The organism is Lactobacillus sp. ESL0228 (assembly GCF_003692825.1).
In the GTDB taxonomy this organism is placed as follows: Bacteria; Bacillota; Bacilli; order Lactobacillales; family Lactobacillaceae; genus Lactobacillus.
In genome coordinates, this window is sequence record NZ_REHJ01000008.1 from 402,054 (window position 1) to 459,724 (window position 57,671).

Annotated in this window: 58 protein-coding genes, 1 tRNA gene, 3 pseudogenes and 1 other annotated feature (2 of these 63 cut by a window edge); of the genes and pseudogenes, 16 read left to right on the plus strand and 46 right to left on the minus strand. The window is 34.6% G+C overall.

Annotated features, from left to right (window positions below):
- Positions 1-869, minus strand: the start of a protein-coding gene (locus tag F5ESL0228_RS05430) for a DUF2207 domain-containing protein (RefSeq protein ID WP_122023105.1). The gene continues 910 nt to the left of window position 1, outside the view; only the first 869 of its 1,779 coding nucleotides appear in the window; the start codon lies at positions 867-869; its stop codon lies beyond the left edge, outside the window.
- A gap of 214 nt (positions 870-1,083) precedes the next feature.
- Here F5ESL0228_RS05430 and F5ESL0228_RS05435 point away from each other — a divergent pair.
- Positions 1,084-1,157 (plus strand) — tRNA-Arg (locus F5ESL0228_RS05435).
- A gap of 211 nt (positions 1,158-1,368) precedes the next feature.
- Here F5ESL0228_RS05435 and F5ESL0228_RS05440 read toward each other — a convergent pair.
- The 4 genes and pseudogenes from F5ESL0228_RS05440 to dhaK all read right to left on the minus strand — a co-directional run bounded on the left by F5ESL0228_RS05440 (position 1,369) and on the right by dhaK (position 4,124).
- Positions 1,369-2,088: pseudogene (locus tag F5ESL0228_RS05440) on the minus strand (MIP/aquaporin family protein).
- 73 nt (positions 2,089-2,161) lie between these two features.
- The gene (gene dhaM / locus F5ESL0228_RS05445) at positions 2,162-2,533 is read right to left on the minus strand and encodes a dihydroxyacetone kinase phosphoryl donor subunit DhaM (RefSeq protein WP_122018457.1); all 372 of its coding nucleotides are present in this window, start codon (positions 2,531-2,533) and stop codon (positions 2,162-2,164) included.
- Positions 2,530-3,114 (minus strand): dihydroxyacetone kinase subunit DhaL, encoded by a 585-nt coding sequence (dhaL, locus tag F5ESL0228_RS05450; protein ID WP_122018458.1) that lies wholly within the window; start codon positions 3,112-3,114, stop codon positions 2,530-2,532. The genes dhaM and dhaL overlap by 4 nt, the downstream gene beginning before the upstream one ends.
- 14 nt (positions 3,115-3,128) lie before the next feature.
- Positions 3,129-4,124, minus strand: a complete 996-nt coding sequence (dhaK, locus tag F5ESL0228_RS05455; RefSeq protein WP_122023106.1) for a dihydroxyacetone kinase subunit DhaK — start codon at positions 4,122-4,124, stop codon at positions 3,129-3,131.
- Between the two features lie 456 nt (positions 4,125-4,580).
- Between dhaK and F5ESL0228_RS05460 the strand changes: the two genes are divergently transcribed.
- The 4 genes from F5ESL0228_RS05460 to F5ESL0228_RS05475 all read left to right on the plus strand — a co-directional run bounded on the left by F5ESL0228_RS05460 (position 4,581) and on the right by F5ESL0228_RS05475 (position 9,443).
- Positions 4,581-5,618, plus strand: coding sequence for a PTS transporter subunit IIC (locus F5ESL0228_RS05460; RefSeq protein WP_122023107.1), 1,038 nt, complete (start codon positions 4,581-4,583; stop codon positions 5,616-5,618).
- A 135-nt stretch (positions 5,619-5,753) separates the two neighbouring features.
- Complete coding sequence (locus F5ESL0228_RS05465) at positions 5,754-6,122, plus strand: Spx/MgsR family RNA polymerase-binding regulatory protein (RefSeq protein WP_122023108.1); 369 nt, start codon at positions 5,754-5,756, stop codon at positions 6,120-6,122.
- A 79-nt stretch (positions 6,123-6,201) separates the two neighbouring features.
- Positions 6,202-8,604, plus strand: a complete 2,403-nt coding sequence (locus tag F5ESL0228_RS05470) for a Xaa-Pro dipeptidyl-peptidase (RefSeq protein WP_122023109.1) — start codon at positions 6,202-6,204, stop codon at positions 8,602-8,604.
- A 227-nt stretch (positions 8,605-8,831) separates the two neighbouring features.
- Positions 8,832-9,443, plus strand: a complete 612-nt coding sequence (locus F5ESL0228_RS05475; RefSeq protein ID WP_122023110.1) for a DUF1700 domain-containing protein — start codon at positions 8,832-8,834, stop codon at positions 9,441-9,443.
- A gap of 88 nt (positions 9,444-9,531) precedes the next feature.
- Here the strand turns inward: F5ESL0228_RS05475 and F5ESL0228_RS05480 are convergent, their stop codons facing one another.
- Together F5ESL0228_RS05480 and F5ESL0228_RS05485 are read right to left on the minus strand one after the other, a co-directional pair.
- Complete coding sequence (locus tag F5ESL0228_RS05480) at positions 9,532-10,347, minus strand: DUF4097 family beta strand repeat-containing protein (RefSeq protein ID WP_122023111.1); 816 nt, start codon at positions 10,345-10,347, stop codon at positions 9,532-9,534.
- A 161-nt stretch (positions 10,348-10,508) separates the two neighbouring features.
- A complete protein-coding gene (locus tag F5ESL0228_RS05485; protein ID WP_122023112.1) occupies positions 10,509-11,549 on the minus strand; it encodes a C39 family peptidase in 1,041 nt (346 codons plus the stop codon).
- A 221-nt stretch (positions 11,550-11,770) separates the two neighbouring features.
- On the opposite strand from F5ESL0228_RS05485, the gene F5ESL0228_RS05490 reads away from it, so the two are divergent.
- The 4 genes from F5ESL0228_RS05490 to F5ESL0228_RS05505 all read left to right on the plus strand — a co-directional run bounded on the left by F5ESL0228_RS05490 (position 11,771) and on the right by F5ESL0228_RS05505 (position 14,582).
- The gene (locus F5ESL0228_RS05490) at positions 11,771-12,406 is read left to right on the plus strand and encodes a hypothetical protein (RefSeq protein WP_122023113.1); all 636 of its coding nucleotides are present in this window, start codon (positions 11,771-11,773) and stop codon (positions 12,404-12,406) included.
- Positions 12,407-12,854: 448 nt separating this feature from the next.
- Positions 12,855-13,043 carry a hypothetical protein gene (locus F5ESL0228_RS05495; protein ID WP_147441427.1) on the plus strand — a complete coding sequence of 63 codons (189 nt, stop codon included), beginning with the start codon at positions 12,855-12,857 and terminating at the stop codon, positions 13,041-13,043.
- Between the two features lie 89 nt (positions 13,044-13,132).
- Entirely contained in the window at positions 13,133-13,441 is a 309-nt protein-coding gene (locus F5ESL0228_RS05500; RefSeq protein WP_147441428.1) for a hypothetical protein, read from the plus strand.
- Entirely contained in the window at positions 13,431-14,582 is a 1,152-nt protein-coding gene (locus F5ESL0228_RS05505) for an MFS transporter (protein WP_122023116.1), read from the plus strand. The genes F5ESL0228_RS05500 and F5ESL0228_RS05505 overlap by 11 nt, the downstream gene beginning before the upstream one ends.
- A gap of 422 nt (positions 14,583-15,004) precedes the next feature.
- On the opposite strand, the gene F5ESL0228_RS05510 is transcribed toward F5ESL0228_RS05505, so the two are convergent.
- The 10 genes from F5ESL0228_RS05510 to F5ESL0228_RS05550 form a co-directional block, all read right to left on the minus strand.
- A complete protein-coding gene (locus tag F5ESL0228_RS05510; RefSeq protein WP_122023117.1) occupies positions 15,005-15,511 on the minus strand; it encodes a GNAT family N-acetyltransferase in 507 nt (168 codons plus the stop codon).
- Positions 15,512-15,994: 483 nt separating this feature from the next.
- A complete protein-coding gene (locus tag F5ESL0228_RS05515) occupies positions 15,995-16,759 on the minus strand; it encodes an ABC transporter permease (RefSeq protein ID WP_122023118.1) in 765 nt (254 codons plus the stop codon).
- Positions 16,760-16,781: 22 nt separating this feature from the next.
- The gene (locus F5ESL0228_RS05520) at positions 16,782-17,537 is read right to left on the minus strand and encodes an ABC transporter permease (RefSeq protein ID WP_122023119.1); all 756 of its coding nucleotides are present in this window, start codon (positions 17,535-17,537) and stop codon (positions 16,782-16,784) included.
- Positions 17,527-18,414 (minus strand): ABC transporter ATP-binding protein, encoded by an 888-nt coding sequence (locus F5ESL0228_RS05525; RefSeq protein ID WP_122023217.1) that lies wholly within the window; start codon positions 18,412-18,414, stop codon positions 17,527-17,529. Before F5ESL0228_RS05525 ends, F5ESL0228_RS05520 begins: the two co-directional genes overlap by 11 nt.
- Before the next feature lie 706 nt (positions 18,415-19,120).
- A complete protein-coding gene (locus F5ESL0228_RS08320; RefSeq protein WP_158592495.1) occupies positions 19,121-19,291 on the minus strand; it encodes a hypothetical protein in 171 nt (56 codons plus the stop codon).
- Between the two features lie 135 nt (positions 19,292-19,426).
- Positions 19,427-19,732: a nucleoside triphosphate pyrophosphohydrolase gene (locus F5ESL0228_RS05530; RefSeq protein ID WP_122018473.1), complete on the minus strand. Its 306-nt coding sequence runs from the start codon at positions 19,730-19,732 to the stop codon at positions 19,427-19,429.
- A 127-nt stretch (positions 19,733-19,859) separates the two neighbouring features.
- A complete protein-coding gene (locus tag F5ESL0228_RS05535; RefSeq protein WP_122018474.1) occupies positions 19,860-20,600 on the minus strand; it encodes an ABC transporter permease in 741 nt (246 codons plus the stop codon).
- Complete coding sequence (locus F5ESL0228_RS05540) at positions 20,593-21,324, minus strand: hypothetical protein (RefSeq protein ID WP_122023120.1); 732 nt, start codon at positions 21,322-21,324, stop codon at positions 20,593-20,595. The genes F5ESL0228_RS05535 and F5ESL0228_RS05540 overlap by 8 nt, the downstream gene beginning before the upstream one ends.
- A complete protein-coding gene (locus tag F5ESL0228_RS05545) occupies positions 21,317-22,021 on the minus strand; it encodes a lantibiotic protection ABC transporter ATP-binding subunit (RefSeq protein ID WP_122023121.1) in 705 nt (234 codons plus the stop codon). Before F5ESL0228_RS05545 ends, F5ESL0228_RS05540 begins: the two co-directional genes overlap by 8 nt.
- Positions 22,022-22,342: 321 nt before the next feature.
- Positions 22,343-22,660, minus strand: coding sequence for a hypothetical protein (locus tag F5ESL0228_RS05550; protein ID WP_158592496.1), 318 nt, complete (start codon positions 22,658-22,660; stop codon positions 22,343-22,345).
- Between the two features lie 224 nt (positions 22,661-22,884).
- Between F5ESL0228_RS05550 and F5ESL0228_RS05555 the strand changes: the two genes are divergently transcribed.
- On the plus strand, positions 22,885-24,492 hold the full coding sequence (locus F5ESL0228_RS05555; protein WP_122023123.1) for an ABC transporter ATP-binding protein: 1,608 nt from the start codon (positions 22,885-22,887) through the stop codon (positions 24,490-24,492).
- A 196-nt stretch (positions 24,493-24,688) separates the two neighbouring features.
- On the opposite strand, the pseudogene F5ESL0228_RS08495 reads toward F5ESL0228_RS05555, so the two are convergent.
- Positions 24,689-24,811, minus strand: a pseudogene (locus F5ESL0228_RS08495) (recombinase family protein); the annotation flags it as partial.
- On the opposite strand from F5ESL0228_RS08495, the gene F5ESL0228_RS08325 reads away from it, so the two are divergent.
- Positions 24,808-24,981, plus strand: a complete 174-nt coding sequence (locus F5ESL0228_RS08325; RefSeq protein ID WP_158592497.1) for a hypothetical protein — start codon at positions 24,808-24,810, stop codon at positions 24,979-24,981. The pseudogene F5ESL0228_RS08495 and the gene F5ESL0228_RS08325 overlap by 4 nt on opposite strands.
- A 2-nt stretch (positions 24,982-24,983) precedes the next feature.
- Here F5ESL0228_RS08325 and F5ESL0228_RS08330 read toward each other — a convergent pair whose 3' ends face one another.
- From F5ESL0228_RS08330 to F5ESL0228_RS05610, 10 genes and pseudogenes are all read right to left on the minus strand, one after another.
- On the minus strand, positions 24,984-25,214 hold the full coding sequence (locus tag F5ESL0228_RS08330; protein ID WP_158592498.1) for a hypothetical protein: 231 nt from the start codon (positions 25,212-25,214) through the stop codon (positions 24,984-24,986).
- A 928-nt stretch (positions 25,215-26,142) separates the two neighbouring features.
- Positions 26,143-26,813: pseudogene (locus tag F5ESL0228_RS05570) on the minus strand (transposase); the annotation flags it as partial.
- Positions 26,814-27,000: 187 nt separating this feature from the next.
- On the minus strand, positions 27,001-27,291 hold the full coding sequence (locus F5ESL0228_RS05575; RefSeq protein WP_122023218.1) for a type II toxin-antitoxin system mRNA interferase toxin, RelE/StbE family: 291 nt from the start codon (positions 27,289-27,291) through the stop codon (positions 27,001-27,003).
- Entirely contained in the window at positions 27,281-27,607 is a 327-nt protein-coding gene (locus F5ESL0228_RS05580; RefSeq protein ID WP_122018486.1) for a toxin-antitoxin system, read from the minus strand. The genes F5ESL0228_RS05575 and F5ESL0228_RS05580 overlap by 11 nt, the downstream gene beginning before the upstream one ends.
- A gap of 276 nt (positions 27,608-27,883) precedes the next feature.
- Positions 27,884-31,066, minus strand: coding sequence for a carbamoyl-phosphate synthase large subunit (carB, locus tag F5ESL0228_RS05585; RefSeq protein ID WP_122023125.1), 3,183 nt, complete (start codon positions 31,064-31,066; stop codon positions 27,884-27,886).
- Positions 31,059-32,144 carry a glutamine-hydrolyzing carbamoyl-phosphate synthase small subunit gene (carA, locus tag F5ESL0228_RS05590; protein ID WP_122023126.1) on the minus strand — a complete coding sequence of 362 codons (1,086 nt, stop codon included), beginning with the start codon at positions 32,142-32,144 and terminating at the stop codon, positions 31,059-31,061. Before carA ends, carB begins: the two co-directional genes overlap by 8 nt.
- A complete protein-coding gene (locus tag F5ESL0228_RS05595; RefSeq protein WP_122023127.1) occupies positions 32,145-33,419 on the minus strand; it encodes a dihydroorotase in 1,275 nt (424 codons plus the stop codon).
- Positions 33,419-34,375 carry an aspartate carbamoyltransferase catalytic subunit gene (locus F5ESL0228_RS05600; RefSeq protein WP_122023128.1) on the minus strand — a complete coding sequence of 319 codons (957 nt, stop codon included), beginning with the start codon at positions 34,373-34,375 and terminating at the stop codon, positions 33,419-33,421. Before F5ESL0228_RS05600 ends, F5ESL0228_RS05595 begins: the two co-directional genes overlap by 1 nt.
- 168 nt (positions 34,376-34,543) lie before the next feature.
- The gene (pyrR, locus tag F5ESL0228_RS05605) at positions 34,544-35,083 is read right to left on the minus strand and encodes a bifunctional pyr operon transcriptional regulator/uracil phosphoribosyltransferase PyrR (protein WP_122018491.1); all 540 of its coding nucleotides are present in this window, start codon (positions 35,081-35,083) and stop codon (positions 34,544-34,546) included.
- A 173-nt stretch (positions 35,084-35,256) separates the two neighbouring features.
- Positions 35,257-36,180: a dihydroorotate dehydrogenase gene (locus F5ESL0228_RS05610; RefSeq protein WP_122023129.1), complete on the minus strand. Its 924-nt coding sequence runs from the start codon at positions 36,178-36,180 to the stop codon at positions 35,257-35,259.
- 242 nt (positions 36,181-36,422) lie between these two features.
- Between F5ESL0228_RS05610 and pyrF the strand changes: the two genes are divergently transcribed.
- Positions 36,423-37,130, plus strand: a complete 708-nt coding sequence (pyrF, locus tag F5ESL0228_RS05615; protein WP_122023130.1) for an orotidine-5'-phosphate decarboxylase — start codon at positions 36,423-36,425, stop codon at positions 37,128-37,130.
- Entirely contained in the window at positions 37,131-37,766 is a 636-nt protein-coding gene (gene pyrE / locus F5ESL0228_RS05620; RefSeq protein ID WP_122023131.1) for an orotate phosphoribosyltransferase, read from the plus strand.
- Positions 37,767-37,875: 109 nt separating this feature from the next.
- Here the strand turns inward: pyrE and glnA are convergent, their stop codons facing one another.
- The 9 genes from glnA to F5ESL0228_RS05665 form a co-directional block, all read right to left on the minus strand.
- On the minus strand, positions 37,876-39,213 hold the full coding sequence (gene glnA, locus F5ESL0228_RS05625) for a type I glutamate--ammonia ligase (protein WP_122023132.1): 1,338 nt from the start codon (positions 39,211-39,213) through the stop codon (positions 37,876-37,878).
- Positions 39,214-39,390: 177 nt separating this feature from the next.
- Positions 39,391-40,632 (minus strand): methionine gamma-lyase family protein, encoded by a 1,242-nt coding sequence (locus F5ESL0228_RS05630; RefSeq protein WP_122023133.1) that lies wholly within the window; start codon positions 40,630-40,632, stop codon positions 39,391-39,393.
- Positions 40,625-41,545 carry a tRNA (adenosine(37)-N6)-dimethylallyltransferase MiaA gene (miaA, locus tag F5ESL0228_RS05635; protein WP_122023134.1) on the minus strand — a complete coding sequence of 307 codons (921 nt, stop codon included), beginning with the start codon at positions 41,543-41,545 and terminating at the stop codon, positions 40,625-40,627. Before miaA ends, F5ESL0228_RS05630 begins: the two co-directional genes overlap by 8 nt.
- A 72-nt stretch (positions 41,546-41,617) precedes the next feature.
- Positions 41,618-42,022, minus strand: a complete 405-nt coding sequence (locus tag F5ESL0228_RS05640) for a rhodanese-like domain-containing protein (protein ID WP_122018498.1) — start codon at positions 42,020-42,022, stop codon at positions 41,618-41,620.
- Between the two features lie 54 nt (positions 42,023-42,076).
- Positions 42,077-42,295: a YqgQ family protein gene (locus tag F5ESL0228_RS05645; protein ID WP_122018499.1), complete on the minus strand. Its 219-nt coding sequence runs from the start codon at positions 42,293-42,295 to the stop codon at positions 42,077-42,079.
- Positions 42,295-42,975 (minus strand): rhomboid family intramembrane serine protease, encoded by a 681-nt coding sequence (locus F5ESL0228_RS05650; protein ID WP_122018500.1) that lies wholly within the window; start codon positions 42,973-42,975, stop codon positions 42,295-42,297. Before F5ESL0228_RS05650 ends, F5ESL0228_RS05645 begins: the two co-directional genes overlap by 1 nt.
- A gap of 10 nt (positions 42,976-42,985) precedes the next feature.
- Positions 42,986-43,558: a 5-formyltetrahydrofolate cyclo-ligase gene (locus F5ESL0228_RS05655; RefSeq protein WP_122023135.1), complete on the minus strand. Its 573-nt coding sequence runs from the start codon at positions 43,556-43,558 to the stop codon at positions 42,986-42,988.
- A 54-nt stretch (positions 43,559-43,612) separates the two neighbouring features.
- Positions 43,613-43,762, minus strand: a complete 150-nt coding sequence (gene rpmG / locus F5ESL0228_RS05660; protein WP_081945351.1) for a 50S ribosomal protein L33 — start codon at positions 43,760-43,762, stop codon at positions 43,613-43,615.
- Positions 43,763-43,844: 82 nt separating this feature from the next.
- On the minus strand, positions 43,845-45,938 hold the full coding sequence (locus F5ESL0228_RS05665) for a penicillin-binding protein 2 (RefSeq protein WP_122023136.1): 2,094 nt from the start codon (positions 45,936-45,938) through the stop codon (positions 43,845-43,847).
- Between the two features lie 219 nt (positions 45,939-46,157).
- On the opposite strand from F5ESL0228_RS05665, the gene F5ESL0228_RS05670 reads away from it, so the two are divergent.
- Positions 46,158-47,072 carry an N-acetylglucosamine kinase gene (locus F5ESL0228_RS05670; RefSeq protein ID WP_122023137.1) on the plus strand — a complete coding sequence of 305 codons (915 nt, stop codon included), beginning with the start codon at positions 46,158-46,160 and terminating at the stop codon, positions 47,070-47,072.
- A gap of 124 nt (positions 47,073-47,196) precedes the next feature.
- Here the strand turns inward: F5ESL0228_RS05670 and greA are convergent, their stop codons facing one another.
- The 5 genes from greA to F5ESL0228_RS05695 form a co-directional block, all read right to left on the minus strand.
- Positions 47,197-47,673: a transcription elongation factor GreA gene (greA, locus tag F5ESL0228_RS05675; RefSeq protein ID WP_122018504.1), complete on the minus strand. Its 477-nt coding sequence runs from the start codon at positions 47,671-47,673 to the stop codon at positions 47,197-47,199.
- Positions 47,674-47,753: 80 nt separating this feature from the next.
- Complete coding sequence (gene pheT, locus F5ESL0228_RS05680; protein ID WP_122023138.1) at positions 47,754-50,171, minus strand: phenylalanine--tRNA ligase subunit beta; 2,418 nt, start codon at positions 50,169-50,171, stop codon at positions 47,754-47,756.
- A complete protein-coding gene (gene pheS / locus F5ESL0228_RS05685; protein WP_122023139.1) occupies positions 50,172-51,221 on the minus strand; it encodes a phenylalanine--tRNA ligase subunit alpha in 1,050 nt (349 codons plus the stop codon). It abuts the gene before it with no gap.
- A 37-nt stretch (positions 51,222-51,258) separates the two neighbouring features.
- Positions 51,259-51,463 (minus strand) — a binding site (T-box leader).
- Positions 51,464-51,512: 49 nt separating this feature from the next.
- A complete protein-coding gene (locus F5ESL0228_RS05690; RefSeq protein WP_122023140.1) occupies positions 51,513-51,863 on the minus strand; it encodes a helix-turn-helix domain-containing protein in 351 nt (116 codons plus the stop codon).
- Between the two features lie 78 nt (positions 51,864-51,941).
- Positions 51,942-52,709: an RNA methyltransferase gene (locus F5ESL0228_RS05695; RefSeq protein ID WP_122023141.1), complete on the minus strand. Its 768-nt coding sequence runs from the start codon at positions 52,707-52,709 to the stop codon at positions 51,942-51,944.
- 140 nt (positions 52,710-52,849) lie between these two features.
- Between F5ESL0228_RS05695 and F5ESL0228_RS05700 the strand changes: the two genes are divergently transcribed.
- Together F5ESL0228_RS05700 and yidC are read left to right on the plus strand one after the other, a co-directional pair.
- Positions 52,850-53,125, plus strand: a complete 276-nt coding sequence (locus tag F5ESL0228_RS05700; protein ID WP_122023219.1) for an acylphosphatase — start codon at positions 52,850-52,852, stop codon at positions 53,123-53,125.
- Between the two features lie 33 nt (positions 53,126-53,158).
- Positions 53,159-54,133, plus strand: coding sequence for a membrane protein insertase YidC (gene yidC / locus F5ESL0228_RS05705; protein ID WP_122023142.1), 975 nt, complete (start codon positions 53,159-53,161; stop codon positions 54,131-54,133).
- A 177-nt stretch (positions 54,134-54,310) separates the two neighbouring features.
- Here yidC and F5ESL0228_RS05710 read toward each other — a convergent pair whose 3' ends face one another.
- The 4 genes from F5ESL0228_RS05710 to F5ESL0228_RS05725 all read right to left on the minus strand — a co-directional run.
- Positions 54,311-55,870, minus strand: coding sequence for a HAMP domain-containing histidine kinase (locus tag F5ESL0228_RS05710; protein ID WP_122023143.1), 1,560 nt, complete (start codon positions 55,868-55,870; stop codon positions 54,311-54,313).
- Positions 55,857-56,570, minus strand: a complete 714-nt coding sequence (locus F5ESL0228_RS05715; RefSeq protein WP_122018511.1) for a response regulator transcription factor — start codon at positions 56,568-56,570, stop codon at positions 55,857-55,859. Before F5ESL0228_RS05715 ends, F5ESL0228_RS05710 begins: the two co-directional genes overlap by 14 nt.
- A 142-nt stretch (positions 56,571-56,712) precedes the next feature.
- Entirely contained in the window at positions 56,713-57,270 is a 558-nt protein-coding gene (locus F5ESL0228_RS05720) for a DUF177 domain-containing protein (protein ID WP_122023144.1), read from the minus strand.
- Between the two features lie 2 nt (positions 57,271-57,272).
- Positions 57,273-57,671, minus strand: the final stretch of a protein-coding gene (locus F5ESL0228_RS05725) for a nucleotidyltransferase (RefSeq protein ID WP_122023145.1). Its footprint extends 756 nt past the window's final position; the window shows 399 of its 1,155 coding nt (coding positions 757-1,155); the start codon falls outside the window, past its right edge; it ends in the stop codon at positions 57,273-57,275.

Here is a 57,671-nt window from a genome sequence, read left to right on the forward strand (position 1 = left end):
TAATTATGTGGCAAGGAGCGCATTTTTTTCGGCTTAACTCCTTGACGCTTAACGCAAAATCCTCTTAAAAGTGCTACCAATCCAGTAAAAATACTGATTAAAGTTAATCCCCAACTGGCGTAACGTTTATTACGTCGCTGGCGATTAGCTGCCTGTGCTAATTCTTTTTCTTGCTTAAGCACAGCTGAGCGATGTTTTTGGTGGATCACTTTTTTGTTATCAGGAGTAATGCTTAGTGGAAAAATCGTATGAACTTCAACACCAGTTTTGCCATCAATGTTATCGACTGTCATCACAATTCGTCCGGTCTGTGGTGATACCTTAATATAGCCATTAAGAGGGCCATGTGCCCATGCTTTTAGCCCCTTTACAGGTTTTGAAAAGATAATACTAGCTTTAACATGGTTTAAATTTGTATCCCAATTATTACCAATTATCATAAAATTCAGTTCTGCCACATCTTCATAATTAGTAACGGCACGCGTAATCTTATAATGATAAGTTACAGTTATTTTTTCATTGTCACTAATTCGATGATAAACTTTAAAACGATATCCTTGAGCGGTTTTTTGTAAATCGAATAAATGATCAGTAAGATTAAGACCACGGTCATCGCGGACTTTTACTTGTGGCTCGACAATTTTTTGATCAGGTTTCAAGTTTTGTTGATAAAAAACACCGTGGGCCGCATCATCAAACTGATAGACTATCTTGCGGGTCATTGTGATTGACCCATCACGATTGACTGTAGCCACAGCAGTATTATTTTCAATATCATAATTAATATCCGCTTTAACTTTTTGTCCGAGCGAACACCCTAAAACCAATACGCTTAAGAATGTCAACAGTAGTAATAATTTGCGTTTCATCGTTACTCCTTTCAAGGAACATTATTTTAATTATTATACATGCTTATTAATAAAATGAAATAAAATTATTGCTTTAATTTAGACTAGTTAAAGCAATAACTTCCTGTCAATTTAAAAATCGAGTGAAAAGTTAATTATCATAAAATTTATGTTGCAATTGCCCAAACTTTTCTCTATAATAGTTAATGTTCTTGTGACAGATAACAAAAACGATGGTCTGGTAGCTCAGCTGGATAGAGCAACGGTCTTCTAAACCGTGGGTCGTGAGTTCGAATCTCACCCGGATCATTTTCAAATAGTTTTAAAAAGCCTTGAAGAGCAGGAACTAATGTTCTCAAGGCTTTTTCTAATCAAAGATATTGCTGGTACTAACAATCAAAAAAACTTCGACCGAGTCGGAGTTTTTTTGATTTATTGTTTAGTTTTATAGCACAAAAATGGCCGATAAACCCGATTTTCAAAGTCAAGTTTATCAGCCATTATCGATATTTTAAACTTCTTAGCCAACTAGCTTAAATAATAAAGAAGCTACTAATCCACCCACAATTGGACCAACAATTGGTACCCAACTATAAGTCCAGTCGGAACCACCTTTATTAGCAATTGGCATTAATTGGTGAGCTAATCTAGGGCCTAAGTCACGAGCAGGATTAATTGCGTATCCAGTAGGACCACCAAGAGATAAGCCAACTGCTGCAATTAACAAACCAACAATCACAGGATTAAATCCAGAATTAATATTTGTCTTAGTGAAAGCCAATAACCCAAACACAAAGACGAAAGTCCCCATCATTTCTGTAAAAAAATTCCAAAAATAGTTACGAATAGCAGGAATTGTACAAAATGAACCTAAAATGGCATCTTGGTCGGTAGTTGCTGCCCAATGTGGGAAATATGTTAGCCAAACTAATATTCCTCCTACAAAGCCGCCAGCTACTTGTGCAATAATATACGGAAGAACGGATGACCATGCAAGCTTACCGGAAACTGCCATTGCAATTGTTACAGCCGGATTAAAATGACCTGGGCTTAACCAACTAACCATATAAATTCCAAATGTAACGGCTAAACCCCAACCTAAAGCAACTGCTACTCAACCGGCACCATTAGCCTTAGATTTCTTTAAATTTACGGCAGCGCAAACACCGTCACCTAACAAAACGATAAAGGCAGTTCCAATAAACTCGCCTACAAGTTGCATCATTAAACTATCTTGCATAATATTCCCTTTTCTATTCAAATTCACTTAATTATAGATAAGCCGGTATTAAATAACAAACATTATGCTTGGGTTAGTCTTTGATTAAGAGTGGCTTTAATTGCTTTTCAATCTCATCTAACTGAACACCTGCCTGAATCAAGCTAGCTGCTGTGTAGGCTCCCTCAATCAAAGCAGCATCATAGAGGTGAACTTTCTTATTAGTCATCTCAATAGCCATTTCCAAATTCATCTTGGCACTACCTAAATCATAAAAAGCCAAAATTTCTTCCGCCTGGTTAGTCGAAAATGCTGTCAAGATTTTTTCCATACTTGTACCAACATTATCATCATTTGTTCCACCAGCAACAGTAATTGAAACATCAGCAGCTACTTGTTTGAGTAATTTTTTTAAGCCCGTTGCTACTTCTGGAACATGCGACACAATAGTAATTCCTAACTTCATAAAATACCTTCAGTTTCTAGTAAGGCTGAGAACAAATAACCACTTGACTGCGAACCAGGATCAATATGTCCGATAGCACGCTCCCCCAAATAGGATGCGCGTCCCTTTTTAGCAACCATATCTTTTGTTGCAACAACAGCGTTATTAATTTTTTCCTGCGTTAATGAATGATTTTTAATTTCTGGAATAACAGCATCCCAAACATCAACCATTGTTTTATCACCAGGTTTTGCGCCACCTCGCTTTTCAATTCCCGCCAAAGCTGCGGTAAGCAATTCTGCCAAATCATTAGAACTGGTGCTTTTTTTAGCCATTTCCAAAAATGCTGTTCCATATAGTGGACCTGAAGCACCACCAACTGTTGAAATAAGAGCCATCGCAATCGTTTTTAATGCTTGTGTCAAGTCTTTTGGTTCATCTTTTAGTTTATCTATGACTGCTTTCATCCCACGATCCATATTAAAGCCGTGGTCGCCATCACCGATTGGAGTATCCAAATCACTTAATAATTGTTTGTTTATTGCAATCTTTTTGGCGAAATCATTCATCCAATTTGTTAAATTTGTCACTGTTAATGTCATTCTGTTTCTCCTCACTACCATCCAATAGTCGCAACTGGTTCGTTAAGGTAATCTAGCCATTTTTTATTTTGCAATTCAAACATGGTTAATGAGACACCTGCCATATCGATTGAAGTCATATAATTGCCCACTTTCATAAATGCAGGTTCAATCTTCATTTCCGTAAGCTTATTTAATAAATCGTTACTGAAAATATATTGTTCCATTAATGGCGTTGCTCCCATACCGTTTATTAAAACTGCATATTTTTTATTGCCATCAAAATTCATTTCTTGATCAAGTTTAGTTACCATCTCTTCGACTAAATTCTGCGAAGATTTTATTTTTTCTCGACGATAACCGGGTTCAGAGTGAATTCCGACACCATATTCAATTTCATCATCCTTTAAGACGAATCCCGGCTTTCCAGTTTCCGGATTAGTAGCTGCTGACAAGGCCACGGCAATCGTTTTAATGTTCGGCAAAATTTGCTCAGCCAATTCAGCAATCTCATCTAATGAAGCCCCTGATTGAGCTGCCGCACCCAAAATTTTATGAACAAAAATTGTCCCTGCAACTCCTCTACGACCTTGAGTATAAGTGCTATTTTCAACGGCAATATCATCATCAACTACAATTGACTTGACTTCAATGTCATCCATTGCCGCCATATCCTTTGCCATATCAAAATTCATCACATCACCAGAGTAATTTTTAATGACTAAAAAAACACCTTTTCCGTGATTCGCTACTTTAATTGCTTGATAAATTTGATCAGGAGTTGGAGAAGTAAAAACTTGACCACAAACAGCAGCGGTAAGCATACCCTTACCTACAAAACCTGCATGAGCCGGTTCGTGACCAGAACCACCCCCACTGACAATTCCAACTTTGTCTGCCATTGAGTCCTGATCTGCTCTAACTACTGCTTCAGTACCTGAAATTTGTTTGACAAATTGTGGATATGAACGCACGAGTCCAGACACCATTTCTGAAACCACATTTGCTGGGTCATTGATAATTTTTTTCATTAGTTATGCTTCCTTTTTATTGATTTTAGTCTTTCATAACATTCAACTGATTATAACATTTAAGGTAAACGGTTGCACAAAATGCAGTTTAATCATTATTTATCTTTAAGCCGCCTATATTGCAATATAAACCTCAAACTAATTACTGTAACACTATAAATATTTAACTTATTTATAATGTTTTGCTTGCTTTTAGGTGAAAGCTCTAGTATGATATTGATTAAATATTTATGAGAGGTATGATTATGATGCAGAAAATTCAAATCCATCTACCACAAATTAATATTTATTTTTGGTATTTCGGCCTTTGGGCCTGAATACCTTGTTTGTCATTGTCTTGGCACACAGGTCAAATTTACCAAGGTAACTGTGTGTTTAGACTTAAGTACTTTCTCCTTAAGAATGCTCATGCGGTTGCCATTGACCGTGTGAGTTTTTATTTTTGGGAGAAATTGAATGAAAACATTAAAAAAAATCACCTTGGATACCCTGAATGGTTTATCAACTGGGATTGTGGTCGCATTAATTCCGGGAGCCTTAATTGGTCAGCTTATTAAAGCTCTCTTACCGTTCTGGCCTAATTTAAGTTTTATTTTAGCACTCACAGCGTTTGCCTCAGCCTTATTGCCAGCTATTAGTGCCGTTTGTGTCGGAATGACTGGTAAGTTAACTCCGATTCAGACTTCATCTATTGCATTGGCTGCGGTCGCTGGAGCTGGGAATTTTACAATGAAGGACGGTAAAATTCTAGTAATGGGCAACGGTGATGTGATTAATACCGCCATCACAATTATGATTGCTTATGCATTAGTTCTGTTTTTGGGTCAAAAACTTAAGGCCTATACCATTTTGTTAGTTCCCTTATTGGTTTTATTAATTGCAGGAGGAATTGGCTGTTTGACACTTGGACCAGTTGGTCAAATTACCCGATTAATTGGTTTAGGAGTTGAACATTTAATTAATTTACAACCAATTTTAATGGGGATTTTAATAGGAATAGTATTTGCATTGTTAATTGTTTCGCCAATTTCTTCAGTTGGGATTGCAACGGCAATTAATATTTCTGGAATTGCCGCAGGTTCTGCTAATCTTGGAATTACGGCTGCAGCTTTTGCATTAGCAATTTTTGGTTGGAAAGCTAACTCATTTGGAACCTCAATTGCCCACTTTTTAGGTTCCCCCAAGATGCAGATGGCAAATTTACTTACCAATCCCAAATTGCTAATACCAATTAGTATTAACGCTGGAATATTGGGTGGTATTGGTGCTGTTTTTAATATTAGTGGGACGCCAATGAGTGCAGGTTTCGGTTTTTCAGGATTGATTGGACCAATTGCCGCTATGTCAAAAAGACCTAATAATTTTAGTTCGATTACTCTAATTACCATTCTCTTTTTTGTATTGCCAATCGCACTCGGATTAATTACCAACTATCTTTGTAATAATAAATTGCACTTCTTTAGTAGCCAAGATTTCAAACTTGATTTTAAATAGTATTGAAATATTAAAAAGCAACTTTACTTACTATGTAAGAGAGCGGTTGCTTTTTAGTTATAATAGCATTCTTAATTATAGTTAGCACTGTCTCTGATATAATCAAATGAAGCTAATACAAAAAGAGGTATAAAAATGATTAAGTTTTATGGTTACAAGCGTTGTTCAACATCGCGTAGTGCACAAAAATGGTTAACTGACCATCATGTCAAAATCGACTTTCAAGACTTGGTTGAACAGCCACCAACCAAAAATGAGCTGATTAAATGGCTAACTAAGTACCAAGATCGCGGTTTAAAGTATTTCTTCAATACACACGGTCAAGATTATCAGCGACTGCAACTCAAAGATAAAGTTAGTGCGATGTTGATTTCGGAAGCCGCCGAGATGATGTCCCAAAATGGTAAATTAATTAAACGTCCGCTTGTAGTTAGCAAGCAGAATTTAACATGTGGATTTAATGAAGATCTTTATCAAAAGACTTGGCTAAATGAGCAGGCATGATTGCCTGCTTTTATTTTGAAATGCTTCTTTCATAACTTAATTAGAACATGTAAAATAGATAAATAAAAAGGAGAATTATATGAAATATAATCAATACGCTTATGTTGAAACTGACTATGAAACTCAAATTAAAGAACTTCTTAAAATCAAATTCTTGCCAGCAAATTTTGAACAACTAACTTTCAGTGAACTACTGACTAAGATGGTTGAAAATGTTTTAGCTGAGGTTAATCCACATGATGAAGATGCTCGAAAAGCTAAATTAACTGAATTTGCCGTATCGACCAACCACACCTTGACAGATTTTCTAACTAATAAACCGGAAAAAATTTCAGTTGAGCAATTTTACAATGTTGCTTTACAACTATTGGGTTATCACGTTCAGTATGATTATGATTTAGATAATCCCTTAAAATTTATGCAAAAAAATGCCCTGCCAATCGTAAACCAGATAGAAAATTGTTCTGAATTAATTGAAGCATTTTATCGGCTTTTGAACACTCGTGCCAAAAATGGTCAGCTCCTGATTGATGTCATGGCTGGAAAGGGATATTTTTATGACCGCCGAAATGAATTACCCAAAAACGAATTTGTTTTATTCAATGGCAAAAGTCAACCAGTATTTGATACCAGCAAAGTCATCCGGGAAGTAGTCTACGTTGAATGTGACCTTGACACAGATGGTGATGGGCAAACTGACTTATTGCAAACAACTATTTTTAGACCTATTGAAAGTGCTAAATTACCTATCCCTGCGCTTTATACTGCCGATCCTTATTTTGGCGGTGTAATTGCTAATGAAAAGCGTAATCACAATGTTGATGAAAATTTGACTGATGCGACTATCTGGCATAATCCACAATATGAACCAGCCATGCGGCTTAAAGCGTCAAAGCCATCTAATAATAGTGCAGAAGTAGCAACTTCCTCCGAACGAGCATTAAATAAAGCACCATACACTTTAAATGAATATATGCTAGCTCGCGGCTTTGCCAGTGTCGTAGCCGGAGCGATTGGCACTCGTGGCAGCGACGGCTTACGCATTACAGGAGCTCCTGAAGAAACTGAAAGTGCCAAAGCAATTATCGAATGGTTGCATGGCGATCGGATTGCTTATACTGACCGCACTAGAAAGCACGAAACCAAGGCCGATTGGTGTAATGGCAATATTGGAATGACAGGAAGATCATATCTAGGGACTTTACAAATTGCACTTGCTACAACAGGTGTAACTGGGTTAAAAACTGTCGTATCTGAAGCTGCCATTTCTTCTTGGTATGACTATTATCGCGAACATGGTTTAGTTATTGCTCCTGAGGCTTGTCAAGGAGAAGATTTAGATATGCTAGCCGAGACCTGTCAGTCTAATCTCTGGGATGCCGGTGCCTATCTCAAAATTAAACCAAAATATGACGCAATGCAGAAAAAACTTTTAGAAAAAGCCGATCGTGCAACTGGACAATATTCGAGCTTCTGGGATGCCCGCAATTACCGTCATCATACTGATCAAATTAAATGTTCATGGATTAGTGTGCACGGCTTAAATGACTGGAACGTTAAGCCCAAAAACGTTTATAAAATCTGGCAAAAAGTCAAAAATTTACCAATTGAACATCACCTCTTTTTACATCAAGGACCACACTACAATATGAATAACTTGGTTTCAATTGATTTTACCGACTTGATGAATTTATGGTTTGTTCATGAATTGCTAGGTATTGAAAATCATGCGTATGCAAAATGGCCACAGGTAATGATTCAAGACAACTTAGAAGCTGACAAGTGGCACGAAGAACAAGACTGGAGCAATGACTGCGGCCATGAATCAATTTATTATCCAACCGACGATGGTCAACTACAAAAAGATGGCAATGGCCAAAAGCAACTTGCTTTTACCGATGTCGGAGGGCAAGAATTTAAAAAGGCTAAAATCTCTGAAAGAGATTGGCAAAACCAATTTATTAGTGGCGACAAAAAGTGGTCTAAACCAAGTCTTCGTTTTACAACCGAAGAATTTATTCACCCGGTAACCATAGTTGGGCGACCAACAATAAAAGTGCGAGTTTCATCTAGTCTTAATAAAGGACAATTATCAGTTGCCCTCGTAGAATTGGGCGACCGCAAACGATTATCTCCTACTCCCCGCTTTATTATGCCTAAAGGTCAAGAATTAGGCTATCGTTTTGGAACCGATACCTTGCAAGAATTTATGCCCGATAAAGTAACGCCAGCTAAATTAATCACTAAGGGGCACATGAACTTGCAAAATTATGCTGATTTGAAAAAGCCAAGTGCAATTGAACCTAATCAGTTTTATGACTTAGAATTTCAATTGCAACCAACTTACTACAAATTACCAGTTCAAAGTCGCTTATGTCTAATAATTTATTCAACTGATCAAGGCATGACCAAACGACCACTTGAAGACACAACATACACAGTCGATTTAAGGCAAACCGAAATTCGGTTTAATCAACAATAATAAGATAATACTAGACATAATTAGTTTTTTAATAACCATTAGTTCAGAAGAGCTAATGGTTATTTTTGATATCCTACATGCTTTTGTCAAATTCTCAAGTAAATTATTTTAAATTTTTTCTTTAAACTCTAATGGTATTTGATATATAATATTAGAAAATATAAATTGTTTCTAAATACTGAAGTCATTATTTAGTATTGTTACTTGATAGGTATTAGGAGAGAAAAATGAATGATACAATCAATGATTATATTTCTGAATTAGAACATTATTTGTCAGATATCCCAGCGAAAGAACGTCAAGACGTTGTCGAATTTTACCGAGAGTTTTTACTAGATGGTGATTTCGTGAGAAGATCCACGATAGAAAGCGAATTAGGAACTCCGAAACAATTAGCTCGCAAAATATTAGCTGATTATTCCATTTCAGATATCCCCAAAGATAGTCAACACGAAACAAATTCAAATTTAAAAAGAATATGGTATATTCTTATGGGATTATTTGCTGCTCCAATTGGCATACCACTATTATTTATACTTTTCATAATCTGTGCCGTTTGCTTCGCTTTTTTGATAGCCTTTATAGCAGTAGTCATTGCTTTTATTGTTGTCTTTGGTACTATATTGATTAAATCGATCGCTCTATTATTTACAAGCAATTGGGCAATCGGCTGCTTTCATCTTGGACGTATTGTAATTTGTGTTGGGATTGTATTTATTCTATCTCCTTTAATGGCAAAATTTGTTAATATGTTAATTACAAAACTGACTATATTTATGCGTTATTTAGGTAAAAAGCTTTTTACCAAACGGTATTACACTACTAAATCTAGTGATTAAAATAATTTTATTCGCTTTCTTAACTTAAAAGGCTATACTTAAATTTGACATTTAAGTATAGCCTTTTAATGATTATAATTTTTATAAATTAAGCGATATTTATGTCTCCATCTCGGCAAACAACTTTAAGTTTGGGCAAGCTGGGATCGCTATGTGTGTAATGAAGTGATTTAGTTTTTCCCTTATAAGAAATCTTACTATCTGAATTAACATAAAAGTCAGAAGAAATTTCTTGTAAGCTAGTCATATTAAAATCACCATCTTGCATTTTGAAATAACTATCTCCTATAATTTCAGAATCTGATATTTTGGTATCTCCATCTTGTAAAGATGCATTTATTTTAAATCTACTATTTAAAATTTTTAAATCTCCCGAGTCCAAAAAGAGTTGAGCATTTCTAGTATTTATTTCTTTTAGAACTAAATCCCCTGTATCTTGTTTTAAATCTATTTGGGGAATATTTAAGTCATTCAATAAAATATCGCCATCAGAACTTGACCCCGAAACCTCCTTTACAGAATTTATTTGAGGAACGGTAATCACAATATCACAATCATCATAGGATGGATCATTTTGATCCGTTATAAATAATTCCTTGTTTTTTACCTTTGCTTCAATATTTTTAATATTTGAACCACTTATCTTTACTTGATATTTTTTACCTAAAGTAACTCTGACGTCTGACTGAAAAGCAGAAAATTTAACTTTGGTAAAACTAGCTGTATTAATCGTTTTATAGTGATATCTATCTTCTTTTTTATGATGAGATACATTATTAATACCAGTAAAAAAACCAGAATGAACGCCACTAATACTTTTATTGCCATGATTTATCCTACCAATAACTAGTAAAATTATTCCTATAAATATTATCACTCCACAAATTTTATAGAATTTTTTCATAATATCTCCTTTTTACGAACTTAAAATCACTTTTATCGATATTATATTATATATAGTATTGTATCTTAGAAAAAACACTTTAGCAATAAGCAATTTTTACTTATTGTAATAGCAAAAATGTCTACAGAGTAATTTTCTCTGTAGACATTTTGTTAATATAATTATTTTATAGTTAATGCGTTATTGCCACCTTTATAAGCGAATTCACTCTTTACACTGCTTGCCTTTACCCAAGAAATCGGCCCTAAGTCATACTTATTCCGACCACCGCCGCCTTTATAAAAACGTTTAGCTTGATAAAGCGGATCATGAACTAAAAATTGATCGCTCTTTTTACTGTAGCCGAAAATAACTTTAGCATGATTTCTTGCGCCTGTACCATTATATGAAGAATACCCATAATAGAGAACCGGATGATTTGCCAATACTAGTTGTTTCAAGTTATTCATTGAAATTCCCGATACGTCTTTAATCTTTTTGTCCCCCAATTGATGAGCATAGTTCATTAAACAATATGAAAGGATAACCCTAGTAAAACCTTTACCAGTATAAGGATCTCCATCTTGGCCACCAGTTGCCCTATTTCGTGGCAAATTGTTTTGCATGTAAGTTAATTTAGCCGTATCAGTTGCGCCAGAAACCTTGTTCCAGGTACCATCATACTTCATTAACATTGATAGTGCACTAGAAGCACACCCCCATGGAGCAAATACTGGGAAATATTGGCTTGTATAGTATTGCTGGGACTTGGGACTGTTCTTAAGAACGTTATAGCGGGTATGTTTCAAAACATATTTAATTACATTTTTTGAATTAACCCATTGCTTCTTACCAACATAATAATAAGTTGAATTTCCATTCTTAATCATAGTATAAGCTTTTAATGTAGTTCCATTTTTAATTACTTTACCATTACGTTTAAATTGGTTCGTATTATTTCTTGTATAAGGATGAATAGACTTATTTGGTAAATATGAAACAACCAGATAACTATTCTTCGTCAGTGGAGTTTGGTTAAGACTATTCCCGTTTGACTTATTAGCAGTAGTTGTTTTTTCTAAATTGGTTCCCTTACTATTTGGTGAGAGAGCTGAAGTATTATGAAAATTAACATTATCAGCATGAACGTTAGCTACTTGAGTGGTAGTAAACACTCCTATTGCCAATAACCCTAATATTGATTTTTTCCAAAATTTGTTCATTTACTCTTCTCCTTTTTCAATAATTTATATACCAGTATAACAATTATTTAACAAAAAATCATAATACTATTTAAAAAATCAACTTGACTGTGTCAGGTTTTCATTATAGAGCTGTAGCATTTTATAAAAAACAACTTAAAAATATATAATACTTTTTACCGGAGTATAATATATTATATAATATAAAAATTATTTCATTTAAAGAATGGATGGTATTAAAAATGAAAATGAATTTACAAAATGCTACTAAAGTTGCTTTAACATCACTACTTTTATGTACTACAGCTTTAGTAACTTCTCCAGCAATTAGTGTTTCTGCCACTACATCTTCGCATAAATCAAACTGGCATACCGAAAAAAAATGGTCCAAAAAGCTAGCTAATGCTGGATATGTATTTAAATTACCGAATGCGCAAAAGGGAGCATTATATAAAAATAATGGAACATCTTATAGCAAAAATACACTGGAAAAAATAATCAACCAGAATACACTTTTCAAAGTTAAAAATGTTAATGTAATTCATAATGGTATATCTGTCAATCTTGTATCAAAAGATGGTAAATATAAAGGCTATACTACATATGTGAATGCTATTTACAATAAAAATTTGCTTAATGAAGATCTGCAACCACTAATCAAGGCGGAATTAAGTGTAATGCACGCAAAAGATAACGGAAAACCAACAAAAAAGTTATTAAGTCGAGCAGAGACTTTGGCTGCTGGATTAACTGGTCAAAACAGAAAAATTGCGTTAACGTCAATTAAGCAATTAAAGCAATTCATTAAGCGGGGAACAATGGCTGAAACACCAGTGCTATTAATTGGAAAGTATCCAGGTGATTTATTAAATGAATAATAATTATAGTAAAGTAATCATAAATTAAAAGTGATGAAACTAAAATAATAAAACCTCGAAATTAAAGCAATTTCGAGGTTTTATTATTGAAATCTTTCAACTTTGAAAAATTTATAGTATTAATTAACAGGTTTAAGTAATTATTTTATTGATATTAAATAGCCATTAGTTGTCCATATTGGACTTACCCAATTTACAATTCTCTATTTATTTAATTCTTGATAAATAAATGAATTCTCTGCTTAAACTGTTCAATTAAGTGAGTTTTACCATCTTGATATGTGTCAACCCGTTATATACTGATTCAAACCTATTTCACCTATTGATTTCCAAGCTAATATTTCATTTATTTTTTATTTTTGTTACAATACAATAAGTAAATATAAATTGTAATCGTTTTCTTAAGAGGGATGTGATATACATAAATTACTATCAAGTATTCAATGATATGATTACACTATATGGAAGGCAATATTGGTGGCCTTCGGATAGTGATTGGGAAACCTTAGTTGGAGCAATTTTAGTACAAAATACTAATTGGAAAAATGCAGAAAAATCACTTGCTAATTTGAGAGAAAAAACCGGTTTTAAACCTGATATATTGCTTAATGTTAATTTAGAAGTGTTAAAAAATTAATCAAACCAAGTGGATTTTACAATGCTAAAGCAAAAACTATAAAAAATTCTTTGCTTTTTTTTGAATCGTTTGGATTTGATATTAACAAAATGAAAAAAACGTTATCTCCAAAAACCTTAAAAACAAGTCTAATGAATATAAAAGGTATTGGAAATGAAACCTCTGACGTTATATTGCTATATATTTTTGATCAGCCAATATTTATTATCGACAAGTATGCTAGGAGAATGATTTCTAGATTAGAAGGTAGAGATGTAAGCAAATTTAAATACCAAGTATTAAAGGAATACATGGAAAGCAATTTACAAAGATTAACATATAAAGATTTTCAGGAATATCATGCTCTAATCGATGACTACAGCGAAGAATACTTAAGGAGACTGAAAAATGAAAAGTAAGAATTTATTACTAATTAGTAAAGTACTCAATGAAACTGGCGATTGGTTTTACTATTTCGTTATTGTTCTTATTGTTTTTTCGGTTTCACATGACCCGATTTATTTAGGCTTATTATCTGCATCATATACTTTACCTAATCTTATTTTTAGCAACCTAATTTCAAATATTTCTTCAAAGTTTAACTCAAAAAAATTAATTATATTTACCGAAATGTTGCGATTTATCTTACTTGTATTAATGTTCTTAGCCACTAATGTTGTCCTTCTGCTTTTGTTAGTTTTTAGTGAGCAAATGCTTGCCATTGCGAGTGATTTAAACTATCAAAATTTAGTAGTTAATGTAGTCAAAGGTAAAACGGCTCTAAAACTTTTTAACAAAAATACGAACACCTGGTCGTCAGTTGCCAGATTACTGGTTATACCCACTTATATGATATTGACCAAAATCATTAGCAATCGGGAGGTTTTACTACTTGATGCAGTTCTTACTTTAGTTTCTGGAATATTGATTCTTCCTATTAATTTCATACGTAATTTACAAAAGGAGCATAAGACTCCACATATAGAAAAAAAGAAAACTTTTACCTTTAATAAAAGCATATGCTTAATATTGCTTGTTGGGGTTTTAAATTTAGTAATCGGTTTCTCTGATTCATATGCAATTTCATACATTAATTTAAATAACAATAAGCTAGGGATAGGCTACTCTGTATTTGTTTTTTTAATGACTTTAGCTGAATTTGTAGCTAGTATACTTTCTAAAAAATTTGATGACGTAATAGAAAAAGACTTTACTGGCAAAGCTCTATCACTGTGTTCATTAATTATTTTTGTATTTTTAGTTGCCGCCTCTTTATTTCATAACGTTGCATTCTTTATATTTTCGATGGCAGCAAGTAGAATGATTTACATGTGGATTAAACTATTTTCCTTATATTCATACCAAGATCGAAACAAAGATCATATAATGGATTATGTGGCATTACAAAATGTTGTAATGGGCTGTTTTTTAGTCTTTAATTCTTCAATTGGCTCAATTTTAATCAAATTATCCAATATTTATATATATATGATATTTATAAGTTTACTGATTTTTACAACTACATTGATCTTTAAATCTCTATATAAAAGGACCAATTAATATGAAATACTCAGTTATCAAAGAATTTCCAACAAATATACAGACTCCAACAATCAATTATATATTTTATATTCAGAATTTTTAAAAAGCTTATTTTTATAAAATGTGTATTTATCGTAAGTAAGCAAAAAAGCCCGTAAAACTAAGTAAAAAAATAAGTTTGTGAAATTGGATCAATAAAAAAACAGCCTAAGTTTTTCTTAAGCTGCATTGCGCACTGAGCATCCCAAAAGACCGCTTTTCCCTGTACTACTTGAGCAATTTATCGAGTATGGCAATTACGATTCATGATTTCAAAACTAATAGCCGGACCTTAACCTTATAAAATCAAGCAATATAGCAAGCCAGTATCTCTTTGGTTATTCAAAGTATCTTTTATCATAACAATCCATACGGTTGCTATTATTGATATTGAATAGCCACTAGATGTCCACATTGGACTTACCAAATTTACAATCCTCCATTTTTTTAGTTAAGTTAATAAATTCATATACCCCATCGTTTGATTTTTGCATTTTAGAATCTTCTTTTTTAAATCCTGCTTTCTGATAAACTTTAATTGCACGTTTATTGAAGCTAGCCACTGACAGAAGAATCATTTTATAATTGAAATTTTTTTGTACAAATGCTTCGATTTCTTTTACAAAACTTAACCCTAACCCTTGTCCAGTTAAATCTGGTCTCAATCCTAAACCAATTTCCACCTTTTCCTCTGACAATCTTTCTAAGCAAAAATACCCCACAAGTTCATCTTTATCATCTAAAACCTGATAATACTTATTTCCTCGTAACTTTGAAGTAGTTATTTCTTCAAAATCTTCGGGATCATTTTCCATATCATAAAAATCATACTGTCCACTATAATGCCATTTTCTAGCAATCTGGTCTGCATTTGCTTGAGTTAGTTGTGTTATTTTTTTATATTTCATCTTTATTATCTTATACTTCTTGATGTAAATTTTATTTAAAATTAATAATTTAATAATATTTAAACATTATTATATGGGGTTGTCAAATATAATAAAAACAATTAGTATAACAAAAGCCTAAACAGCCGTAAACACAACTAATATTTCGTTAAAAGTGACATTTTGATAAAGCTTAGTTCTAGCAACTGTTCTAACCAAGCAATTTTCTAAGTTACGGAGGGTTAAATTTAGACCCAAATTTGCTAGCTTGACACCTTGATCAGCTATATCACAAGCTATCAAGTTTTTCGTTGTAATAAGATCTTAATTAGGGCAAATTGCTCTCTATCATGGTTACGTCTATCGCTATAATGTTCAAATGACTTAGTAACGTTATCCATTAAAACTAGGTCGTCAGGTAATTCTTTCTGTTCAAATAACAAACACTAACACTTTATATTTAGCTTGAAAAACAAAGAAATCATTACTTGCATATAGTATCTTCTAATAGCGTTTTTTACGGAAGATCAGATAACCTAGAATAAAGAAAATGATAATGTAACACATTGACCCGATAAGGTTTTGATTATTATTCAGGTGAGTTGTTTCAACATACATTGAGTAATTGCCGAACTGGCGAGTTAAATTAAGCATATTTAACGGGTTCCATCTCATCACATTGACAAACTTATTTGAATTTAACAGGTTACTAGAAATAGTTTGCCCCATGAACACTAGCAAGAAGCTGATAGTAACTACAATGGCATTATTATTAATTAAACAAGACAGTAAGAAAACGACCGTTATGACTAACATTGTCGTCACTAAATCAATTACGAATCCTGTAAGCATGTTTTCCCAAATTGACTGACCATACAAATAGGTTATTGTCCACACTGCTGAAGTTCGAAACAGCGTATAATGCAAAAAAGCGGTATAAACTAATGCCAGTAAGTGCAAAAAGACATCATACAGAAACAGTACAATGTACTTTGCTAAATAAACATAGACCTTATTAGTGGCTTTATATAACAGAGTTAAGATAGCATTATTCTGAAACTCCATCGAGAAGGTCGTAGCACCTATCACAACCAGTATAAACATAATCCAATCAGGTGCATCAAAACACAGTACCAATAACAGTTTGTTTTCTTCACCACTCAGAGCATAGCCTGCCAAGATCATTAATACTAATAAAATTATAGGAGCAATCCAAGCTATTTTTTTGTGACGTAACTTATAAAATTCTTGTTTGATACTATAAAACATCATTTATTCTCCATCTTATAATTTAAACCCGTCGGTTCTTGAACAGGTAATAGCCTATAATCGCAAACAGAATACCATAAATCAACGTAGCCACAATCAATTGCATGTTAGTCAAATTTGATTTAAGAATAATTGAACTTCTGGTCAACTGCTGGGAAATAAAAATCATATTAAGCGGGTTCCACTTAATAATCTTAACTAGTGATGGCAGAGACGACATCAGGCCAGCTGAAAGACTGGCGCCAAAAAAAGCTAGAGCTAAGCCAACACAGATTACTACTGCATTGATTTTAACAAGCATGGTCAACATGAAGGATAACCCAATGATGAAAACAGAGTAGATTACTTCACCCAACATATTAAGCATAAGAGCGTCTCTCAATGTATGTGCATGAAAAGTTGCGCTCCAACTAAATTTACCAGGCACCAAAAGCCAATTCAATATAAAAGTGAATAGAATACCACCAATTGTCAGTATAAAGCCATAAGCAAAAATAACAATGAACTTGGCCAGATAAATCTTGAGTTTGCTTGAATTTTTGTAGATTAGCATAATAATCGTATTATTGCTGTATTCCATGGCAAAAAATGCAGACCCAACGGCAATCAGAATAATTGGTATCCATTCAACTGATCCAAAACCAAATGCCAACGTATTCTTGGTAATGTTCGTTGTTAACGCACTGTAGACCATCAAGACAAGCATGGTCACCACTCCATACATTGCAACCTTTTGGTGGTAAAACTTATAGAACTCTCCTTTAAGACTAACGCCCATCTTCCTTACCTCTTTCTCGGTCCAGAATGTTAACGACAAGTTCCTCAAAGTTGGCTTCTAATGGCAGTATTTCTTGTATGTGGATGTTATTTTTCAAAAGCATATCCTGAATAGCAAAAATGTTTTTTTGATCTACAACTAAGAAATTATCCTTGAGAGTAAACGGAATCTTTTCTTTCTGCAGCACCGGCATTGCTCGATTATTATCTTCCGTGAGCACTTTGTATTTTTGTTTACTAGTCTTATTAAATTCCTCAATTGGTTGGTTAACAATAATTTTACCTGAAGTTATCAGTACCACCTGAGTCATGATCTTTTGTAGTTCACTTAAAACATGACTCGAAATAAGAAAAGCTGTTCCTTGATTGGCGTAGCGTTTAATTAACTTGCGCACGCCAATGGTAGCTTCAATATCTAGGCCATTCATTGGTTCATCTAAAATTACTAACTGAGGGTGATTAAGTAAAGCGATTGCAATCCCTAATTTCTGTTTCATGCCTAAGGAATAACCCTTAGCTTTATTATTAATATAAGAATCCATCTGCAAAGTGGAAACCAATTGAGTTAGATCTCTTTTATCACGGGCATATAATTCTAGATTCTGTCTTCCTGTTAAAAATGGATAGATAGCTGGATGCTCAATCAAAGCGCCAACCCTTTCTAAAGCCCTATGACTAGTCTCAGTGACTGGACGCTTACCAACGATGATACTACCAGTAAACTTCGTCAAACCTAAAACGCTTTTCATGATCGTGGTTTTCCCTGCTCCATTTGGCCCAATTAGTCCGACTATTTCACCTGCTTTGATCTTTAAAGAAACATTTTTTATAATTTTAACTTTTCCTATATAAGTATCCACATTATTGATTTCAAGTATTCTTTCATTGACTTGGTTCATTTTTCAACTGATCCTTTAAAATAACTTAAATTCATTTTACATTATAAATCGTTATACTGTAATACAGATATAATATACTGGAACAAAGTAATATGCAACTTGCTTTTAAGAAATATAGAAAACAAAAGAACAAATAAATACCAATTAATATGAAATATTTAATTTATAGGATTTTCCTATTTAGGAATATAATTTTTAGTTACTGGACTAGTTTTCTTACCATACTCATGTTAAGAAATAGTAAGTGAGCCAATTCTGCTCTCAACTTTGTCAGCTTGTTACTAAAATTTTGGGTTTAGCTGAACTTGCCTTGGCTACATATATTTTTACCTTTATAATAAAATTTCCGATAAAAAATAAGTCCTGAAAATTAAGTAATTTTCAGGACTTATCTAATAATTAATATATTTTATGTGTTGGAGCCTTATCTACTACAAATGAGAAGCGAGATAAAAGGATTAATCATTTTGAAATCACCATTTACAGTTTGGAATGTACTATTGCCTAACATTTGAGAGTTTTTAATTTTAACATCACCGTTATTCAAAAATGCTTTTGTCTTAAATTTACTGTTAATAACAAAATGTCTAACTTTTTATTTTCAAATATATATTTGTTCCATATTAATTGGAATTAAATTATCCTAAATATCCAATTCCTGCAACTGCAAAAAGTTGTTTAACTTTCAAAACTTACCTAAAAATAGTGGCAATAACTGTTTCCAATATTCAAAACCAAAAATAATATTAAGCATTTGCCTAGTTTTATATGGTAAACTTGCCGATATTTTTGGTAAAAATATAAAAAACAATGAAACTATAATTCCCCAAAGAGCTCTGCTCACTTTGCCAATCATATTTGCATCCTCCTCTATTAAGTAAACATTTTTACTTATTAAATTGATAACCTAATTTATATAGATACAATTTGATTATCTTTTATACAGCTTTACAATTCATCGAATCGTGGTGAAAACCTCAAAGGAAACCGTTCAGCCAAATTTTTTAGCTTCCATCTCAATAAATTCTGTAAAGCCGCCCTTTTCTGCTCGTTTTTGGGCAACTACCTTTAAAAAATGTTCTTGGTCAATCCCCTTAAAGTCTAAATAAGCTCTTAAAACTTCATAAACATCACCAAGCTCTTCAACCAAGTTGGTTTCACTGGTTGCATTAACTACTTCGCTAGTTTCTTCCACTAATTTTTTCTTTAAAGCTGGCTCAATTTCGTCATGTGTTAGGTAACGATAACTAGCCTCTTTAGCAAATTCAGGTATTTTATCTCTAACTAATTTTTTCATTTTAAATTCTTTTCTAAAATCATAAAGACAATAGTTTTTATGATACTATAATGAATTCCTACTTTTTTTGTAAAATATCAAAAACTATGAAGTTTACTGCAATACATTCAAAAACTTCTCTACTTCATTATTCTGCCTTTTCTTGCCAATGGTTAAAGTAGCGTATTATCATCCAACTTAAGATGATGGTTAACAAAACGGGTACAACATAAGTCAATGCAGCTACTTTTTGGTAAGCAAGCGGAATGTTAGGCAGCCAAAAGACGGTCAAACGGCTTTGCCATGCCCAAGGAATGATTGGCCAAATAAAATCAAATAAGGAAGTTGTAGCCAACATTGCAATTACTGAGCCAAAGAAGCCTAAAACTAAACTACCACCAACGTTCCACTTCATTGCAGTCACTTCAGCAAGCTCATACTGCAAAAAGCCTAAAAGCGCCATGGCAATGCTAGTAAGCAATAATTTAATAAAAGAAATGCCAACCACTTTGAAACCAAAAGTCAAGATTAGATAATAAATTAAATTCGTGCCGATAATTTCAATTACGTACAGCAGCCAGTAATAAAACAATTGCCCCGCTATTATTTTGCCTCTGCTGATCGGTTCGGTTAGCCAATTTTTAAAGTCCCCCGCCTTCTTCTCTCGATCATAGACTAGGCACACGACAATGCTAATCACAAGCGGCGAAGCAAGTGCTAAAAAAGTATTAAATATATTAATCATATTTTCTGAACTGGATAGATTTTTACGACTGCCATAATACCAGCCAAAAATAATAGGGAGGAAAATTAAAGCAATTAGATGTAGGTAGAGCAGCATGCTGCGCCGTAGTTTGACATTTTCCGCACCACAAATTTGTTTAAGCATTTTTTATCACCTGCTTTTGAAATGAATAAGATGCCAAATAACTGAAAATAATAAATAAGCCAATTGAAGCAAAAATAGTCCAAGAAGAATTAGGTACAACTTCACTAATTTTTATGGGAGTGCCATTAATATGTAATTTGATCAGTGCCACTGGAAAAAGATCTGACCAACTATATGGCAAAACTTGGCCCCAAGAAAAGGTAGTTACACAATATATGCCAATCATAGAACCGATAAAGACTAGCCCAACAGTAACGTAGAGGTTAGATATTCTGCTTAACCACGTATAAAGGGGGATTTCCCAGATAGTTGTTAAAAAAAGTCCCCCGACTGCTGTTAGGCAGGGCATAATTCCAACCCTAACCGGACTAATCAGACCGGTTAACAGCAGAAAAACGCCTAAAACCAGACTAACAACAAGTGACAGCAGCACACCATGCAAGATTCTTCCTAATTCATAAGCAAACAAATTAGTGGGAGAACTTAAAATTATTTTATACTCCGTACTATTTTTTTCATGACGATCAATCAGACCAATAATCAAGGCTAAATATAAATTAAGCCAGAGAAAGCTCCACTGATTAATCGTACTTTCAAGCACATAACCAGTAGAATCAAAAAAAAGAATGGTGAAAACCATAACCAAAAGGGGAAAAAGCACTGTTATAGGTCTAATAATTGTTCTTTTGGTTTTAAAAATTTCAATTTTTAAAGCTTTAAGCATACATAACACCAGCCTTTTCCAAAGTAGAATTAAACAGTTTTTCTAAATCAATTTCATGATCATATGGCTGTTCCAAAAGGAGCTTACCTCCACCAATAATACCAATATTATCAGCTAGATGTTCTACTTCTGAGAGCATGTGACTAGAAATAATGATTGTGATGTCTTTCTGCTTGAATTCAGCAATCAAATTACGTAACTGTTGGATACCTAGTGGGTCTAGTCCATTAGTAGGCTCATCTAAAATCAAAAGTTTAGGATGTCCAACTAAAGCTAAACCGATTCCTAACCGTTCTTTCATTCCTAAAGAAAAATTCTTCGTTAATTTATTTCCAGTATTGTTAAGACCAACGGTTTGTAAAATACCGGGAATTTCTTTTGCACTTGTACCGCGTAAACGACAAATTACCTGTAAATTCTCTTTAGCAGTCAGATTGCTATATAAAGGAGCATTTTCAATTAATGAACCAATCTTAGCTAAGTCAGATCTTGTCCATTCATGACCAGCAAATTCGACTTGACCACTTGACGCCGGGATCATTCCCGTTAAAATTTTCATTAAAGTGGTTTTACCTGCTCCATTAGGTCCTAAAAGACAATAAACTTTATTTTCTGGAATATGTAAATTTATTCCGTCTAAAACCAGTTGGTCCTTAAACTTTTTAACCAGATTTTTTGTTTCAAGTAAATTAGTCATATTCAATATTCTCCTGCATGTGTTTAAATTTTATTAAATATTATATACGAATATATTAAGTTTATTATTTTAAATCAAATACTTAACAATAATATCATATTATTAAAATTAACGAACGTCTTCTTCCCTGTGGCTTTTATTAAGTAAGAAAGTAATCTTGAATTTCCACTAAATAGTTATAATTACTCTTTATGAGCTTCTTAGTAATATTTAACATTTGAAAAAAACTAGAATTTCAACAAATAAAGTAAGTCGCTAATCATTTGATAAGCCTGCCTGTAATTTAGTGTTTTATAATTTTTTATATAATTTATTAATTTTTCATAGAATTATATACTGTGCTAGTTTATTAACCAAAAGTAAAATATCGTAATTTTGCATATTATTTGATAATTTTATGTCAAATTTTTCTTCTAAATCATACTCTATAATTAGATTAGAATTTAAACTTAGGTCTTTAGAAGCAATAATATTATCTTCAAGATATTTTTTAATAGTATTAATTACTTCTGATTTAATATTTTTTACATCATCATTTTTATACTCCAAAACAAACAGAAACAGGAGCCTCTTTTCGTTAACAATCATTATTTCAGTTTTGACGTGACCCGTAATCAATTCCTTACTTGCACTATTCAACTGATCTAGAATTTCAAATTACATTGTAAAGATACATCGGGATTATTCATAATCTTTACCTCTTTTTCTATAAACAAAAGATTCTATAATTAGATTAAATTTAATAATATTTTTATAACATATTATATTTGTAAATATTTATTATTTTTTAATTAAATATTTACAAAATTATTAAATCATTATAAAATAAATATATTAAAAACAAGTTAAGGTAGGTAAATATAGTGAACTTTAAAACCATCGTTAAGTGGTTACCTAAATGGTTACTGCTTGCAATTTTCATTACAACACTTATTTCATCATTTGATGGTGTAGTATTAGCACAGGTGCTTTCTAATATTGCTAACTTTAATCGTAATTCGACGGTAAAGCAGCTTTTAACTTACGCGGGAGTAAGCTTATTGGCTCTGACAATTGTTTACTTAACTAAGGCTTTGAAGAAAATATTAATTAATACAGCAATTAAGCAAATGAACCTAAAGATAAAACATAATTTTATTTATCAGCAGGTCGTTAATGCTAATTTTATGGATGATACAGCGAAAAATATTTCTAAAATTTTTAATGACTTTAAGTTGCTCGAAACCAATTACTTTAATTTATTGTTTGATTTGATTTCATCATTGTTAATGGCGCTGGTCTCAGTAATTTATATATTAAGTTTGAGTATTCCAATCGGGTTTTTGGTTATTATATTTTCACTACTACCGATGTTAACACCAAAATTGTTTAGTAAGATTTTGACTAAATCTTCTGCAAATTGGCAAAACAACAGTAGCACTTTTTTGGGCAAGGTAACTGATTTATTTAAGGGAAAGAATACAATCAGAACATACTTAGCCGAAAAAACAATGTATGAAGATACTGACAATTATTTAAATAAAACTGAAATCGCTTATTTAAAAATGAATAATTGGCAAGCAGCAGCATTTTTTGTTGGAGCATTTTTATCAGTTATTAGTTATATTTTCCCGATTAGCGTCGGGGTATTCTTGATCATTAAAGGAAACATTACCTCGGCATCTTTGATTGCCATTTTTATGGCTAGTGATCGTGTTGTAGCACCGCTTAGCAGCATATCTGAATATCTCAATAAAATGAAAACGACGCAAAATATTCGTGAAAATTTGAAAGAACAAGTAATTAGTTTTGGCAATGCCCCAAAGGGTTTAGAAAAAGCACAACCTAAAATTGTTTTTGATGATGTCAACTTTACTTATGCTAACGGTAAAACAATTATTGCTAATTTAAATTTACTTATTCCTTATGGTAAAAAAATATTAATTACTGGAGCGTCAGGTGCTGGTAAATCAACCTTGCTTAATTTGATTCAAGGTTTTGTCAGCCCCACTAGCGGTAAAATTTATTTAAAAGATGGATCAGATAAAATAGCCAATATTCTTAATTCTGGAATGATTGCCTACATTAAGCAGAGTCCGAATTTATTTAATGATACTTTACGATTTAATCTGACATTGGGACAAGATTTTTCAAATGATGCTTGTTTAGCTGTATTAGATAAAGTTGGATTACTTATAGAACTTGGCCAAGACGCCTTAAATAAAACTTACGGTGAAGATGGTAAAGATTTATCAGGTGGACAAAGACAAAGAGTTGAGATTGCGCGAGCTTTACTGTTTAACAAAAAAATTATTCTAATCGATGAAGCGACATCGAATTTAGATCCGCAAACGACAGCTAAAATAAATGAAATCATCTATGGCTTAAGTTGCACAGTTATTGAAGTTGCTCATTATTATGATGCGCAGGAAGTCCAGCAAGCACAATTCACACGATATTTACTTAAGAATAAGACTCTAAAAGCAATTTAACTAAAAAATATTGCTAATAAAATTGACTAATATTTATATATATAATATAGCAAAGATATAATTTGATCATTATAATATATATTAGTATATGTATTATCGACATATGTACTCATTGTGAGAATTTTTATTGCACAAAAATAAAGCTACCAAAATTAATCTGAATAACTTTATTTAATTGGTACAGCCCTTGTATTCTTCACTTAATTCCAAACTTTTTTCTATATCTAGTAAACGTAACACGATTAATTCCAGTTACCTTGCTGACAGCAGTATCAGTCGTACCACTTTGATAGAGTTTAAAGGCGTGTTGCAATTGTGGACTTATATAAGCTGGTTGAAACAAAGCAAGCTGTTAAGGCCGCACAGAAACCTGATGAATACGTTATCACTAGACCTTCCTGGGAAACTGTTGGTCATGTTATGGCACAAGGACGGAGAGATGCTCTAAGTAGCGGGTTTGGATTTGGCAGTAATATATATAGTCATTAAAATCAAGAGGTACTACTAGTGAAAAGAGATAAACCAGAAACTATATTGTTATTGGCAATATTAGCACCGATGCCCGTCTCAGTAACAGTTTCAGTGTAGTGGCTGTTGGTCTTTCCCCATTTTCCCGACTTTTTGGCAATCAGTGGACCAATAATTCCTTGCAAAATTGCGGGTACAAAAGACGCAACCACAAAGATGAGGGCAATGATCCATGAAGCAAGGAAAGCAGACACGATTGGCGCCATAAACTGAATAACATCAAAAATAATAGTCAATTCTGCGACGAGACTTAACCAGATAATTAGAAGACAATTCCTTAATTTTAATGTTAACGTCGGCAATAATTTTGGAATATAAATATTGATAAATAATTCCAATCAAGCCAAAAATTAGTTAACCACAGATAGCAGTTGTGGTTAACTTTAACAAACTGCCTTGAGGTTTCTCGGCGTATGAAATGAATAGTTTCAACATGTAGGCAACGAAAACAGCCTGCATTGAATTCAGAATAGACATAATAATGTATAGACCGACTTTAAACGGATTAGCGTATTTTAAATGTCATGATTACCCTCTTTAAAATATATCTATTCTCATTTTTAATTAATAACTTATAATAATATCATTAAGTCAGAAAACTTAATAATAATCATCTAAGTAAGTTTATGATAAAGGAGGTCTCTAGAAATGAGTGCAAACGTTAAAGTTGATCACATCTCCACATTTACCGACTCTAAAATTGGTTGGATTTTCTTCTAAACTGTTAAATCATCATTAATATATAATATTAGCCGAGATCTATATTTAAGACCTCGGCTTTTAATTAAATTTTTATAAAGGAAAACATTTATAATGAAATACAATCGTCCAAGAATCAAATCCATATATCCAATCTATAAATTAAATGATGAAACTTTTCGAATTGACACCCAAGTCGGCATTACCAAAGAGTTTAAATAGCCTAATGAACTTTAGTCAATTTACTTGATGGTAGACCTATAGAAGATGTATTAAAACAAGAAAAAGTCGCTTTTCCTAACTTGAATTTAACTGATGATTATATCCTTGATGGTATAGATCTTTGAAAAGGATTAAAGTTTTTATATTTAAAATGATTTTTGTAAACATTAAATCAATATTTTAAAATAAAAGCTGATATTACTTTGATCTGGGGATCAAATCCTTACGCAACTTATGCAGTACCTTTTTAAGACTGCGTCTTTGGCGTTTCTTAGTTGAACCCCCAAGCGGGGTTTGGGGCTCAGCTGCGATTTCTTTATCTAATTGCTTAGTGGTAGCTTCTGTTTGTCTGGCAATCATTGCTAGACCATAACTAGTTTGGGCTTCTTCTTCCGTGATCGCTTGGATTACTTCTGTTTGAATCAGTTCATCATAAAGTTTAATTGCACTAGTTTTTAATTTGGCATGAAATTTTTCCACTGCTCTTTTCCAAACGAAAGTATACTTGTTGGCATCAGCTTCAATTTTAGTCCCATCAATAAAGATGGCATCTTTTTTAATTAAGCCTTCTGCCTGCAGGAGGTTAGTAAAATAGACAAAAGACTGTTTAATTAACTGATTGGCATGTTTACTAGACCTAAAGTTATTGATTGTGTGATATGAAATATGCTTGCCGCCAGCAAAAAGCAAAATTTTAAGCATCATAGCTGGATGATAGGCCGGCCGACCAGTAACTGACTTGTCTTCTAATAGTACCTTGTCAGGAATAGAATCAACAAAAGTGCTAATAACCTGAGCAGATGATTTTTAGGAATAGAAAAATCTAAATTGAGTGTTAAAGCAGTTTGACCTGCGATATAATTTTGATACATGAAAAGCCCACCTTTTTATTTTTGGTACTGAATTAATAATATCAAGGCAAGGCAAAAATGTATATGAAAAATCCGCTAGAACTTAAAGGTTCTAACGGATTTTTTGCTTGTTAGTGTCTAGTTTTTTCCCAGACTCTTTTTGGCTTAACTTAATGACATTGCTTAATTTCAGGATTCACATCAATCCTTAGATTAAGTTCTTCAATTTTTGATAAAAATTTTCATGTGAGCCGATTAAAAGTATGATAACTATTACTTCGTCTTGATCTATTTTATAAGCAATGCGATAACTAACTTTAGCATAGTTAAACCCTACGGCATAAATACCAACTAGATCACCTTTTTTGGCAGTTCCACTATAAGGGGTAATCGCAATATCATTATATATCTTATCAATAAATTTTTGCTTTAATTGCCTATTCTTAATTTTTTTAAGAACTTTGATTGAATTACTACTCAATTTAACTTTATAGGCCAACTTCTTTTTCAAGCTCCTCTTTGGTCATAATTGGTTCTGGCTCTGCATCTTGTGCTAACTTATTAATTGCTTCTGGAATCGCTTTTTTGGCTTCTAGAAACTTATCAATTAATTCTTGGCCAGAGTAATTTTGACTTACCAAGTCTTTGAGAATATCTGTATCAAAATCAAAAAAATCATCATTATCAACAAATTCATAAAATATACCATTATTTGTTATACGCGGGATAGTAGCTACTCCTTCCTTGATACCAAAGCTTTTTGGTACTGAAAGCATCACTGAATTTCCCTGTTTTCTAGTCTTTATAGTTCTCATTTTGCTCACCTCTAATGATATTTTATCATTTCACTTAAATAATTACTAGTAATTACTATTTAAGTATTTGATATACTTGACTTTGAGTAGAAAAAATACTAGCTCCGATCAAGTATCGCAAACTAGTCCTAAATTAAAGTTTAAAAATCTGGCTTAATTTTAGGGTTTACAGCTAAGCTACAGATCATTTATGTAAAAGTTATTTTAATTAGCGCTCATTTAAAAAATGCTTTAAATATAATTCTTAACTTAGGAATAATATTTAAAGCATTTATTTTAAATTAAACTAGCAGTCAAGAAAGAACGATTCTCTAATGCAATAAGTAGTGCGCGCGCTGTATCAAGACTAGTAATTAACGGAATGTTCTGATTAATTGCGGCTTGCCGAATTACAAAACCATCAGAATTTTGACCAAGATCATGACCCATTGTATTAATAACCAAGTCAATTTTGCCATTTCTAAACTCTGTTAAAATATTATTTTCTTGTTTAGAATAAAGCTTGCTTACCTCAGTTACATGTAGACCATGTTTTCTTAAAAAAGTTGCTGTTCCACTGGTTGCAAAAATCCGATAACCAATCTCTGCAAAATTTTGCGCAATTGGCAAAATCGTTTCTTTGTCACGATTTTCAATCGTTAATAAAACATTCCCGCTAGCTGGAATTTGCATATTAGCACCAGCAAATGCTTTATAAAGTGCCTTGGGAAAACTAAGATCGCTACCCATCACTTCTCCCGTAGATTTCATTTCGGGACCAAGATAACTATCAACATTTGCCAACTTACTAAAAGAAAAGACCGGTGCTTTGACGCTAATCCTTTCGGGTTCAGCAGCTAAGCCGTCAGCATATCCCTGTTCTTGTAAACTTTCCCCCATAATTACCCGGGTTGCAACTTGTGCCATTTCAATGCCAGTAACCTTACTTAAAAATGGCACCGTTCGACTAGCGCGTGGATTAACTTCGATAATATAAATTTCACCATCACGCTCAATCAGTTGCAAATTCATAATTCCATGACAATTAAGTTTTAAAGCCAATTTTTTAGTTACTTGAGCAATTTTTTGTTTAATTTTTGGTGAAAAAGTTTGGGCTGGGTAAACTGCCATCGAATCTCCTGAGTGAACACCAGCATGTTCAATATGCTCCATAATACCCGGAATCAGCACATGATGTCCATCACAAATTGCATCAACATCACACTCACGTCCGTCAAGATAGTCATCAACTAAAATTGGGTGACTAGCAGCAATATCAACGTGATTTTGCAAATAATCTTCTAATTCATTAGGAGTATAAACAATTTCCATTGCTCTTCCTCCCAAAACATAGCTTGGTCGAACCAATACTGGATAACCTAACTGTTCTGCTGCTTGCATCACACCTTCATGAGTGGTTGCGGTTATTCCTTGGGGTTGCTTTAACTGCAATTCTTTAACAGCTTTATCAAATAGTTCGCGGTCTTCTGCACGGTTCAAATTGGCGACGCTAGTTCCCAATATCTTAACACCATTTTTTTCAAGTCCTGCAGCTAAATTAATTGCTGTCTGCCCACCAAACTGAATAATTACCCCTTCAGGCTGCTCTAAGTCGCAGACATTCAAAACATCTTCCAAGGTCAAAGGCTCAAAATAAAGTTTGTCTGAAATTGAAAAATCGGTTGATACCGTCTCAGGATTAGAATTAATAACAATCGCTTCATAACCCATTTTCTGTAATGCTTTAACACAATGTACGGTGGCATAATCAAATTCAATCCCTTGACCAATACGAATTGGTCCTGAGCCGATAACTAAAACTGCTTTTTTATTCACTTTTTGACTTTCATTTTCCGAATCATAGGTCGAATAAAAATATGGCGTTTGCGAAGCAAATTCTGCAGCACATGTATCGACCATTTTATAAACAGGAATAAGATGGTTATTGTAGCGCATTTGACGAATACTAGTTTCATCCTTGTGCCAAAGTTTAGCAATAGTTTGATCAGTAAAGCCATATTTTTTAGCAATTTTAAGTGTATCAAAGTCATTGGGATGAGCTTGAATCGTGTGTTCCAACTCAACAATATGCTTGACAATATCAAGAAAATAAAAGTTAATTTTAGTTAATTCATGAATATCACTTATTGAATAACCACGTCTAAAGGCTTCAGCTAAATAAAAGAGACGATCATCTTGTGCTTTCACCAGCTTTTTTTCTAATTCCTCATCAGTTGCATGATGAGCAGCTTGAGAATAAAAATCTTTTTGATCAATTTCTAAAGAACGGACCGCTTTTTGAAAGGCTTCCTCTGCTGTTCTACCAATTGCCATTACCTCGCCTGTTGCCTTCATTTGGGTGCCTAAAGTCCGATTAGCCTTGGTAAATTTATCAAACGGCCAACGTGGAATTTTGCAAACCACGTAATCAAGTGCTGGCTCAAATTCGGCAAAAGTTGTTCCCGTTACTGGATTTTTGATTTCATCTAAAGTCATCCCCACAGCAATTTTAGCTGCCATTTTGGCAATTGGATAGCCCGTTGCTTTAGACGCTAAAGCCGATGAACGCGAAACACGCGGGTTAACCTCAATCACATCGTATGCAAAACTATTAGGGTCCAAAGCAAGCTGAACATTACAACCTCCCTCTATTTTCAAGGCTCTAATTAGCCGTAAAGCACAATCTCGAAGTAATTGGTACTCCTTATCTGATAAGGTTTGTGATGGTGAAAAAACAATCGAATCTCCGGTATGAATTCCTACGGGATCAAAATTTTCCATACAACAAACAATCATCGCATTGTCATCATGATCGCGCATCACCTCAAACTCAACTTCTTTATAACCAGCTATTGAGCGTTCGATCAAACATTCACCAACTGGTGATAATTCTAAACCGTTCTTTGCAACCCGGGCTAATTCAGTCGCATTATTGCAAATTCCGCCACCCGTGCCGCCCATTGTAAAAGCTGGACGAACGATAATCGGATAACCACATTTTTTGCCAAAAGCTAGCGCTTCGGTTACTGTTTTGACACTTTTAGATGGTGGTACAGGTTCACCTAGTTTTTGACAAAGTTCCTTGAACTTCTCCCGATCTTCAGCTTGTTCAATTGAGTCTAGTTTTGTTCCTAAAAGTTCGATCTTTAATTCGTCTAAAATACCACTTTCAGCTAAGGACAGTGCCATATTCAAGCCCACCTGACCACCAAGTGTTGGCAAAATCGCATCAGGATACTCCTTACGAATAATTCGTGAAACTGAGTCAAGCGTTAAAGGTTCAAGATATACTTTATCCGCAATTGTTGTATCTGTCATAATAGTAGCCGGATTTGAATTAACCAATACTACTTGATAACCCTCTTCACGAAGTGCCAAACAAGCTTGTGTACCTGAATAATCAAACTCAGCAGCTTGACCGATAATGATTGGTCCTGAGCCAATTACCATAATTTTTTTGATATCTGTTCTTTTAGGCATGACGTTCTTGTTCCTTTCTTTGGTCAATTATCTGCATGAAGTAGTCAAAAATTCCGTCTTCATCATGTGGTCCCGGTGTGGCATCTGGGTGAAACTGCACCGAAAAAGCGGGATACTTTTTATGTTGCAGGCCTTCAATTGTGCCATCATTAACTTCAAGATGAGTTACTAATAATTGTTGCGGATCAATTGAGTCGCTTTTAACTGCATAACCATGATTTTGGGAAGTAAAACCGATATTCCCAGTAGCAATTTCGCGTACGGCATGATTAAAGCCGCGATGGCCAAATTTCATCTTATAGGTTTGAGCACCATTTGCTAAAGCAAAAATTTGGTGTCCCAGACAAATCCCCATTAACGGTACATGACGCTCAAGCTTTTTAACTGTTTTAACTGTCTCAAGCATTTCTTGCGGGTCACCTGGACCATTTGATAGGAGTACCCCATCTGGATGTAATGATAAAATTTTCTCTGCTGATACTGTGTAGGGAACAACAATACAATTGCAATCACGCTTACTTAGCTCACGTAAGATACTATTCTTCAGACCAAAATCAAGCACTACAATATTTCGCTTTGATCCCGGAACTGGGAATGATTTTGATGTAGATACTTTTTTAACTACATTTTTAGTCGGATTTAGTGTTTTCAACTCCTGGATAACTTGCATAAAATCACGTTTACCATTACATATTCGGCCACGCATAGTCCCATATTTGCGTAATTTCTTAACTAATTCGCGAGTATCAATTCCAGCAATCCCCGGAATATTCAAGTCGGACAAAAAATCAGGAAGTGTGGTTTGCATACGCCAATTATCTGGTCGGCGAGCAATTTGATGACAAATTACCCCTTTGATTCCCGGTTCAAGTGATTCATAATCAGCTAATGTAATACCATAATTACCAATTAATGGGTTAGTAAAAACCAAAAGTTGATTGGCATATGATTGATCAGTAATCGCTTCCTGATAACCAGTCATTCCTGTTGTAAAAACAACTTCACCTTGATTCTCTTGCTGACCGCCAAAAGCAGTTCCTTTATAAACACTGCCGTCTTCTAGTATTAAATATCTCATTTATCTGCCTTTCTTTTGGTAAATAATCTGGCCATCAACCATCGTTATCCTGGTTTCACCATAAACTTTTTGACCACTAAAGGGTGTGTTTTTTCCTTTAGAAAAATAATCTTGCTCAGTCATAACCGTTGGGGTTTTTAAGTCAAAAATAGCCAAATCAGCTGGTTGATCAATAGCAATTTTTCCAGCTGTATTAATACCAAAAGTTTGCGCGGGCTTTGTCGACATCCAGCTAAGTAATTGTTCTAGTGAAAAAATTTTAGTTTTAACAAAATGTGTGTATAACTGACTAAATGCAGTTTCACTACCAGTGATACCAAAAGCTGCCTGAGCAAACCCACCCTTTTTATCAACAACAGTATGTGGTGCATGGTCTGTTGCAATGAAGTCAATTGTGCCATCCAATAATCCTTCAATTAAGGCTTGTTGATCTTCGCAAGCTCTTAGTGGTGGATTCATTTTAAAATTACTATCATTTTGTGTAATGTCATTTTCGTTCAGCAACAAATGATGTGGTGTCACTTCACACGTAACATTTATTCCGTGTGCTTTTGCTATCCTAATAAGTTCAACGCTAGTTTTAGTAGATACATGACAAACATGATAATGTACCCCTGTTTTTTGTGCTAATAATAAGTCACGAGCTATCTGCGTAGTTTCTGCTAATTCATTTATTGCTTTTACTTTAAACTCCTGTACTTTAGGTCCCTGATTAATTACCCCGCAATTAAATAAGGAATCATCTTGCGCGTGTTCAGCAATAATCATATTATTTTCTTGCGCTTTTTTCATCGCTATATACATTGTTTGTGCATTTTGAACGCCGTGTCCGTCATTACTTAAAGCAAAGCACCCGGCTTGTTTCAAATTGGCATAATCAGGAATTTCTGAAGTCGTTTGATTAACCGTAATTGGTCCGTATTGTAAAATATGAACTTGACCATTTTGCTTATTATTTTTTATCATCCGAGCCATCAAATTAGCAGTATTAGGGACAGGCATTACATTAGGCATTGCACATACAGTGGTAAAGCCGCCATGGGCCGCTGCTAAAGAACCCGTTCGAACATTTTCTTTAGCTGTTTGCCCAGGATCACGATAATGAACATGCACATCAACTAATCCGGGACTAACCAAGTAATTATCAGCGTCAATTTCACTATTAGCTACCAAGTTACTTCCTATCTCTTTAATTATTCCCTTTTCAATTAACAAATCGCCTTTTTTTATACTGCCGTTAGTATAAATAAGACCATTTTTAATTACTGTTTCCATTATGAAAGGCCTCCCAATTTACGTCCGCGTAAAACGGCTTCAATCATCGCCATTCTCATGAAAACACCATTTTGCATTTGCCGGTAAAACATACTTTTAGGAGCCTCAACTAATTCACTGGCTAATTCAACACCTCGATTAATTGGACCAGGATGCATAATAATTGCATTTGCTTTTAGATTATTATAGCGATGTTGTGTAATACCAAATTGTTCATGATATTTTACGGCATTAAATGTCTGTTCATTTGGATCCCCAGTATGACGTTCATGTTGTACACGCAAGAGCATCATTACGTCCACTTGATCGACTAATTGATCAAGCTCTTTATACTCACCATATTGATCAAATTCGTGATCATACCAATAACTTGGCCCCGAAAAATAGACTTTGGCACCTAAACGAGTCAGCAGTTCCATATCACTTTTAGCAACTCGAGAATTTGTAATATCGCCCACAATTGCTACTTTCAAGTTTTTAAAATCACCAAAATGTTCATGAATCGTCATCACATCGAGCATACATTGTGACGGATGTTGCCCACTTCCATCCCCACCATTAATTATTCCCATTTTAAGATTTTGGTCAGTTTGAAGCTGAATTATTTTTTTATAATATTCGTTTTCCGGATGACGAATAACTTCAAGGTTTATTCCTAAAGCCTCCATTGTTAATGAAGTGTCGTAAAGTGTTTCTCCTTTTTTAGTTGAACTATGTGCTGAATCAAACGGTATTACCGTCAAACCCATTTTTCGTTCAGCCATTTCAAAACTAGTGCGTGTTCTACTAGAATTTTCAAGAAAAATATTGGTTACATAAACTGGTTGAGTTAGCCTAGGCTGCGCCCCACCATTTTTAAAATATTCAGCTCTTTCAATTAATGCCTCAACTTCACTTATCCCAAGGCTCTCAACATTGACAAAATGTGTCAAAGTGACTAAATTTGTTTGTTTCATTATAATTTCTCTTTCTTTGATAAAAAAATAAACCTAAAGCAACTTTAGCTTCAGGTTTATCATCAGGGAATTTTTTATTTGGCAAAATAGTTATAGCCGCTCACAAAAAAACTCAAACCCTTCTGACCCTCTCTGAAGTCAATTAAATGGCTGAATTAAAATATTTATTTATGACATTGGTTTTAACTCGACACTATCTTGATGATCTATTTCTTCAACGTTAACGGCAACTTGCTCATGAGACGACGTAGGAATATTCTTACCGACAAAATCGGCCCGAATTGGAAGTTCACGATGCCCCCTATCAACTAAAACAGCCACTGCAATCGAACTAGGCCTTCCTAAGTCCATTAATGCATCCATTGCTGCCCGGATTGTTCGACCAGTAAAAATAACATCATCAACTAAAATTACATTTTTATCATTTACATCCACATCAACGGTTGTGGAATTAACTACTGGATCCTGTTTCAGTGATGCATCATGACGATCATCACGGTAAAGGGTAATATCCAATTGACCCAAAGGAACATCAACGCCCTCAAGCTTTTCAATCCGATCATGTATTCGCTTTGCTAAATATATGCCTCTAGTTTTAATTCCAACCAAGACCAAATTCTCGGTTCCCTTGTTACGTTCAATAATCTCATAAGTAAGTCGCGTTAAAGCACGCTTCATCATAAGTGCATCCCAAATAATTTTTGCCATTTTTTCTCCTTTTTATTTATCTATGAAAAAGCACCTAAATCTACAGGAGACTAGGTGCTTGCTCTAAAAGTTATCACTTAATAAGCTTGCCTTGTTAGCCTCACGGGACTAATTTTAAGGACGATTTTCTCTTTTAAATATAGGGGTTGCCAATAAAATTGTCAACTATTAACTTAATTAAATTTAACTTGACCAACTAAGTCATTGATATTGGTAATACCTAAGTCAGTTAGCACTGTTGGTAATTGTTGAATCACTTCGGGGCACACAAATGGATTATGAAAATGTGCACTACCAATTTCTACTGCATTAGCCCCTGCTAACATAAATTCAACAACATCTTGAGCAGTTTCAATTCCGCCAATTCCAATAATTGGTAAATCAGTTACCTGACGTACTTGATTAACTAAGTATAATGCAATTGGCTTGATACTTGCTCCAGAATAGCCGCCCACGTTATTGCCTAAGACTGGTCGCCGTGTTTGCAAATCAATCCTCATTCCCATAATTGTATTAATTAATGTAAGACCATCAGCTCCGCCACTTTCCGCAGCACACGCGATTTCCTGAATACTGGTTACATTCGGCGTTAATTTAATATAAATTGGAATATCAACAATTGATTTAATAGAACGCGTCATCTTTTCAACAACTGCTGAATTAACTCCAAAAGTCATCCCGCCATGCTTGACATTGGGGCAAGAAAAATTGATTTCTAATGCATCAACAAAACCAGAAGCACTTAATTTTTGGGCTACTTCTAAATAACCCTCCTCACTCTCACCACCAACGCTTGCAATTACAGGTAGATCTGGATATTGTCGTTTGAGGTTAGGTAATTTTTCTTTTACAACCTCGTCAACACCAGGATTAGTCAAGCCAACCGAATTTAAAACCCCATTCTCTAACACAGAAATTTGTGGTTGAGGGTTGCCCTTTCGGGCATGCGGAGTTGTTGTTTTGATTACCACGCCACCAAGTTGATTTAAGTCAAACTTTTTTGCTATTGATGTATCACCAAATCCAAAGGTTCCGCTAGCTGGCATGATAGGATTTTTTAGAGTTAATCCCGGTAAGTTAACACTTATTTTTGTCATTTTTGCCTCCAAAATGTATGCTCACAGACATTACAATTATTTTGAAGTCAATTCTACACTTTTTTTAAATTTTGAAAAGGTTAAAAATTGGTTGTAATTTGTTGAAGAAGGTGGTAAGCTCAATTAAATTACTTTAAACGGTACAGTGAGACCGCAAGTTCAATATTGACTAAACTAAAATAAATGAAAAAGTCTATTTTGATGCGCTTAGTACCCAAATAGGCTTTTTTTGGAGGGTTTTAATGGAAAAAGCAGTTTTTGTTGCCTTAGACTTTGATACGGAAGATGAGTTAACTAAAATTTTGACGCAACTAGGTGCCCCAAATGAAACTTATTTAAAAATTGGGATGGAACTCTTTTATCATGCAGGTGACAGCTTAGTTAAACAATTAGTTAAACAAGGTTACCACATTTTTTTGGATCTTAAATTACATGACATTCCCAATACAGTCTACGCTGCAGCCAAACAACTTGCACAGCTGGGTGTTTTCTGCATAACGGTTCATGCTTTAGGCGGAAGTGAAATGATTTCAGCTGCCAAAAAAGGCTTAATTGCTGGCACCCCGGAGCATTTGAAAATACCCAAGCTATTAGCAGTAACTGAACTAACTTCAATATCAAATGAAATTTTAGCAAATGAACAAAATTGCAATTTGGCAATGGCTGATCAAGTACTTAGTTTGGCACAAACTGCCAAAAATGCTGGTGCCGATGGAGTCATCTGTTCACCCTTGGAAGTAGAAAAATTAAGGAAAGTTATTGGCGACAGCTTTTTATATGTTACTCCCGGAATCCGCTTGGCAAATAACCAGGCTGGCGATCAAAAACGAATTGCGACTCCTAAAAAAGCACTAAAGTTTGGTTCAAGCGCAATTGTTGTTGGGAGGCCAATTACACAAGCGGCAAATCCTAAAAAAATATATCAAACTATTAAGAAGGAGTTTAGTTAAATGAATCAAGAAAAAATCATTACTCAATTAGTTGAACAAAAAATCATTACTATTTCACCCAATAAGCCATATACTTATGCTAGTGGAATGTTATCTCCGATTTATACAGATTTGCGTCTCACGGTGTCTTACCCAGAGTTACGTGACGCAATTGCTGATGGTCTTGCCAACTTAATTAAGGAAAAATATCCTAACGTTTCTATTATTGGTGGAGTTGCAACAGCTGGTATCCCTCATGCTTCTTGGGTAGCAGCTAAACTGAAATTGCCAATGATCTATGTTCGGCCTAAGCCAAAAGATCACGGTAAAGGCAGACAAATTGAAGGTTTATTTAGTTCAGATGATGAAATTGTTTTAATTGATGACTTAATAACAACTGGGGGGTCTGTTCTAAATGCAGTTCAAGCTACGCAAAGTGAGGGTGGAAAAGTGGTCGGTGTCGCATCAATCTTTACCTATTATCTTAAAGACACCAAGGAGAATTTTGCTAAGGCCAAAGTTGACTTTAGTCCATTGTTAACTTACCCCAACTTATTGCAAAAAGAAAAAGAATTAAACTATATTACTCCTGAGCAATATGAAGCTCTTAAGACATGGCATGAAGATCCTTGGAAATGGGGAGAAAAATTTCAATAGCTTACTAGGCAGGTTTATCCTGCTTTTTTTGTTAGAAGAATAACAAAAGACTCTTTATCAAACCTATCATTAGGTATTGCTAAAGAGTCTTTTTCAATTTAAATTTTATTTAATAACCCATATATCTATTTCTTTCCCAAGCGGAAACAGTCTGTGTATATTGTGACCATTCTAATTCCTTTGAACTAATGAAACTTTGAGTTAAATGTTCACCTAAAGAATCCTGAATCAACTGATCTTTCTTAAAAGCTTTCAATGCATTATGCAATGTTGAAGGAAGTGGTTTAATTCCAAGCTTATTACGCTCTTCTTCACTCATTTCAAATAAGTTGCAATCAATTGGATCCATTGGCATCTTTTCTTCTTTGATACCGGCAAGACCGGCAGTTAAGCAAGCTGCTAATAATAAATATGGATTGGCAGTTGGATCAGCTGAACGCATTTCTAAACGTGTGTTTACTTCTTCAGCAGAGGGCACCCGAACCATTGGAGAGCGGTTCTTAGATGCCCATGAAATATATACAGGTGCCTCAAAGCCAGGAATTAATCGCTTGTATGAATTGACGGTTGGATTACCCACGGCAGTGATTGCTCGAGCATGCTCTAAAATACCATTTAAGAAATACAACGCTGTATCTGACAAGTGGTATTGATTTGATTGATCATAAAAAGCATTTTTAAAACCTCTGAATAAGGACATATTGGTATGCATTCCATTACCAGCCTGTCCCTGCAATGGCTTTGCCATGAAAGTTGCATACAAGCCATGTTTCTTTGCAATTTCTCTGACAATCATCTTAAACATCTGCACCCGATCAGCCGTTGTTAAGGCATCATCAAACTTAAAATCAATTTCTTGCTGACCATCACCAACTTCATGGTGAGCAGCCTCAACTTCAAAGCCGATACTTTCGAGTGTTTCAACAATATCCCGTCGGCAACTTGCACTTTCATCGTTTGAAGTTAAATCAAAGTAAGAGGCATGGTCTGGAACCTCAGTTGTCCAGTTGCCATCTTCATCAAGTTTAAGTAAGTGAAATTCTGCTTCAAATCCTATATCAAAGGCAGAGAATCCCATTTCTTTCATTTGTTTAATAACCCGTTTCAAATTATTGCGCGGATCACCATCGAATGCCTGCCCATCAGTCATATGAACCGAACAAATCAAGGAACCAATTTTCCCCCCTTGACTATCTGTCCAAGGTAAAACTGACCAAGTTGAAAAGTCGGGATAAAGAACCATATCACTTTCTTCTAATCGAACAAAACCATCAATTGAAGAGCCATCGAAACGAATATCATTACTTAATACCTTTTCGAGTTGACTATTTGGAACCTCAACTGCCTTAAGTGTACCATTAATGTCTGTAAAAGCTAACCGTAAAAAGCGTATATCGTTATCAACGACACTTTTTCTAATATCATCTGCTGAAAATTTTTCTGTCATACTGCTCCACCTATAAAAATACATTTCACCATCTATTGGTATAGTCTAACTGATCATTTGTAATCCAGCTAGATCTGAATAAAGATTAGCAAATCGCTAAATAATTGTCAATTGGTCTATTCAGTTTTTATAATACTTTACTAAAGCTTTAGTTTTAATAAAGTTTAATTTTACTGTTTAAAAATATAAATCATTTACTGCATTGGTAATCGCCAGCTTGACGTGTGCATAGGTAAGACCGCCCTGCATGTAAATTGCATATGGTGGACGAATTGGACCATCACCTGAAAATTCAATACTTGCACCCTCTATAAAAGAACCATCGGCCATAATTACTTGATCTTCATACCCAGCATCATTACTTGGCACCGGATCAACAAAAGAGTTAATCGGCGAGTTTGCTTGAAGAGCTTTCGCAAACCTAACCATTTTTTCTTGATTATGGAAAATTACAGCTTGAATTAAATCTGTCCGTTCATCATTCCATTTTGGTGTTACTTCTGCACCCATCCACTCTAACAACGCGGAGGAATATATTGCACCTTTAATCGCATTTCCTGTTACACTAGGCGCAACGAATAAACCTTCAAAATAATCTAGATTATTATTTAAACTTGCACCTTCTTCACGGCCAATTCCTCCAGCTGTTAGCCTAACTGCAGTATTTTCAATTAGCTCATGCTTTCCAACCACATATCCACCAACTTTAGCGAAGCCACCACCTGCATTTTTAATAAGTGATCCCGCCATAATATCAGCTCCATACTCAGTTGGTTCATGTTTCTCAGAAAATTCACCATAACAATTATCAACAAAAATAATACTGTTAGGACTAGTCTCCCGAATTAATTCGATCATCGATTTAATTTTATCAACTGTGAAACTTTGGCGAGTATCATAACCACGAGAACGTTGAATTACGACCATTTTAGGTTGATGATTTGTTAATAATTTTCTAGCTATGTCAAAGTCAACCTCACCATTTTTAAGATCAACATGAGAAAATTTAATACCATAAGATTTTAAGCTGCCACGACCATCACCAGCAATACCAATTACTTGTTGCATGGTATCGTATGGCATCCCTGTTAAATAAATTAGTTCGTCTCCAGGAAGAAGATTTCCGGCCATTGCAGTTGCTAACGTGTGCGTACCAGAAACAAACTGGGATCGAACCAAAGCATCTTCCGTATGAAAAATTTCAGCATACATTCGATCAAGCTTATCACGGCCGCTATCATCGGAGCCATAACCTGTACTGCCAATCAAATCAGCTTCGGCAACAGAATTTTTTTTGAAAGCATGTAAAACTTTATTTTGATTATAAAGAATATTATTGTCAATTTTCGCTAATTGTGGCGCAATTTGTACATCAATTTCATCTACAATTGTTTGTAACTCTGGTGACCAATTATTCATCTAACCATTCCTCGACTTTCTGTTCTATCTCTATTATACAATGCGAATCACTCAAAGGGTCAAACCACGTAACCGGTAATTGATGACGCAAATACGTCAATTGACGTTTAGCGTAATGTCGCGAGGCGGTTTTTAAATTTGTCACACACTCTTGCAAGGTCTTTTTATGGTCAAAATATGGGAAAAACTCCTTATAACCAATTGCTTGCAAAACCTGATATTCCCGATCACGGTTCTGATAAATAAACTTTGCTTCCTGCAACAATCCTTGCTTCATCATTTGATCAACTCTTAAATCAATTCGGCGATATATTTCTTCACGTTCAGCATTTAATCCAATAATTAAATAATCATAGCGAGGGGGAATTTTCTCCTGCTGCTCGGAAAATTTTTTTCCAGTTCGTTCAATAACGCTCAATGCACGCAAAACTCGCCTCGAATTATTAACGGGAATTTTGCTGGCAGCTACTGGATCTTGCTGCTTCAACTGATGCCATAGTTTTTCTGGCCCTTTTTGTTCAAAAAAATTCTGCCATTTAGTTGTTATCGCTTGCCCTTGATCATCTTGTTCGCCTAATTGCAGCTGGTTTAATAGTGCATTAACATAAAAGCCAGTACCACCTACAAGTAAAGGTAATTTGCCCCTTTTTGCAATTAACTCTACTGCATTTTTCGCTTGACGCACAAAGTCTGCAACTGAATATGGCGCAAATACAGACTGTGTATCTACTAAATAATGTTTTGCCACTTGACGTTCGCTGTCCGTGGCCTTAGCTGTTCCTACCTCAACTTCACGATAAATTTGCATCGAATCTCCGGAGATGATTTCTGCATTCAATTTTTGCGCCAACGCAATCGCTAAACTTGTTTTGCCAATTGCGGTTGGACCAACGACTGCTACTACTTTTTGCATCTTTTTTTCCTTGCTATTTTTTATTATATAGAAAAAAACACGTTTGAAAAGTCTGCAAACATGTTTTTCTGATTAATATTTAGATGTCTTGGTTCGACCATCCCACTCGTCAAAACCACTTTTGAGCCACTTAATTGATGAAAAGTGCTTTTTTTGCAAAAATCTTGCTGCTCGCAAAGTTACTGATAAAGAATCGGAATACAAATAAACCGGTAGATCGGTTCTTAATTCAGTGTACTGATATTTCATCATTGTATATGGCAAATTGCGCGCACCATCTATATGCTTTCTTTTAAAAGGCTCTTTTTCACGTAAATCAACTATTTGGGCCTTACGCATTCCCTGTTTAAATTCTTCATTGCTCAGATCGCCATTACCTAAACGTTTGGTTTGAATTTTATTCCACAACCAAACTAAAACAAATGCAAGAATTATGACGACTAAGACAGTGTCTACAATAATTAAAAAAGTTGACATAAATTCTTTCTCTTTCTAAATAAACTTCTAAAAATAATATACTACTAAATTGTTTTACGAACCATGCTTATCTTTAGCTAATTTTTCTTCATATTCATGCTCTCGCCGCAAAATCAACTTTGCAATTAAATAGTCATGTTTACTAATTAAGTGAGAACGATTGATATTATCAAGCTCAAGTGCCATTAATTCTATATCCCAAATGCGTTTTCCAAGATGGACCATGATACCATATTTTTCTAATAGTTGTTGGACATCGTATAAAGTCTTCATTATAGATTTATTACCATACCAATTCTGATTGTTGCTACAACATAAACTACCAAACAGCAACCTGCAATAACCCGCCACTTAAACGAATATTGGTGTCTTGCTCGACTTCCAATAATAATTGCAATTAGAAAACCAGCAATTAACCCACCTATATGTCCTTGGATATCAATATTTGGTGCAAATAAGTCAATTCCAATATTAATCAAAGCAAGCCAAAATGATTGACGACCAAGATAAACAAGAATAGGATTATCCCTATTTTGAAGTGAAACAGCAGTCATTGCACCAAATAAGCCAAATAATGCTGTTGAAGCACCTGCACTAATTGATCTGTCGCTACCTAAGGCAAGACTTAACAAGTTGCCGCCAACTCCAGATAACAAATAAAGAATTAAAAACCGCCAATGACCAATAATTTCTTCTAGATATAGTCCTAAATAATAGATCATTACCGCATTAGATACCAAATGCATAATACCGATATGCAAAAATTGGGCAGTAAATAACCGCCACCACTGTGCTCCGGCCACAGCTGCATAATTATTCAGCGCACCCATTTTTAGTAAAACATATGTGCTTTGCGAACCACCCAGTGCAGTTTCAACTAAGAAAGTTACAAAGAGGATCACTAAAATTGCCACTGTCATATAACAGCTTTTAAGAGTACGTACTTGATTCATTTTAACCTCATTAATCTTGCAAATTTGATTGCGACGTAATTATTGTTTGAATCGGAATGTCTGTTGGCTCAATCTGCCATGTTGCCGTTTTAAAGATCATTTTTGAATTAACTAAGGCAACTGTTTTAGCTTGGGGATGCTTAGCGAGAAAACGGTCATAATATCCACCACCAAAGCCTAAGCGTTGATGCGTATCAAGTGTAAAGGCTAAACCAGGAACTATGATTAAATCAAGTTCATTATTAATTGTAGCATTGGGATCCAATACTTCTTCGACACCATACTTGGACTTAGTTATTTTTGTCATGTAAGTATAAGAAATAAAATCTTGTGAATGCTCAGGATTATTATTTGCTTTTGCTAGATACACATCCTTGCCCTGATCCCACAACTGAGCAATTAGTCGAGACGTATCGACTTCGTAAGGTAAAGAAGAAGTAATCCCTATACTCTGACTTGTTGCTAACAATTCTGAATCCATAATTTTTTGAAGTAAAACATGATCTTCTGCTGCTTTTTCTTCAGTCTCTGCAAAATGATCTAGTCGTGTTACTTGTTTTTGTCGTAATTCGTTCTTATTCATGATTCTTCCATCATACAAAAATAGCAGGAGCATAGGCCCTGCTATATCAGTTTATTACTTAGTTTCACGATGAAGAGTAGTATGTCTTTCAACTGGACAATACTTCTTCAAACTTAAACGTTCCGGATGCTTACGCTTGTTTTTCTTAGATAAGTAACTTCTATCGCCACATTCGGTGCATTCCAAAATGATGTTATCTGCCATTTCTTTCACCACCTACTATTTTATTTTGACTGTATTAGTCTATCATCTTCTTATAGATTTTACCAGACTTATTAACAAATTTCTATTTTTTATGTAATTTAAAGTAATCTTGAACCATTGCCTTGGTCATTTGCAAAGTATACGAACCCTCCAATTCGGGATCAAGACCTGGGAAAATTACAGCCGTCGCAATTCTGGCATTATCTGATGGTGCATAGCCAACGAATGTTGCATTAACAAGTTCTGGCGGATTCTTTTGATTTGGGTGATCAGGATCATAATAGAATGTTTGAGCAGTCCCAGACTTGCCAGAGATTGCAGGCTTTACATCTTTAAGTCGATGAGCAGTACCCCATGAATTAGTCCCATGAACTACCCGCCAAAAACCCTGGCGAACAATATTTAGTTCATCTGATGTCCATGGAATTCTCAACTGTACATTTGGTTTTTTATTATAGTCTATATAAACCTGTTTGCCATTGTTAGCCGTTCGTCCAATTGATTGCACAATATATGGTTGCATCCTATATCCACCATTAGCAATGGTGGCAACGTACTGCACCATTTGAATTGGCGTATAGGCATCATAGTTACCATATGCTAAATCAAGAACTGAACCTGAAAGAATTTGACCTTGATCATTAAATGAGCGACCTTGAATACCGGCAATTTCACCAGGTAAATCAACTCCTGTCTTTTGACCTAGACCAAACATATTGAAATTATGACGCAGCGTATCAAACGAAGTTTGTGGCATACTTATATATTCCTTCGGAACATATTTTGCATGAACCCAATTCATCGCTAGATGCATCATATAGATATTACTAGAGACTTCTAATGCCGTTTCAGCGTCTAATGCGCCAAAGGTGCCAACAGGATACACCGATTTTTTAATCGGCGTTCCGGGTAAATAAACCGGTGTATCAGGCAAGGTGTTACTGTATGGCGTGATCACTTTATTAATTAAGCCACCACTAACCATTGCCCCTTTTACAGCAGACCCCATTACAAATGACTGGTTGATTACACCTAATGCATTGTTGGTCATCTTATTTTTGCTAGGATCACGACTAATACCAGCAACTGCTAGTAATGCGCCTGTCTGTGGATCCATTGCAACTGCATAAGCACCATTAGAATATCTGGCAGCACCGGCTGCAAGTGCCGAAGAATATATTTGCTCTAACGATTTTTGTACTTGCTTTTGATATTGGGCATCAAGTGTTAATATCAAACTAGAACCTGCTTGACCAGCATAAATTGACTTTGTTTGTTCAATATCACCCGCAGATTTAGTAGAAACCATGCTAGTTGACTTGCTCCCCTTTAACAGCGGCTCATATTCTTCTTCTAAATATGAGGTACCTACCCGGTCATTGCGAGAGTATCCATTCGTGAGATAATATTGTAAATTATCTCCTGGTAACCCAGCTTTCTCAGTTGAAACGGAACCAATAATACTTTGAATAGATGACCCATTCGGGTAATAGCGTTGCCAATCCGTTCCTATACCGACTCCCGGAAGTTCAGATAAATGTTCACCAACTTGAGCTATTTCCTTATCAGTTAAACCATTATTTTTAAGATATATCGTTGATAAACTATACGCACCAGATATCTTATTATAAATTAATGCAGCCGTTTTTTGACGAGAAGTTAAGTTAATCTTTTCAGATAAGACTTGCTCATTAATCCGTTGATTAATTAATTTATCATCTTGGGTATCTCTAATTGATTTAGGTACTTTGGACTCTTCTTTAGCACTATTAGTTTTATTACCCAAATAATAATCGGCCACCTGTTGCTTAGTCGGCTGTTCATCGTTAATTCGAATGTATTGACTTAATGCATTCGAAATTCGATAAATATCATCTGGTGTTGTTGCAGCACTCCTAGTATAAGTAATAGCATTTTTGGCTCTATTGCCAACTAAAATTCGACCTTTGTTGTCATACATGACTCCCCTAGGAACTTGGCTGGAAACAACTGCGGAACTTGACTTTTGAACCTCAGCTTTAAAGCGTGAACCATAACCAATTTGTAAATATGCCAATTGGGCAATCAATGTTGCAAAAAGAACAAAAATAATCCCCAATATAATTTTCATTCTGATGGGTGTAGAGGATTGCTTACCTGCATCCCTAGTTCCTTGATTTTTTTTAGTCAATTTCACGTAAATCAAACCTCACTAAACTAGTGCTATTTTAACAAATAATAATCTGCAATTCTATTGCTTCACTAGCTTTTGACAAAATTTTAACAACTTTTCAAAAAGCAATTTCCTAATCCCTACTAATTCAACACTGCTTAAAAACCGCTTACAAAGATCTTCTATAAAACTTTATTTTGTTTTAGAATATCATTAGTAACTTTAAAAGAAAGAAGATATATTATGACACTTAAGTATCAAATCGGCGTCGATGCCGGTGGCACTCACACTACCGCAATTGCCTATGATCTAACTGGCAAAGAATTGGCGAGATCTGAAGCCGGCCCAGGTCAAGTTAATACCGATTATAACAGCGCGATCAATAATATTACCACGGCAATTAACCAACTAATTAATCAAATTATTGGTGACTGTCAAAGAATTTTATGTGGTATTGCCGGATTATCTGTAATTGGCAATGCTTCTGAAATTGCGGGAGAAATTTCGGCTAAATCAAACAATTTGCCTACCAGAGCTATAACCGACTCACTCTTGGCCCTCTATAATGGCTTAGAAGGAGAAGATGGTGGGTTAGTTATTGCTGGGACTGGTTCAGTTTTTAATGGCTTACAAAAAGGTAGCATTATTACTACTGGTGGATACGGCTCAATCCTTGGTGATGAAGGATCAGGTTACGCAATTACTATTTCAGCCTTTAAAAGTGCCCTACTTAGCTGGGATAAACGTCAGAAAAACCAATTAATTCCATTATTCAACCAGCTTTTCAAAGTAGATAATTTAGTCGATGCAACCGCTAAGTTTTATAAAATGAGCAATCCGCAGATTGCTTCGATGGCAGTTAGTGTAGCTAAACTTGCAGATAATGGTGATAAGAACGCCACCTCCATTATTAAAAAGCAGGCAGAGTTATTGGCGCGTGATATCATAATTGGAATTGATCGTTATGAAGAACCCAAGCCAATGAAAGTAGCACTAACTGGGTCAGTCTTAGCCAATAATCAGATGTTGCGCAATTTCTTAGAAGAAAAGGTCTGGGCTAAGTATCCAGACGTTCAGTTTTCTATTTCTAATGGTGAAAATGCACGCGGAGTGGTCTTTGATAAGAGCAAAGATTATCGCTACTTCACTAGCCATTAACTAACAATTCCAATTCAAATAATAACAAACAAAAGACTAGAATTAGTTTTTATCAGTACCTTTTGCAAAAGTCTTGATAACTATTCTAGTCTTTTTATGGTTATGCAAATCAAACTAATCTGCGCTATTCTTCAACTTTATTGATAACTATATCAAACTTACCACCAGGTGTTGAAATTGTAACCGTCTCACCCTTCTTCTTACCTAAAATGGCTTGAGCAATTGGTGAGTCATTTGAAATCTTACCACTTAATGGATCAGACTCATCACTTCCGACAATTGTATAAGTTTCCGGTTCATCTTCACCAACTTCAGTATAAGTTACAGTCTTACCTACCGCTACTTCATCGGGATCAGTTTTATCCGCTTCAACAACATCAGCATATTTTAACATTTCTTCAACAACACTGATTCTGTCTTCAAGATGACTTTGCTCATCCTTAGCGGCGTCATATTCAGAATTTTCAGATAAATCACCATAAGAACGAGCAACCTTAATACGTTCGATTACTTCTGGTCGCTTTACTAATTTCAAATTTTTTAATTCTGCTTCAAGCTTTTCTTTACCTTCAGCAGTCATTGGATATGATTTCTCAGGCATAAAATTTTCTACTCCTTAAAGTTAAAATTTTCTATTTGCACTGGTCTATAATATTTATTTTCCAGCTTAAAGTCAAGCACCTAACGTATTTCAGCCTTAAGTTTATCTTGTAAGCAATCAGTTATAGCTGTCATTGCTTTAGTAACAACCTCATCGGTTAACGTGTTTTTCCTGTTAAGAAAAGTTAATCGATAAGCAATACTCTTTTTGCCTTGTGCAATATGTGATCCTTGATAAGTATCAATTACCCGCAATTTAATTAAATACTTGCCACTATTAGCTCTTATAAGGTCCTCAATTTCTTGATTAGTCACTTCTTGATCGATTAAAACAGATAAATCACGATCAACGGCAGGGAATTTAGGAGCAGCTTTTGAAATTGTTTTCGGATTAATAATTAATGGTATTATTTCATCTAGATTAAGTTCATAGCCATAAATCTCATTACCATTCATCGCTTTATTAACATTTGTGATTTCATGACTAATCATTCCAATTAAACCGACATAATGCCCTTTTATATAAATTCCAGCAGTTCTAGTCGGGTGCATGCCAGAAATAGTTTCAGCTTTGTATTCCACTTGATTTAAATCAATTCCAATAGCAAGTAGCAAATTGGCTAATTGACCTTTGACAAAATAAAAGTCAATCTGCTCATTTTCATGTTGCCAATTGTCCCAATAAACATTACCCGAATAAAGTGCAGCAAGATGTTCATGTTCATTATACGTATCACCAGCAAAATCATAAACTCGCCCTTGTTCGTAGAGAGTTAATTGATTTTGTTTTCGTGCCATATTATAAGCAGCAGCATCAATTAATCCTGTTAAAAGATTTTGCCTTAAAGTAGAACGACTAGAATTAAGAGGCATTTGAACTTTTACTAGTGGCTGTGGTGTTTTAGTATAAGTGACAGCTTTTTCACTTGAGGTCAAAGAATACGAAATTGCTTCAATTAAGCCCTGTCCCTGTACCACACTCTTAATTCGCCGAATTACATCCTCAGTTTGAGAATAACCACCACGGGTTTCCGGTAAAACTGGTTGGGTAGATTTAATATTGTCATATCCGTATAAGCGACCAACTTCTTCAACTAAATCAGCTGGAATTGAAATATCCCATCGTCTCGCAGGAATATCAACTACTAAATCTTTACCAGCCACTTCAACATTAAAATTCAAGCGCTTAAAAATGTTTAGCATTTCAGATGACGAAATTTCGGTTCCCAATACTTTATTGATATAAGAAACAGTAGTTCTAACAGTGACAGATTCTTGCTTCTTATCACTTCCGGTAATTATACCCTCTGCAATCGTTCCATCCGCATCATTACGCAACAATAACGCAGCCATATTCAAAGCACGCATTGTAGCATCATAATTGACTCCTTTTTCATAACGACTTGAAGCCTCTGTGCGATTGGCATGACGTAAAGCAGCTTTTCTGACTAAAGTTGGGTCAAAAATAGCTGCTTCCAAAATGACATCAGTAGAATCCTCTTTGATTTCTGAATTGAGTCCGCCCATCACTCCAGCCATCATTACAGGCTGATCACCATTTGTAATTACAATATCATTAGGATCAAGGTCAACTTCATGGTCATTTAATAAAGTTAGTTTTTCACCCGCAGTGGCTTTTCTAACAACCAACTGACCACTTTCAAATGCTCTTGCATCATAAGTATGCAATGGTTGCCCAGTCAAAAGCATGACATAATTTGTAACATCAACAACATTGTTAATTGGTCTGATTCCAGCATTCCAAAGACGCGTCTGCATCCACAAAGGACTATCACCAATTTTGACATTTTTGATTTTGCGGAGATAAAACTTAGGTGCTAATTTACTATCGACCTGAACTTTAAGCTGATCAGTCCAATCAGGACCATCTGCTTTCAAGGCAACGTCTTCGACTTTAACGGGTTCATCAATAATAGCACCAACTTCATACGCGGCCCCTTCCATGGACAAAGTATCAGCGCGATTAGGAGTAATATCAAAGTCAAAAATATAATCATCCATACCTAATAACTCAAACACTTCTTGGCCCGGATGAAGATCAGCATCAGTAGGAAACAGAAAAATACCGTCAACATATTTTTCAGGGACAACGCTATCAGCAAAGCCAATCTCCTGTAATCCACAAATCATCCCATTCGATTCATAGCCACGCAACTTACCTTTCTTAATTTTAATATTGTCGGCAATTCTAGCACCAGGAAGGGCTACAATTACATCTTCTCCTGCTGCAACATTAGGCGCACCACAGACAATTTGATGCGGCTCTTCATCTCCCACATCAACATGTGTTACATTTAAATGCGTCCCTTCAACCGGTGTACAATCAAGAATGTGCCCAACGACTAACTTCTTAAGTCCTTCTTTGGGATGCTTAACATCGGCAACTTCGACTCCAGTTCGAGTGATTTTTTCACCTAATTGATATGGATCCTTGTTAAGTTCAAGAAAATCTTGTAGCCATTTATACGAAACTAGCATTTATCTTTCCTCCTTACTGAATTGTTCTAAGAAACGAACATCATTAGTATAAAAGTCACGAATGTCATCAATCCCATATTTTAAAATTGCAAAGCGATCCAGTCCGACACCAAAAGCGAATCCACCATAAATTTTTGAATCAATACCCGCATTTTCTAAAACATTTGGATGAACCATACCAGCACCCAGAACTTCAATCCATCCTGTATATTTACAAATTGCACAGCCCTTACCGTCACAATTAAAACAGGAAACATCCATTTCAACCGATGGTTCAGTAAATGGAAAGTAACTTGGCCGTAATCGTGTCTTGCGATCTTGACCAAAAACGTGTTTAGTCATCATTTCAAGTATCCCTTTAAGATCACCCATGGTAATGTTTTTATCAACAACCAAACCCTCCATTTGCATAAATTGATGAGAATGAGTCGCATCATCATCATCACGACGATAAACCTTACCTGGACCAACCATCTTAAGAGGGCCTTTAGAAAAGTCAAATGTTTCTAAGACACGTGCTTGATCGCCAGAGGTTTGTGATCGTAACAAGTCTTCTGTATCAATGTAAAAAGTTTCTTGCATGTCACGAGCTGGGTGATCTTTGGGAAGATTCATCATTTCAAAACAATAATGGTCAGTTTCGATTTCAGGTCCTTGAACAACTTGATAACCCATTCCAATAAAATATTTTTCTAAATCATCTAAAATAATATTGATTGGATGTTTTGAACCGACATGTGTTGTTCGACCTGGCAATGTAACATCAATCCGTTCTTTTTCTAGCTGTTTTTCTGCAAGTTCTTTTGCAATTTCTGTTTTTACATTATCTAGATTATGATTAAATAAATCACGAACTTTATTAACCTGTTTTCCAATATCACGGCGCTTGTCCGGATCAACATCTTTCATCGAATGTAAGATTTCGGTCAATTCACTTTTACGACCGACAAGTTTAACACGCACTTCATTCAACGTTTGTTCATTTTTAACTTTGGCAATTTCGGCTAAGCCTCTTTCGCGTAGCTTGTTGAGCCTATCAAATAAATCCATTGTTTTTTCCTTTCAAACAAAAAAGTTCCGCCCCCTCTAAAGGGACGAAACTTCGCGGTACCACCCTAGTTTAAGCCACTAATAGCTTACACTTAAGTTTTCGATAACGGCGAATACCGGAATTGATTAGATCCTACTAGTAAGGTGAAATTCACAGATCCGTTCAAACTTTTCTTTCAGCTCACTAAAAAAGTCTCTCTGCATAAATGATTTCTGCTACTAATCTTACTTTCTGTAATTACTTAATAGAATAATTCTTTTTTACAAAACTTGCAAGTAAATACTTTATTCTCACACCCACTTATCTGCCCAATCATGAATTTGATTAAAAACTGGCTTAAGTTCCTCACCTTTTCGGGTTAACCGGTAAGAAATAATTTTAGTATTAGCATCGACAGAGCGTTTAACAATATTTTCCTGTTCGAGTTCTTTCAATCTTTCAACTAACACCCGATCAGAACAAGCAACCACACAACGTGCCAAATCCTTAAATCGAAGATATTTACTACCACACAGAGAGCTAATGATTAAGCCGTTCCATTTTTTGCCAATAATTTGAAAAGCATTAATAAAATGTTCGCATGATTCAAAATCAGTAGCGCCACAGTCAGCTTGATCCTTTGTTTTCGTGACTTGTGACATAAAATTTTCCCTCCATCGTCAAGTAATGATTACGGTTTTAATTATAAAAAATTCACTTACTAAAAACAAGCTCTTTAATTAAGCAAAATGATAAATTATGATACCAGCGGCTACAGCAGCATTTAATGATTCAGCCTGTCCCTTAATTGGAATATATAGCCGTTCATCACAAAGATGTGCAATTTCTTTGCTGACTCCATGAGCCTCATTACCAATCACTAGCCCCAACTGCGGAAGCGGTGCAAAATTTTGTAATTGCTTTGCTGAGTGATCCAGCATGCTTGAATAAACTGGAATTGCGTTGCTATGAAATGTTCCAATCACGTCTGGTAAATCTTGTGTGATTAGATCAATGTGAAACTGACTACCTTGCATTGCTCGTTGAGTTTTGGGATTGTATAAATCGACACTTTGTGGTGCTAAAATTACACCATTAAAGTTGGCAGCATCAGCCGTTCTAATGATTGTGCCAACATTGCCCGGATCCGAAAGTTGATCAAGCAGGACCCATTTGCCATAGTTAAACGAAAAATTTTTAGGTTCGGAAACTTTCAATACCATAAAAATATTTTGTGAATTCTTGGTACTCGATAAATGCCGTGCAATTGCATTATTAATTGTAACGATTTTACTAGTGGTCAAATCTACATGATAATTGTCTTTAGCCTGAGTTAAAGCTTCAGCTGTACCCAAAAGATACACATACTTATGTCCTGCCTTCAGAGCTTCTTGAACCAAATGAAACCCTTCGATTATATATAAGCCAGTTTCTCCACGGTATTTTTTTTGCTTCAACTTAGCTAAGTTTTTGATTAACTTATTGTTAACCGAACTAATTTGTTCCATTAATCAAACATCTTCTTTCAAACTTCAATTATAGCGTATACTTCTTAGGTAAAATGGTAAAATTAAAATAGTCTAGTCTATAGAAAGGAATAATTATGGGTCTTTTTAATAAAAAACAGCAAACTAATACTGAATCACCAATTGAAACTTGGCAACTAACTGTTTCAGGAATTGTTCAAGGCGTGGGCTTTCGCTGGAGTGTCTTAAACTTAGCAAAACAAATGAACATTTGTGGTACCGTATGCAATAATAGCGATCAAACTGTTACTATCACTTTACAGACTAGTTTAGACCGCGTCAACCAGTTTTGCACTGAGCTGCCCAAAAAAATTTCACAATTTGCACGAATTACAAAAATACATAAAGAAAAATTAACAAATGTAGCCAAAATGAGTAGTTTTCATGTATTATATTAGTTATTGACTAAGTTTATTAATATGGTGGATTTAATGAAAAAATATCGTAAATATATCGGATTGACTGTCCTTTGCTTGGCAGTCATGTTAATTGTTACAGCATGTTCACAACACAGTGGTGCTAACAGTGCCCCACCAACCGGCGGTTTTTATGGGTGGATTTATCAATATATCGGATTACCTTTGCAGAATATTATGTTGTACTTCTCCAAGATTATTGGTGGCGCAAATGGTGCTGGTTGGGCAATCATCTTGATGACTTTCGTAGTTAGAATGATCCTTTTGCCTTTAATGTTAAGTCAACAAAATAAATCAACTACACAACAAGAAAAAATGGCCCGTTTACAACCTCAAATGAAGTTAATTCAAGACACAATGAAACGAAAAGATTTAACTCAAGAACAACAAATGACTTTGGCAGGCTGGCAGCGGCAACTTTATTCGCAAAACAATCTATCATTGACTGGTGGAATTGGATGCTTACCATTGATTATTCAGTTTCCAATCATGATTGGAATTTATCAGGCAGTAATGTATTCTCATAGTTTGGCCAACTCATCATTCTTTAGTATTTCATTGAGCAGTCGTTCGATTGTGGTCACTATTATTGCCACAATCTTTGCTTTTATTCAGGGATATCTTTCATTAGTTGGTATACCTAAAGAGCAAAAAAAGCAAATGCAGTCTATGATGTTGATGAACCCCTTAATGACATTGTTTATTTCATTATCTGTTTCAGGCTCCGTTGCTCTTTATTGGGCAGCTGGTAACTTCTTTTCAGTTATTCAACAGTTGATTGTAACCTTTATTATTATGCCCAAGGTTAAACGAAATGTTGATAAAGAATTACAGCATGAGCCAATTAAAGAAGTAGTTAATAAGGCAAAGATTGATGAACTGTTGAATGTTGCACCTCAAGCATCTCAAGAAAATAAGCAAGTCAATCAATTACATCAAGATCTTCGCAAACGTAATAAGGGAAAACAGCAAAAAAATCATAAAAATTAAAAATAGCTATATATAAATAAAATATTTTAATTTGCAAGACTTCATTTTGAAGTAAAGCTAACCTCCTAGATGGGTTCAAAACCCAGCTGGAGGTTTTTATTATGGATAAATTAATTGTTAAGCAAAAAGTGTTTCTTAATAGCTAAAATAACTATTAAGAAACACTTTTTTAATTATTCAGGAATCACGCTTTTGCTTATCTTGTTCGCGCTGACGCAGATTGTCCGCCTGCTCTTTTGTCAAAGATGGAAAAGTCATGATAAATTGGCTTCCTTGACCCTCCACAGATTCAACACTAATTTTACCATGATAGCTAGTAACTAACTTTTGGGCAATTGCCAAACCTAAACCATTGCCACCTTTTTCTCGTGTTCTTGCCTTGTCAACACGATAAAAGCGATTGAAAATTTTACTTTGGTCTGCTTCAGAAATGCCTTCACCATAATCCTGTACAATAATATTAACTTCATTATTGAGCAATCCGGCTGAGATATTTAGTTCCTTGCGGGTAGTTGAATATTTAATTCCATTGTCGATTAGTACGACCAGTAATTGTTCCAAATGTCCTTGATAAATTTGAATTTCAGTTTCTAATGGTAAATCATCCATATCAAGCCTTATAGAAAAGTCTGGATGAACCATAGATAAATTTCCTGTGACTCTCTTTAATACATCTGAAACCTTAGTCACTGCGTTCGGATACTGAACATTAATTTGTTCAGCTCGGGTTAAATCCAACATTTCTTGAATTAGATGCTGCATTCGCTTTGCTTCTTGCAATGAAGCTGTAATCGACTCAGATAAAATTTCTGGATCATCTTTTCCCCAACGTTCCAACATATTTAAATGTCCTTCAATTACGGCAACCGGAGTTCGTAATTCGTGTGAAACATCGCCTACAAATTCCTTTTGCTGCTCAATATAGCGTTGCATCCTGTCAAGCATTTGATTAAATGAAATTGCAAGTTCTTGCAATTCATCATGGCGATGGAAATCTTTGATTCTTGCCGTACTATTTGGATCTGCATTAACTTCTCCGGCTACTTTAGACATTTCTTTAATCGGCTTAACAATCCCCAAAACAATAATGAAAGAAATTATTGTAAAGATTATAATTGCAATCAGGGAAATACGAATCATCCATTTAAGTAGATCCCTCATCAAGCCGTTATAATATGACATTTTATTTTTGACCACAATATAGCCTGTTACTTGTCCATTCTTCATAGACCGAACCTTTTGATAAGTCAATAATTGACGGCGATGATTATGATAAACAGTCTCCATTAAGAGATCACCTTTAAATGATTTGAACTGAGGAATATTGCTACCATTGTCAAAAACGTCTTCTTTTTCAAGATTATAAACTACAACATTTAAATCGGGGTTGGTCAAAGAAGACAGCAAGTCATCGTTAAAAGCACTGGTTCCATATTCTGATTGACTAATTGCAGGACTGCCTTGTAATACTTTTTGTGTTGAAGGAGTCAATGATGGAACCACATTAGAAATCTGCAACTCTGTTGGAATTCGCATAAGATTTGCATTAAGCTTGGTCATCATTTCGCTTGATGTTTCCTTCTGTTGCACCAATGATTGTTGTCCCACAATCGAATATATTATAACTGAAAATACAATAAAAGAGACCATTATCGTTAATGCAACGACACTCACCCAATGTACTACTAAGGATGAATGTTTGGTCTCCTGAAATTGTTTATCTTTATTTCTTCTCATCATCTTCGTCTCTTACCATATATCCAGTACCACGAACGGTCTTAATATACGATTGTTGGCCAGGAATGTCGATTTTATTACGCAAGTAGCGAACATAAACTTCGACAACATTTGTTTCAATATTTGAACTTGGACCCCAAATTTTAGACAATAACTGATCACGACTAACCACATTATTCTTGTTTTGAATTAAAGTCATTAACAAATTATATTCGCGCTTAGTTAGATCAACAGTCTTGCCATCACCACGGCGGACAATTCGATTAGCAGTTTCAATTGTTAAGTCTTTAAACTTAACTACCTTCTTTTCGATTGTACCATCGGAAGCTTCTTTTTCAATTTTTACTCGACGTAAGACTGCTCGTAGACGAGCCAATAGTTCCTCAATTGCAAATGGTTTAACAATATAGTCATCTGCACCATGATCTAAGCCAGAAACACGGTCAATTACAGAGTCACGAGCTGTCATCATAATGATTGGCGTGCTCTTAACTTGACGAACACGTCGAGCAATTTCAAGCCCATTTAAATCAGGAAGCATTAGATCTAGCAAAATCGCATCAAAGTCTTCCTTTAATGCCAAATCTAGACTTTTACGTCCATTACCTTCAACGACAGTATCATATTTTTCATGTTTTAATTCTAATTCTACAAAACGTGCCAAATTCTTTTCATCTTCAACAATTAAAATTCTTGCCATTTCTCTATCCCTTTTAAAATTATTAATTTCTAAATTAGACTCCATTTTATAAGTAAAGCATACTTTAAAAGTGATTTTAAAACAAGATTAAAAATCGAGTTAATATTTTTCTTGTTTTTCATTTTACTTTTGAAGATCACACTTACTTATTATCATTGCAATCTTCTTGCTTAAATAAATCCTTTAATTTTGCAAATGCCGGATTAATTTGATTGCTTTTATTGCGATTATACTCTTCCTCAGAAATAACTGACCAACCATTTCCATGAGGATATATTTCCTTTTCTTTTTCCTGCTTGGTCAGAATAGTCGTAGGAATATGTAACAAAATATTGTCTTCAATTGCTGTTTGCAAATCAATCAAATCATTTTCAACTTTTACAATTGGGATTTCTGTTTCATCTAATTCTTCCTTCGATACATCTTTTTCTGTATAATTTTCGCAAAAATGGAACTGTTCATGTAGCTCAACTGGAGCAAGACTTCGACTTGAAGGAACTATCAAATCTGCTGTCACAGTAAAATCACCAGTAACATATGGTTCACTATAAAACAAATCACCGCTAATTTTGACATTCTCAATCTGGTACAGTAGTTTCTGACTTCGTTTTAAAAATTCAGGCCGCATTTCCACGTTTTGTTCAAGATGAATTAAAGGTTCTGTACTTTTAACAATTTGTGAAAAATTCAGTGATAACATTTCTACACCTCCACTGGACGGCGACCAAAGTTTTGGTCAACCTTTGTTATTTGTTCATATAATCGATCAACCCGCATTTGTAAATGCAATGACCCATATTTTGTGTTCTTTTGATCTATTTTAGAAACAATTTCAGCAGATGTTTCTTTTCTAATTTGCTTTAAATATTTCTTACCTAGCTTACTATAACCAAGTAAGAATAGCGATTCATGATTAAAACTATCAATCATATCATCTTGTGTAACATTTAATAATGTATATAAACTGAGCCTACGCAAACGTGAATATGTGTAACGTTTAGACTTAACTCTCCGCAAGAAATCAGTGAAATTTTGCGCCAAATGAATTTCATGTTTCATCTTATATTCGAGCCCTTCGTTCATTTGATAAATTTTTTGCAA

What these genes read in the sequence shown, in the direction of transcription:
- F5ESL0228_RS05670 (WP_122023137.1), top strand. Translation starts at nt 46,158, where the DNA reads ATGACACTTAAGTATCAAATCGGCGTCGATGCCGGTGGCACTCACACT.
- pheT (WP_122023138.1), bottom strand. Translation starts at nt 50,171, where the DNA reads ATGCTAGTTTCGTATAAATGGCTACAAGATTTTCTTGAACTTAACAAG.
- pheS (WP_122023139.1), bottom strand. Translation starts at nt 51,221, where the DNA reads ATGGATTTATTTGATAGGCTCAACAAGCTACGCGAAAGAGGCTTAGCC.
- F5ESL0228_RS05465 (WP_122023108.1), top strand. Translation starts at nt 5,754, where the DNA reads ATGATTAAGTTTTATGGTTACAAGCGTTGTTCAACATCGCGTAGTGCA.
- rpmG (WP_081945351.1), bottom strand. Translation starts at nt 43,762, where the DNA reads ATGGCAGATAACATCATTTTGGAATGCACCGAATGTGGCGATAGAAGT.
- carA (WP_122023126.1), bottom strand. Translation starts at nt 32,144, where the DNA reads ATGAGATATTTAATACTAGAAGACGGCAGTGTTTATAAAGGAACTGCT.
- F5ESL0228_RS05480 (WP_122023111.1), bottom strand. Translation starts at nt 10,347, where the DNA reads ATGAAAAAATTCTATAAAATTTGTGGAGTGATAATATTTATAGGAATA.
- F5ESL0228_RS05515 (WP_122023118.1), bottom strand. Translation starts at nt 16,759, where the DNA reads ATGTTTTATAGTATCAAACAAGAATTTTATAAGTTACGTCACAAAAAA.
- dhaL (WP_122018458.1), bottom strand. Translation starts at nt 3,114, where the DNA reads ATGACATTAACAGTGACAAATTTAACAAATTGGATGAATGATTTCGCC.
- F5ESL0228_RS05695 (WP_122023141.1), bottom strand. Translation starts at nt 52,709, where the DNA reads ATGGAACAAATTAGTTCGGTTAACAATAAGTTAATCAAAAACTTAGCT.
- carB (WP_122023125.1), bottom strand. Translation starts at nt 31,066, where the DNA reads ATGCCTAAAAGAACAGATATCAAAAAAATTATGGTAATTGGCTCAGGA.
- F5ESL0228_RS05630 (WP_122023133.1), bottom strand. Translation starts at nt 40,632, where the DNA reads ATGAATAATTGGTCACCAGAGTTACAAACAATTGTAGATGAAATTGAT.
- pyrE (WP_122023131.1), top strand. Translation starts at nt 37,131, where the DNA reads ATGAATCAAGAAAAAATCATTACTCAATTAGTTGAACAAAAAATCATT.
- F5ESL0228_RS05545 (WP_122023121.1), bottom strand. Translation starts at nt 22,021, where the DNA reads ATGACTAATTTACTTGAAACAAAAAATCTGGTTAAAAAGTTTAAGGAC.
- F5ESL0228_RS05490 (WP_122023113.1), top strand. Translation starts at nt 11,771, where the DNA reads ATGAAAATGAATTTACAAAATGCTACTAAAGTTGCTTTAACATCACTA.
- F5ESL0228_RS05710 (WP_122023143.1), bottom strand. Translation starts at nt 55,870, where the DNA reads ATGAGAAGAAATAAAGATAAACAATTTCAGGAGACCAAACATTCATCC.
- dhaM (WP_122018457.1), bottom strand. Translation starts at nt 2,533, where the DNA reads ATGAAGTTAGGAATTACTATTGTGTCGCATGTTCCAGAAGTAGCAACG.
- F5ESL0228_RS05470 (WP_122023109.1), top strand. Translation starts at nt 6,202, where the DNA reads ATGAAATATAATCAATACGCTTATGTTGAAACTGACTATGAAACTCAA.
- miaA (WP_122023134.1), bottom strand. Translation starts at nt 41,545, where the DNA reads ATGCAAAAAGTAGTAGCAGTCGTTGGTCCAACCGCAATTGGCAAAACA.
- F5ESL0228_RS05475 (WP_122023110.1), top strand. Translation starts at nt 8,832, where the DNA reads ATGAATGATACAATCAATGATTATATTTCTGAATTAGAACATTATTTG.
- F5ESL0228_RS05720 (WP_122023144.1), bottom strand. Translation starts at nt 57,270, where the DNA reads ATGTTATCACTGAATTTTTCACAAATTGTTAAAAGTACAGAACCTTTA.
- F5ESL0228_RS05690 (WP_122023140.1), bottom strand. Translation starts at nt 51,863, where the DNA reads ATGTCACAAGTCACGAAAACAAAGGATCAAGCTGACTGTGGCGCTACT.
- F5ESL0228_RS05460 (WP_122023107.1), top strand. Translation starts at nt 4,581, where the DNA reads ATGAAAACATTAAAAAAAATCACCTTGGATACCCTGAATGGTTTATCA.
- F5ESL0228_RS05495 (WP_147441427.1), top strand. Translation starts at nt 12,855, where the DNA reads ATGATTACACTATATGGAAGGCAATATTGGTGGCCTTCGGATAGTGAT.
- F5ESL0228_RS05510 (WP_122023117.1), bottom strand. Translation starts at nt 15,511, where the DNA reads ATGAAATATAAAAAAATAACACAACTAACTCAAGCAAATGCAGACCAG.
- F5ESL0228_RS05595 (WP_122023127.1), bottom strand. Translation starts at nt 33,419, where the DNA reads ATGGAAACAGTAATTAAAAATGGTCTTATTTATACTAACGGCAGTATA.
- F5ESL0228_RS05485 (WP_122023112.1), bottom strand. Translation starts at nt 11,549, where the DNA reads ATGAACAAATTTTGGAAAAAATCAATATTAGGGTTATTGGCAATAGGA.
- yidC (WP_122023142.1), top strand. Translation starts at nt 53,159, where the DNA reads ATGAAAAAATATCGTAAATATATCGGATTGACTGTCCTTTGCTTGGCA.
- greA (WP_122018504.1), bottom strand. Translation starts at nt 47,673, where the DNA reads ATGCCTGAGAAATCATATCCAATGACTGCTGAAGGTAAAGAAAAGCTT.
- F5ESL0228_RS05500 (WP_147441428.1), top strand. Translation starts at nt 13,133, where the DNA reads ATGAAAAAAACGTTATCTCCAAAAACCTTAAAAACAAGTCTAATGAAT.
- F5ESL0228_RS05655 (WP_122023135.1), bottom strand. Translation starts at nt 43,558, where the DNA reads ATGAATAAGAACGAATTACGACAAAAACAAGTAACACGACTAGATCAT.
- F5ESL0228_RS05600 (WP_122023128.1), bottom strand. Translation starts at nt 34,375, where the DNA reads ATGAAACAAACAAATTTAGTCACTTTGACACATTTTGTCAATGTTGAG.
- glnA (WP_122023132.1), bottom strand. Translation starts at nt 39,213, where the DNA reads ATGACAGAAAAATTTTCAGCAGATGATATTAGAAAAAGTGTCGTTGAT.
- F5ESL0228_RS05645 (WP_122018499.1), bottom strand. Translation starts at nt 42,295, where the DNA reads ATGAAGACTTTATACGATGTCCAACAACTATTAGAAAAATATGGTATC.
- pyrR (WP_122018491.1), bottom strand. Translation starts at nt 35,083, where the DNA reads ATGGCAAAAATTATTTGGGATGCACTTATGATGAAGCGTGCTTTAACG.
- F5ESL0228_RS05580 (WP_122018486.1), bottom strand. Translation starts at nt 27,607, where the DNA reads ATGAGAACTATAAAGACTAGAAAACAGGGAAATTCAGTGATGCTTTCA.
- F5ESL0228_RS08320 (WP_158592495.1), bottom strand. Translation starts at nt 19,291, where the DNA reads ATGATTGGCAAAGTGAGCAGAGCTCTTTGGGGAATTATAGTTTCATTG.
- F5ESL0228_RS05640 (WP_122018498.1), bottom strand. Translation starts at nt 42,022, where the DNA reads ATGTCAACTTTTTTAATTATTGTAGACACTGTCTTAGTCGTCATAATT.
- F5ESL0228_RS05715 (WP_122018511.1), bottom strand. Translation starts at nt 56,570, where the DNA reads ATGGCAAGAATTTTAATTGTTGAAGATGAAAAGAATTTGGCACGTTTT.
- pyrF (WP_122023130.1), top strand. Translation starts at nt 36,423, where the DNA reads ATGGAAAAAGCAGTTTTTGTTGCCTTAGACTTTGATACGGAAGATGAG.
- F5ESL0228_RS05505 (WP_122023116.1), top strand. Translation starts at nt 13,431, where the DNA reads ATGAAAAGTAAGAATTTATTACTAATTAGTAAAGTACTCAATGAAACT.
- F5ESL0228_RS05610 (WP_122023129.1), bottom strand. Translation starts at nt 36,180, where the DNA reads ATGACAAAAATAAGTGTTAACTTACCGGGATTAACTCTAAAAAATCCT.
- F5ESL0228_RS05540 (WP_122023120.1), bottom strand. Translation starts at nt 21,324, where the DNA reads ATGCTTAAAGCTTTAAAAATTGAAATTTTTAAAACCAAAAGAACAATT.
- F5ESL0228_RS05530 (WP_122018473.1), bottom strand. Translation starts at nt 19,732, where the DNA reads ATGAAAAAATTAGTTAGAGATAAAATACCTGAATTTGCTAAAGAGGCT.
- F5ESL0228_RS05535 (WP_122018474.1), bottom strand. Translation starts at nt 20,600, where the DNA reads ATGCTTAAACAAATTTGTGGTGCGGAAAATGTCAAACTACGGCGCAGC.
- F5ESL0228_RS05650 (WP_122018500.1), bottom strand. Translation starts at nt 42,975, where the DNA reads ATGAATCAAGTACGTACTCTTAAAAGCTGTTATATGACAGTGGCAATT.
- dhaK (WP_122023106.1), bottom strand. Translation starts at nt 4,124, where the DNA reads ATGAAAAAAATTATCAATGACCCAGCAAATGTGGTTTCAGAAATGGTG.
- F5ESL0228_RS05520 (WP_122023119.1), bottom strand. Translation starts at nt 17,537, where the DNA reads ATGGGCGTTAGTCTTAAAGGAGAGTTCTATAAGTTTTACCACCAAAAG.